Genomic DNA, 57,671 nt, shown 5'->3' with positions numbered 1-57,671 from the left:
TCCCGGCTGGTTCGACAAGGGCATGCCCTGGCGCCGGGGTGATGGCGGGCGCCTGCAGGATGTTCTGCTGCTGGCCCCCTCACGTGACTACCTAGCCCGCTTGCCCCATGGCAAACTTCCAGACCGCAAGGACTTCAGTCGTTACCTGGGCGATGATGCCGGCCGCGAACGCTATTGGCGTAAGGCCATGAGCGAAAGCCAGCGGCTTGGCGACGAATTTCTCGAACTGGTAGACAGCGGCCGCCTCGGCGAGCGTCTGCAGCCACTCTAAAACTGAAGCCGACCGAACACCCAAAGCAGCATGACCAAGGATGGGCAGGATGAAACTCGCAGTCGCCATTATCCACGGCATCGGCACGCAACCCGACCTGCGTGACGACGAAGGCCAGCACGCTTTCGCCCACAGCCTGATCGCCGGGCTGCGCCAACGCCTCGGCGCCGAAGCCGACCAGGTGGCTTTTCAGACGTTGTACTGGGCCAGCGTGCTGGATAAGCGACAACTGGCTTTTCTCGACAAACTGCGCGACCAGCCCGTGCGCTGGCGCTGGTTACGCCGCATCGTCACGCTTTTTCTGGGTGATGCCAGCGGCTATCGCAAAGTCAGCCAGGCCTACGACACCACCTATGAAGAAGTTCATCAGTGCCTGCGCAGTGGCCTCAATGCCTTGCGCGCCAAGGTCGATGCCGATACGCCGCTGGTGGTGCTGGCGCACTCACTGGGCGGGCATATTTTCTCCAATTTCGTATGGGATCAGCAGCGCATCAATACCGCTGAAGAATGTCCATTGGATCCCTTTCTGGCCTTGGAAACCCTGAGCGGGCTGATCACCTTTGGCTGCAATATCCCCCTGTTTACCTTTGCCTATGACCCGGTCGTACCGATCCGCTTCCCCGGCCACTGCCTGACTGACGCGGTGACCAAACAGGCGCGCTGGCTAAATCTCTACGCACCTGCTGACCCGCTGGGTTATCCGCTGCGCCCATTGCCCAACTACGCCTCCGTTGTCGCTGAAGATCGCGCCATGCCAGTGGGGCCCTGGTACAAGCGCCATACCCCGTTGAGCCACTTGGGCTATTGGGATGATCGAGGCTTTCAGCGCTATATCGCTCATTATCTGCAGCAATTACTGGCCGTCTGCAAAGGCTCAGAGAAGGCCTAACCACCCTCTTCCTCGCCCAGTTTCTCGGCTTACACGATTAAAACTGTGATTTATCGGACAATTCCGTGCATTTTTTCGCCAGCATGTGACTTACTGGTCAGCTTCGGTCATCAACAACTATGACTGGCAAATGTGAATTCACCGTTTGCCCTTGTGTATTTGGGATCACCTCGGAGAAACCGACCCCATGAACGCACCGCTGCGTTTTAACGAAGCCCTGCTGATTGCCGACCGCGCTTTTCAACCTTTTCAATGCGTCGCCTGGGCCCCGCAAGATGGCACTGGCAACCTCAGCCTTAGCGTGATTGACCGGACCAGTACCCGCCTGCTCGGCCGCACGCAACTGTCCAGCACCATCTACAGCGACCCGGTGCAATTTGCCGACGTGCTCAAGCAGTCCCGTGAGCAACTCAGTCAGCAAGGTTTCGCCTTGGAACCCTGGAGCATGCCGGAGTAATCGGCTGCTGTAATAAGGGCTCTGAGCTGCCAATCGGCCCCTCTTGTCAGAGCCCTTCCCTTCCTTCTCTACCCTGTTTCAAATCCCCTTGCACTCATTTCCTGACTGAGCTTTGCTGCACCCGTGCATTAGCGCTTATGCTCAGCAAATGAATCATTGCGAGGAGTTTGCCATGCTGCAATTGCGCCCCAACTGTGAATGCTGCGACCGAGATTTGCTGGCTGACTCCACTGATGCATTGATTTGCTCGTTCGAATGCACGTTCTGTAGGGAGTGTGCGGACAACAGGCTTAATGGCACCTGTCCTAACTGTGGTGGCGAATTGCTCCAGCGTCCTCGTCGTCCCGCCGCCAAACTGCTCAAGTACCCCGCGTCAACTGAACGAGTCAATAAAGCCTAATTCGTTTAAGGCCACTCAGGACAAAGCAGGAGATACACATGAGCGACGAGGACAACAAGCCGTTGACGCTGTGGGAGATGATGCAAAGCGTGCTAAGCGCAGCGTTCGGTGTGCAGAGCGGAAAGAACCGTAGCCGTGACTTCTCAAGGGGCAAGCCCAGCCACTTCATCATTCTCGGCGTGCTGTTTACCGCCGTCTTCGTGCTGGTGATCTTCGGCATCGTCAAACTCGTGCTGCACCTGGCAGGCGTCTGACTTATTGCAGCAGCGGTTGTATGGAGAACTGGTAATCCTTGAGCTGCGGTCGGTAGACGGCACTGAACTGGCGAAAATCAAGGCCAAAACCTGGCACTTTGAGGCGTTTCTGCAAATGAGCAGCTTGTTTGGCGTCCAGTAAGCTGAAAAGCGGGTCGACTCGGTCTTTGCCACCACGCTCGGCAAAATCCAGCCCTGCATGGTAGTCATGCAACATCACCATGGCCCACCCTCCGAGGGTGAAATGCCCGGCTACCAAGACGCATAGCTTGCGGTCGATACGCGCTTGCAAAACCTCGTCTGAGTTATTCAGCGCCGACAGATAAATATCCTTGCCCGGTTGCCGGCCGATTTCTTGTGCCGCTTGCATCACACCAAACGCCATTTCATCGTTAGCCGACCACACCAGCTTTGCCTCCGGGTAGCGTGGAAGGATCAGTTGCGCCTGTTCATAGGCGCGTTGACGCTTCCACTCACCTTGCAACATCTGCTGCAATTTGATCTCCGAGTGCTCACGCAAGGCACGATGCAGGCCGTCTTCACGCAAGCTTGAAGAGGGAGTGAATCGCACACCAGCAAATGCCAGCAGACTGCCGGGCTTACCCTCAAGCTTGGCGATCAAGGCCTTAGCCATCCAATAGCCTGCTTGCTCGTCGTTGGGCACTAAGCTGCCAATCCAGTTGCGATAGCGTTCGCGTGAGGCGCCGATAAGCTTTTGCTGTTCAGGCGTAAGGGTACTGTGCAGGGAAAACAGCTTGATCGGACTGTCGGCAAACTGCCGGAGCAGCTCTGGCGCGGTGTACATCTCGTTGACGAAGATCAGGTAATCCGGTGGGTTATCGCGGGTCAGTAACTCGCGGGCTTTTTCCAGTAGCTGCGACGGGTTGCGCTCACCGTAAATAATCTGCAGCTGCATGCCCAGGTCATCGGCAGCGGCTTGCATAAAGTCACTGTAACCGACCCAGAAAGGCTCATTGGAAAACCCCGGATTGAGAAAGACCACAGAAGCCGGTGCCTTTCCCGCTGTGTGTGCATTCTCAGCGATGACCGGTGTTGTCACGCCAAGTGCCCATATGCACACAACGCTGATAACCGTTAAAACAAACCTGAACACGCAATGCCTCCTCATCGGGACGCTGAGTATATCGGCAAAGCCATAGCAATTAGCCATCTCATCGAAATGAGCGGCCTGTGCAACCAAGACGGCACACAGTGCAGTCGTTACAATCGCCTCCCTGCGTTTTCGTTGATCGGTGTTATATGTCGCCTCTGGAAATCATTGCTTCAGCCCTTGGCGTGTGGGCCGTTTGGCTGACCGTGCGGCAAAACCGCTGGTGCTGGCCGCTGGGTTTGCTGATGGTGCTGATGTACGCCTGGATCTTCTATGACGGCAAGTTGTACTCAAACATGCTGCTGCAAGGTGTGTATGCCGTCTTGCAAGGTTATGGCTGGTGGCTTTGGACGCGCGGCGGCAGCAGCCAGACCGGCGTACAGGTCAGCCGACTGAGCCAGCAAGGCATGATGCTTAGCTTAGCAACAGGTGCAGCCGGTGCACTTGTGCTCGGGTATCTGATGGCCACATTCACCGATGCGGCCGCGCCCTGGCAGGATGCAGCGCTAAGTGCATTCAGCCTGGTCGCACAGGTATGGATGGCGCAGAAACGTGTGGAGTGCTGGCCACTGTGGGTCATTCTTGATCTGCTTTTCGTCGCGCTGTTTGTACAGCAGGGCCTGTACCCGACAGCGGCACTGTATGGGCTGTTTACCCTGTTGGCGGTCAATGGCTGGCTGACATGGCGGCGTGATCGCGCGCTGGTTAACCCATGAAGGCACAAGCATGAAGGTGCTGGTACTCACCGGGCCAGAGTCCAGCGGTAAAAGCTGGCTGTCTGAGCATATCCAGGCGAATTTTGGCGGCGTGTTGGTAGGCGAATACGTGCGGCATTTTATCGAGCGTGAGCAGCGTGACACCTGCTATGCCGACATCAACGCGATCGCCCGGGGCCAATTGGCCTGGGAAGATCAAGCCCGCGCTGAACGCCCTGAGTTGCTTATCCTCGACACACATTTGCTCAGCAACATGCTCTGGAGCCGCGAGCTATATGGGGACTGCCCCGCCTGGATAGAACAGGCCTTACTCGAACGTGACTATCACCTGCACCTGCTGCTCAACCCTGTCGATGTGCCCTGGGTCGACGATGGCCAGCGCTGCCAGCCAGCGCTGGCTCAACGGTTGACGTTTTACCAACACTGCGAACACTGGCTGCGGCAGCATCAACAGCCGTTGCAATGCATTCAAGGTAACTGGGCGCAGCGCCGAGAGCAGGCGCTGGTCACCGTGGCTGACTGGCTCAACTCAACGCAATAGCACACTGGCCCATGCCAGCAGCAAACTCAGGCAGACAACCAACGTCAGCGGTCGGCGTAGGCGTGGGTACCATTGCGGTGCCAAGCCCAGTTTGACGGCCCTCAAGTCAGCGGCATACAACCCACCGAACGCTAATAAGCACAGCGGTAACGCCAAGCTGGTTGGCATACCGCCGCTGATGGCCAGCCAGCCCAGCAAAGGCGGCACCACGGATAACCCCAGCTGCATCTGCGCTTGCTCATCAGTACTTTCCGCACGCATTGCCAGGCCCCAGTGGATCGCCCCCATAAACGCCAAGATCACAGCGGCATAATCCAACAACGCAGCCAACACCAGCTCTCGCCACCCTTCAGGTGTCACCCAGATGCCCAGTGCGCCGGTGACAAAAGGCACCAACCCGGCATAGCCCAACATCAACGCTAATTTTGGCGGCTGTGGCGCGTCAAATGGATGCATCAATTCACTCCTGTGGGTTATTTCGTCATCACCGCACTGTAAAACGATTTTCGGCCCTAGAAGAAGCCTATTTCCGGGATTTTGCTGTAATGGCTGCTTGCCATCTGCGGCTGCAGTTGGCATAAAAACAACAAACAAAAACACCACAAGGAAGTTTCCATGCGCATCCTCCGTCGGGCCCTGTATGGGCTTCTTTTATTATTGATCGCAGGGTTGCTGATCGCCTTGTACTTCATCGCCAATCCCAACCTGCCGGTTTATCAGCAGCCAGACAAGCTGCACTACCTCAATCAGTGGTCCTCTGATGAACGCCAAACCTATTACTACACCCCTCAGGGTACCCAGGTAAAAGGCCTGCGCTATGAGTGGTTCCATGCACTGGAGCTGCCGTTTAGCACCAGCAAGTTCGCCACCCCCAACTATCTGGCGCGCTTTGGCTTTCTCGTCGATCCCGCGCAACAACCTACGCCGCTGAATCCTGGAAACCTGCCCGTGGGCTTTGCCCGCCACGCAGATGCGGAGAGTGGTGAGCATTATTTGGATATCAGCTGCGCCGCTTGCCACACCGGTGAGTTGCGTTACCAGGGCCAAGCTGTGCGCATTGACGGTGGTGCTGCGTTGCACTCACTGGCATCCACGGTACCGACCGTGCGCGGCGGCAGCTTTGGCCAAGCGCTCGGGATGAGCATGGCGTTCACCTACTACAACCCCCTGAAATTCAATCGCTTCGCCCAGCAAGTACTGGGAGATGAGTACGCCCGTCACAAGGCGCAGCTGCGTCGAGACTTCAAGGTAGTACTCGACCGCTTGTTGGGCACCGCATTCAATGACTGGCACCGTGGCTTGTATCCAACCGAGGAGGGCTTTGGTCGTACCGATGCTTTCGGCCGTATCGCCAATAGCGTATTTGGTGATGCCATTGATCCAAGCAACTACCGCGTTGCCGATGCGCCAGTGAGTTATCCGCAGGTCTGGGATATCTGGAAATTCGACTGGGTACAGTGGAACGGCTCAGCCATGCAGCCCATGGCCCGCAACGTCGGCGAGGCCCTGGGAGTCGGTGCGACCCTGCGCTTGCTGAATACTGACGGTCATCCGGTGGCCGAAGCCGAACGCTATGCCTCCAGCGTGCGGTTGCGTGACCTATTCACCCTTGAAGAAACCCTGAAAAAGCTGCGACCACCTACCTGGCCTGAAGACATTTTTGGCAAGGTCGATCTGCCACTAGCCAGTCGCGGCCGTGCGTTATTTGCCGAGAACTGCGCGTATTGCCATGCCCCTGATCCCAAAACACCTCAGGACAGCTTCGCACCTGCCCGCGATCCGGAATGGCGGATGCGCGTGGTCCCGACCTTGATCGTCGGCACTGACCCCACTACAGCTGACAATATTGCCGACCACCGCTTCGATATCAGCAAGCTGGGCTGGACCAAGGCCGAACTGAGTAAGCTTGATGTACGCCTGTACGGCGCGAAGCTGGATGACATCGACATGCGCAGCATCTCCAGTGCCAAGGCCCTGGCCTACGTCACCGCCTATGTGGAAAACCGTGCGTATCAGGATGCCGGCATCACACAACCCGAACGCGGCAATATGGATGGTTTCAACCTCCCTATCGGCGTACAGGAAAAACGTGGTTACAAGGCTCGTCCGCTCGACGGAATTTGGGCCACACCGCCCTTCTTGCATAACGGCTCGGTGCCGACCCTGTTCCAGCTGTTGTCGCCGGTGTCGGAACGGCAAACCGAGTTCTGGGTAGGCAATTTCGAATTCAACCCCAAGCAGATTGGTTACCAGAGTGAGAAATTCACCGGTGGTTTCCATTTCGATACGCAGGTCACCGGCAACAGCAATCGCGGTCATGAATTCCGTGCGGGATGCCGTGAAGACGGCGTGATTGGCCGCGCTCTGCAACCGGAAGAACGCTGGGCGCTGATCGAGTACCTCAAGGTTTTGGGCAATCCAACATTGGAACAACAACTACAGCCGGTGGCCGCCAAAACGTGGACGCCCGGCCCGTCTTGCCAGAACTGAACTGCACTGCGCTTGTGATCGCACACTGAGAATAATTAAAAGGAATTGACTCCATGTTTAAACGATTCTGGCTCTGGCTCGGCCGCATACTGGGCAAATTACTGGTGCTCGTATTGGCTATAGGGATAGCCGGCTGGGCCATCGGAGCCGCCTATTACGGCTGGAAGTTCTCCGGCCCGGTATCTACTGAAGAGCAGATCCCGCCCGATGAAGCCGCGCTCACTCAAAGCATCATTGAAGATGCCATTCGCGTGGTCGAACAGCACCGCGACAACACCCGCGTGCTGCGCGATGCCCACGCCAAGGCGCATGGCTGCATGAAGGCCGAAGTCACGGTCAGCGCCGATATCGATAGCAGCCTGCAACGCGGTGTACTCAGCGAACCAGGCAAGACCTGGCAAGCCTGGATGCGCCTGTCCAACGGCAATGCCTACCCGCAGTTCGACCGAGCCCGCGATGCCCGCGGCATGGCGATCAAGCTGCTGGATGTCCCCGGTGAAAAGCTGACACAAAGCCCGCAGCATGCAAGCGAGCAGGATTTTGTGATGTTCAATCACCCAGCTTTTTTCGTGCGCGATGTGGCCGAGTACAAAAGCAATTTCGCTGCCCAGGCCGACGGTAAAAAGGTCATGGCATTCTTCCCCAGCTGGAACCCCGACACCTGGGAAATCCGCCACCTGATCATCGCCCTGAAAACACTGTCCCCTGCCCCGGAAACACCCGTGGCGACCACCTACAACTCCATCGCGCCATTCAAACTGGGTGAGCACAACATCAAGTACCGAGTTAATCCTCAACCGGAAGCCTGTCCGGAGTACCAGTTACCTGAACAGAACCAGGATCTGCCGAATTTCCTGCGCAATGCGCTGTACCAGCAGCTGTCGCTGGACCGCGTACCCGCCTGTTTTGCCCTGCAAGTGCAGCGGCAGAACCCCGAGTACTTCATGCCTATCGAAGACCCTAGTGTTGAGTGGAGCGAAGCCATTTCGCCGTTCGAAACCGTCGCCACCATTAAGGTGCCGGCGCAGGACTTTGATAGCCGCGAGCAGAACCTGTTCTGTGACAACCTCTCCTTCAACCCCTGGCATGCGCTTCCCGAACACCGTCCGATTGGCGGCATCAATCGCCTGCGCAAGGCGGTCTACGAGGCTGTCAGCATCTATAGGTTGGAGCGGAATCAACCATAAAACTGTATCCAATTCCCTGTGCTACTCGGTTAACAGCCTTTGAGCTGGTAATATCCGCGCCTTGCTAAACGCGCTGCTAGCCGCGTACCACCTGAGAGAAAGACCGTGGAATTGTTCAAAGAGTTTATGTTCGAGGCCGCCCACCGCCTGCCTCACGTCCCCGAAGGCCACAAATGCGGGCGCCTGCACGGCCACTCCTTCAAGGTCGCGGTGTATATTGAAGGTGACGTTGATCCTTATACCGGCTGGATTCGCGACTTCTCCGAAATCAAGGCGATCTTCAAGCCACTCTATGAGCAGCTTGATCATAACTACCTGAATGACATTCCTGGCCTGGAAAACCCGACCAGTGAAGTGCTGGCCAAATGGATCTGGCAGCAACTCAAGCCACTGCTGCCTGAGCTGTCACGTATCCGTATTCATGAAACCTGCACCAGCGGCTGTGAATACCGCGGCGATTGAATCGCCTGCCTTGCGCCTGATCGAGGGGCAAGGCACCTCCCAGCTCCTCGCCGTTCTCCATTGGATTGCCAAATCAAGTGTGCTGCACGCAAGAACAGCGGCTGGCAAAAAATCCACCGAAAGATTTCATAAATTTGAAACCGGTTTGAAAACAAGCAGGCCAACTTGTTATTGCCCGTGCACTGCTTTAGGGTGCCCGTGCACTTTACCTGGATGGGTAAAGCTTCTTATGGATAAGCGAAAAGGAATCACAACATGTTGAAGAAAATTGCTCTGGCTGCCGGCCTGGTTACCCTGCTCAGCGGTTGCGCCTCTGGCCTGTCGCCAGTCAGCGTTGGCCTGATCACCGACGTTAAAGGTCCGATCACCGCCACCACCGCTTCCGGTAACAAAACCGGTACTGCTTGCGCTACCACCATCATTGGTCTGATCAACAAAGGCGACGCTTCCATTGCTGCCGCCAAGGCCAATGGCAACATCGGCACCATCGCTACCGCTGATTACCACACCAAAGGCTTCTACCCGTTCTTCGGCGAAACCTGCGTGAACGTAACCGGTAACTAAGTTGCCCGACTGCCCCCAAACCCAGTTTGGGGGCAGTACAGAAACCACGCCGTTTTAGAGGCCGTAGCCCGCCAGGGCTGACAAGAACTGCGCCTCGTCAATCACCCGAACACCCAGCTCACTGGCCTTTGCCAGCTTCGAACCGGCACCAGGCCCAGCCACCACACAACTGGTTTTTGCCGAAACCGACCCTGCTACCTTGGCGCCCAGACTTTCCAGCTTTTCCTTGGCAACATCGCGGCTCATCACTTCCAGTGTGCCGGTCAGCACCCACGTCTGCCCAGCTAGCGGCAAGCCTTCGATAACTTTTTTCTCGCAGTGCCAGTGCATGCCAAAGGCCTTTAGCTGCGCTTCGATGGCGCGCGCGCGCTCAGCATTGGCAGCAACCTCGAAAAACTCGCGCACCGCCTTCGCTTGCTTCTCAGGCAAGGTCTGCCGCATATCCAGCCAGTCAGCCGCCAATACTGCATCCAGGCTGACAAATTTATCCGCCAGCTTCTGCGCGCCACCAGGGCCTACGGACGGGATATTTAGCTTGTCGAGCATTCCGGCCAGGGTAGCGCTGGCACTGAACTCGGCACTCAGCTCGCCTTGCTCCTGCAGTTGCAGCCCGCACTGATCACTGGCCAACAAGGCCGCGATAACCTGCTGGTTATGGCTGTCGGCAAAGAAACTGTGGATCTCATGGGCCACTTCCAAACCGATATCTGGCAGATAAGTCAGCACTTCCGGCAAGGCCTGCTGCACGCGCTCCAGAGATGCCAGCGAGCGAGCCAACACCTTAGCGGTTTCCTCGCCTACATCGGGTATACCTAGGGCGTAGATAAAGCGCGCCAGGGTCGGTTGCTTGCTGTCGGCGATGGCCTGCAGCAGCTTGTTGCTGGAAACCTCGGCAAAGCCTTCCAGATTGATGATCTGCTCATAGCTCAGCTTGTACAGATCGGCCGGCGAGGCGATCAGCTGCTCATCAACCAGTTGCTCAATGGTCTTGTCGCCCAGGCCTTCGATATCCATGGCGCGGCGCGAAACGAAGTGGATGATTGCCTGCTTAAGCTGCGCAGCACATGCCAAACGACCGACACAGCGGTACACTGAACCCTCGCTAAAGGTTTCCTTACCCTTGCTGCGCTTGACCAACTGGGTGCGCTCAACATGGGAGCCACACACTGGGCAACTTTCGGGAATTTGCACAGGCCTGGCATCCAGTGGACGCCGCTCAGGCACTACCTGCACCACCTGCGGAATCACGTCACCGGCTCGGCGGATGATTACCGTATCGCCGATCATCACCCCCAGGCGCGCCACCTCATCCATATTGTGTAACGTGGCGTTGGACACGGTAACGCCCGCCACCTTGACCGGTTTCAGGCGTGCCACCGGGGTGACCGCGCCGGTACGGCCGACCTGGAACTCCACATCCAGCAGCTCGGTCAGCTCTTCCAGTGCCGGGAACTTATGGGCAATAGCCCAGCGCGGTTCACGGGCACGAAAGCCCAGTTCGCGCTGATAGGCCAGGTTGTTGACCTTGAACACCACGCCGTCGATTTCATAGGCTAACGACTCGCGTCGCTCACCAATACTGCGGTAATACGCCAGACATTCATCGGCGCCTCTGGCCAGTTTCAGCTCGCGACTGATCGGCATGCCCCATTGCTTGAGGGCCTCAAGAATGCCGATATGCGTTTGTGGCAGCTCGCCTTGCACCTGACCAATGCCGTAGCAGCAGAATTCCAGCGGACGGCTGGCGGTAATTTTCGAATCCAGCTGGCGCAAGCTGCCGGCAGCCGCATTACGCGGATTGGCGAAAGTCTTACCACCCTGCTCCAGCTGCCGTGCATTCAGCGCCTCGAAACCGGCCTTGGACATAAAGACTTCGCCACGCACTTCCAGCACAGACGGCCAGCCCTCGCCCTGCAGCTTTAATGGCACATTACGAATGGTGCGCACGTTAACGCTAATGTCCTCGCCCGTGCTGCCATCGCCACGCGTAGCGCCACGCACCAGCAGGCCATCGCGGTACAACAGGCTGACCGCCAGGCCATCAAGCTTAGGCTCACAGCTGTACTCAACCTCGGGGCCGCCACCAAACAGATCGCCTGCAGGCAAATCCAGGCCCTCACGCACCCGGCGATCAAAGTCGAGCAAATCGGCTTCCTCAAAGGCGTTGCCCAGACTGAGCATCGGCACCTCATGCTTGACTTCACCGAAGGCCGAAAGCGCCAGGCTACCGACGCGCTGGGTCGGTGAGTCGGCCGTGACCAGCTCTGGGTGTTCGACCTCAAGTGCTTTGAGCTCATGGAACAGGCGATCATATTCGGCGTCGGGAATACTCGGCTCATCGAGTACGTGATAGCGATAGTTATGCCCATCCAGTTCGTCGCGCAGTTGCACTATGCGCTGGGCAGCAATCGAGGCATCGGTCATTGCGGTTTGCTCTCAAACGAAAAGAGCAGCCTTGGCTGCTCTTGGTATTTCATCGATTAAATCAGCGCTTATTGGTCAATTGCTTGCGTTCATATTCGACGATGCGCTGGCGGTAGTGTTCGATAGTTTGCGCGGTCATCACGCTGCGCTGGTCATCTTTCAACTCGCCATTGAGTTCATGGGCCAGTTTGCGCGCTGCGGCAACCATTACATCGAAAGCCTGTTTGGGATGACGCGGGCCAGGCAGACCGAGGAAGAAGCTTACAGCACGGGTACTGAAGCCCTCGATATCATCCAGGTCAAAGGTGCCAGGTTTTAGTGCGTTGGCCATGGAGAACAACACTTCACCATTACCGGCCATGCTTTCGTGGCGATGGAAGATGTCCATCTCGCCAAAACGCAGGCCACTTTCCAGAATATTCTGCAGCAACGCCGGCCCCATAAAGCCTTCATCACCACGGGCGATCACGTTGATCACCAGTACTTCTTCAACCGGCGGCAATTCCTTGGTGCTTTCTTTGGCCGGGCTTGCAGGTTTGCCTACCACCTCATCATCAACTGGGTTGAGCAATGTCGGTACGGGTTCATCCTGGCCCAAGTTCAGGTCGCCCTGTTGCGGCTCTCCGATGCGACGACGATTCAGTTCACGGGCGCTTAGCGATGGCAGGTCTTCTTCATCAAAAGCCGGCTCATGGCTGCGGTCAATTACACGCGGCGGGCTAAGCAGATCGGGATCGCTGTCATCATCCGGCAGATTGGCAAAACTGCGGTCAAGTTTGAACTTGAGTTTGCCCTTACCACCGCGCATCCGCCGCCAGCCATCAAACAGGATGCCGGCAATCACAATAATGCCGATGACAATCAGCCACTCGCGCAGACCGAATTCCATGAAATACCTTAACCCCTAATAAAAATGTGATGAAAAAGGCCTTCCTGGGCCATTTTGCTAATTCTTTTCCGCGACGCCAAGCCTATGTTATGCCAGGCCTTTCCCTGAGTTATAACGCCACGTCTAATAACAATGCGCATTAAGCTAGCACGACGAAAGATAACTTTACACCGCCCTGGCCATCATGATTCAACCAAGGCCAGCGCTTCCTCCACATCCACGGCCACCAATCGCGAACAACCAGGCTCGTGCATGGTTACGCCCATCAACTGATCAGCCATTTCCATGGCGATTTTATTGTGGGTGATATAGATAAATTGCACCGTTTCCGACATCTCTTTTACCAGCCGTGCATAGCGCCCGACGTTGGCATCGTCCAGCGGTGCGTCTACTTCATCGAGCATGCAGAACGGCGCCGGATTGAGCTTGAAGATAGCAAATACCAGGGCCAATGCCGTCAGCGCCTTTTCCCCGCCAGAGAGCAAATGAATGGTGCTGTTTTTCTTGCCCGGCGGACGCGCCATGATGGTTACGCCGGTATCCAGCAAATCTTCACCGGTCAACTCCAGATAGGCGTTACCGCCACCGAAGACTTTCGGGAATAGCGCCTGCAAGCCGCCGTTGATTTGATCGAAGGTTTCCTTGAAGCGATTGCGGGTTTCCTTGTCGATCTTGCGAATGACGTTTTCCAAGGTATCCAGCGCTTCCACCAGGTCAGCGTTCTGCGCATCTAGGTAACGCTTACGCTCGGATTGCTGCTGGTATTCATCGATCGCCGCCAGGTTGATCGGCCCCAAGCGCTGAATACGCGCGGCCAGCCGTTCCAACTCTTCTTCCCAGGCTTTCTCGCTGGCCTCTGCGGGCAAGGTCGCCAACACGCCGTGCAGGTCGTAGTTGTCTTCCAGCAACTGATCCTGCAACGCCTTACGCCGCACGGTCAGCGATTGCCAATCCATACGTTGCTGTTCCAGCTGGCCGCGCAACAACTGTGCCTGCTGCTCGGCCTGGGTACGGCGTTTTTCTGCGTCACGCAGTTCGCGGTCGGCATCTTCCAGTGCCAGGCGCGCAAGCTTGAGTTCGTCTTCCACCGCCATGCGTTTATCGAGTTGCTCTTCGAGCTTCATCCTCAGCTCTTCCAGCGGTGCTTCGCCCTCCTCCAGATTGAGGTTGAGCTGCTCACGCTTCTCATGCAGACGCTCGGCCTGCAACTCCAGGCGTTCCAGGGCCTGGCGGGTGGAATCATGCTGGGCTTTCAGCGAACCCAGGCGCACGGCTAGCTGGTGGGCATGATCCTTGTGCTGACGAGCTTCCTGGCGCACGCGATCCAGGCGTTCACGCAGGCTGTCGCGGCGGGCCAACAGACCTTCGCGCTGCTCATTGTCATTGGCCATGGCATCAAGGGCATCTTGCAGCTGCAAGCGCGACTCACCCAGTTGCTCATGTTCGATTTCACGCTGTTCGCCCAGCTCCAGCAACTCACTGTCCAGACGAGTACGGCGCAGTATCAGCTGCTCGACCTTGGCCTGCCCGGCGGACAGCTGGGCTTTTAGCTCGCCGAGACGACGGGCAAGATCCTGGGCCTGGCGGCGCTGCTGCTCGCGCTGCTCTTCCTGAGCACGCTGGTTTTCGCGCAATTGCAGTAAACGCTCATCAAGCACGGCCAGCGCGGCTTCGCGCTCATCGCGCTCCAGGCTTAGCCGCTCGATCTCCTGACCACGGGCAAGCACACCGCTTTCCGCTTCACTGGCGCGGCGCACGCGCAGAAAATGCCGGCCGACCCAGTAGCCATCACGGCTGATCAGACTTTCGCCTTCGGCCAAGTTCAAGCGCGCGGCCAGCGCTTCATCCAGGCTTTGTACGGGTTTGACCTTGGCCAGCCAGGGCGCCAGATCAATGTTGGCTTCGACCTTGTCCAGCAAACTGCCAGCCACCCGTGCGCCGCCCTTACTCGGGCTAGCCAGGCGTAAATCGCCCTGGGTAAGGCCGGCAAAATCCAGGCCCTGGAAATCATCCAGCAGCACGGCCTGCAGATCGGCACCCAGCACGGTTTCCACCGCCAGTTCCCAGCCGGCTTCAACGCGCAGGCCTTCAGCTAGACGTGGGCGTTCGCTCAGCTGCTGCTCACGCAGCCAGTCGCCAGCACCTTTGCCGGGGTCCAGCGCCGCCTGCTGCAGCGCTTCCAACGAAGCCAGGCGGCCATTCAGGCGCTGCAATTCACCTTGTGCCTGCTGCTGGACCTGACCGCTGTGCTGCAGGTCATTGCGCAGTTGTTGCAGGCGTTCGGCCTGCTGTTCTTCTTCCAGCTGCAGGTCTTCCAGGCTGATTTCGCCGGCGGCAATCTGCTCGCTCAGTTCGATAATCGCAGCATCTTCCGGGTCGGCGGCCAGTTGCTGCAGCTCATCGGTGAGACGCCGCTGGCGCTCGGCCAGGCGCTCCAGGCTTTGCTCTAACTGAGCGATGCGGGATTGCTGCACCTCGGCCTGACGCCGCGGCTCGGCGCTGCGCTGATTGAAGCTGTCCCACTGTTCCTGCCAGCCATGCATGGCCGTTTCGGACTCTTCCAACCCGGCAGCGGACTCTTCGGCTGCCGCCGCAGTCAGTTCCTGCTCGGGTTCGAGCATGGCCAGCTCTTCGCCCAGGGTCGCCAGCAGCGTGCGGTCGTGGCCCAGATGCGATTCGGTTTCCAGGCGCGCGCGTTCAGCCTCGTTGAGGTCGTCCTGCAACTGACGCAGACGCTGCTGGCCGTGCTGGATGCTCTGCTCGATACGCGCGATATCGCCGCCCACCGAGTAGAAACGGCCCTGCACCAGGTTGAAACGCTCGCTCAGTTCATGGTGACCATCGCGCAGACGTTCGATGCTCGCATCAGCATTGCGCTGCTCGGCCACCAGGGCTTCGAAGCTGACTTCCTGGTTGCTGATCACTGCTTCGCGGCTACCCACCTGCTCGTTCAGCGCCTGCCAACGTAGGGCTGTGAGCTGGGCCTTGAGCTGACGCTCTTCGGCCTTGTATTCCTGATACTTCTCCGCCGACTGGGCCTGGCGGTGCAAACGATCAAGCTGGCGTTCCAGCTCTTCCCGCAGGTCGGTCAGGCGCGCCAGGTTTTCATGGGTACGGCGGATGCGGTTTTCAGTTTCACGGCGACGCTCCTTGTACTTGGAGATGCCGGCGGCTTCCTCGATAAAGTTGCGCAGGTCTTCCGGTTTGGCCTCGATCAGCTTGCTGATCATGCCCTGCTCGATAATCGAGTAGCTGCGCGGCCCCAGGCCAGTGCCAAGGAAGATATCGGTAATGTCGCGGCGACGGCATTTGGTGCCGTTGAGGAAATAGGTGTTCTGGCTGTCGCGGGTGACCCGGCGGCGGATCGAGATTTCGTTGTAGCCGGCGTATTCGCCCGTCAGGGTGCCGTCGGAGTTGTCGAAGATCAGCTCGATCGATGCCTGGGTCACCGGCTTGCGGGTATTGGAGCCGTTGAAGATGACGTCGGTCATCGACTCGCCACGCAGGTTCTTCGCCGAGCTTTCGCCCATCACCCAGCGCACGGCGTCGATGATGTTCGACTTGCCGCAGCCGTTAGGCCCGACCACTGCCGCCATATTACTGGGGAAGGTCACCGTGGTCGGGTCAACAAATGACTTGAAACCGGCCAGTTTGATGCACTTGAGCCGCATAGACAGCCTTCCTTAAGCGTCGGCCAGTGCGGCCAATACCAGCTGGCAGTTGTGCTCGCCGTAACCCAGCAATACCTCACGGATGGCCTGGTGGTCACGGGCGATAATTGCCTGCAGCAAGGTGGCAAAGGTATTGAGGAACTGCCCCATTTCACCTTTGCGCCGCTCCAGCGCCAGATGATAGGTACGGCTGATGGCCGGCAGCAGGTTCTCCACGGTTTCCTGCAGGTAGGGATTATTGGAGAACGGGAAGGCAGCACGCATGATGTCAAAGCTGCTTTCGACAAAAACGTTGATATCTTCGCGCTGCAGGCTGTCCTGCAGACGTTGCTGAATCACCAGGAACGGCCCGAGATCCGCCTCGACCTGCCAGCTATCCGCAACCGCCTTGCCCAGCAGGATGTACAGCTCCATGACAAGGGCATAAAGGCTCTTGACGTTATGCGGCGTCAGTTCAGCCACCTGCGCGCCACGGCGCGGTGGAATCACGATCAAGTGCCGGCGTTCCAGAATCAGCAGCGCTTCACGCACCGACCCCCGGCTGACATTCAGCGCCTGGGTAACTTTCTGTTCCTGAATCCGCTCACGCGCCTTCAACTCACCACGAATGATGCGTTCGGCAAGGTGATGGGCGATCTGCTCAGCGAGGCTATCCGGTGCCTTGAACGTCATGATGATCCTTAGGCTCTATCTGACCTATTGGAGAGGCTTAAAGCGGCTAAACCCGCGCCAGGCTTGGCCTGAGCGGTCGAGCGCCGGCGCGAGTGTAACACAGGGTGTTACCGGGCCAAGGCCACCAGCGCCCTGCTTTCAAACCAAAAGGTGGGCTGTGAGGGGATGGGCAGCAACATGGATTGTCCTACAATCCAACTATCAACCCACTCCAACAATAATAAGTACGGAGCCACCATGTTCGAACGCCTGCCCTCCAACTGGATGCTTGTGATTAAAAGCATCGGCTACTGGTTCTGGTTGATCCCTGTATTGGGCATCCCATTGAGCTATTACTGGTCATTAAATAGCCAATACGCCAACGCCTGGCCCTGGCTGGTGGTGCTGGTGGTGTTTGGGGTGATTCCGCTGCTGGATTTCATCATAGGCCGTGACCCTGCCAACCCCGACGAAGCGGTGCAAGTACCGCAAATGGAGCAGCAAGGTTACTACCGTCTGCTCAGCCTGATCACCGTGCCGGCTTTGCTCGGCATGCTCGGCTGGGCTGGATGGGTATTCGTCAACCATGAGGCCTGGAGCTGGGTTGGCCAGCTCGGCTGGGTTCTGTCCGTCGGCACGGTAACTGGCGCCATCGGCATTACCGTGGCCCATGAGTTTATCCATAAGGATCCACAGCTGGAGCAGAACGCCGGCGGTTTGCTGCTGGCCGCCGTGTGCTACGGCGGCTTCAAGATCGAGCATGTGCGCGGTCATCATGTGCATGTCTCAACCCCGGAAGATGCCAGCTCTTCGCGTTACGGCCAGAGCCTGTATGCCTTCCTGCCGCACGCCTATGTGCACAATTTCCTCAATGCCTGGAAGCTTGAAGCCGAACGCCTGAAGCGCAAAAAACTGCCCGCCCTGCATTGGCGCAATGAGCTGATTGGTTGGTATGCGATCAGTGCGTTGTTTCTGCTCGGTTTCAGCCTGGCCTTCGGCTGGCTCGGCGCGCTGTTCTTTATCGCGCAGTCGGTGGTCGCCTTCACCTTGCTGGAAATCGTCAACTACGTTGAGCATTACGGCCTGCACCGTCGCAAACTGGAGAATGGCCGCTATGAGCGCACCAATCCGACGCATTCCTGGAACAGCAATTTCCTGCTGACCAACCTGTTCCTCTTCCACCTGCAGCGCCATTCCGACCACCACGCTTACGCCAAACGCCGCTATCAGGTGCTTCGCCATTTCGACGACAGTCCGCAATTGCCCAATGGCTATGCCGGGATGATCGTCCTGGCGCTGTTTCCACCGCTGTGGCGCGCGGTGATGGACCCGCGCGTACGTGCCCACTACGCCGGTGAAGAGCATCAACTGACCGATTCGCAGCTGACCCACTCTTAAGCGCAGTTACCGCAACAAAAAACGCCAAGGGCTCACACCCTTGGCGTTTTTTTGTGGCTACTCATTTATTTCTGCAGGCTTTGATTGGCATAAAAGCGGCTAGCGTTTAACCGAGCTGCAGAGCTTTTCGAGCTCATAACTGAATCGTATGACAATCGTCTGACCAAAGAGTCAAATATTTGTTGACCCTAAAGTCAGAAAACTCTAGATTCGCCTCATGCCAAGCCGTGTGGAAACGCTGCGCCTTTGTGCGCAGCGTTTCAGCAGAGCCTGATACGAGAACAATAAAGTGCCTGGAGGTCGTCCTTGATCCAGTTTTTACTCAACCGGGAGCTGCGTACTGAGCATGCCCTCGACCCAAACGTCACCGTGCTCAATTACCTGCGTGAGCATCTTGGCAAATCCGGAACCAAAGAAGGCTGCGCCTCTGGCGACTGCGGTGCCTGCACTGTAGTGGTCGGTGAGCTTGATGGCGAGCGCGTGCGTTATCGCACCCTCAACTCCTGCCTGACCTTCGTTTCCAGCCTGCACGGCAAACAGCTGATCACGGTTGAAGACCTCAAGCACCAGGGCCAACTGCACAGCGTGCAGCAAGCCATGGTCGACTGCCACGGTTCGCAGTGCGGCTTCTGCACCCCTGGTTTTGTCATGTCGCTGTTCGCCCTGCAGAAGAACAGCAGCGGCTTCGACAAGGCCGAAACCATGGAAGCGCTGGCTGGCAACCTCTGCCGTTGCACCGGTTACCGCCCAATTATCGACGCCGCCGAGCAAGCTTGCTGCCAGAAGCAGCCGGACCAGTTCGACACAGCCGAAGCGCAAACCGTCGCGCAACTGAAAGCCATCGCCCCTAAAGACACCGCCGAGCTCAACAGTGGCGACAAACGCTGCCTGTTGCCGCTGACCGTGGCGGACCTGGCCGATATCTACGCAGCCAACCCGGAAGCGCGTCTGCTGGCTGGCGGCACCGACCTGGCCCTGGAAGTCACCCAGTTCCACCGCGAACTGCCGGTGATGATCTACGTCGGCCATATCGAAGCGATGAAGCGCGTCGAAGTGACCGCCGAAAGCATCGAAATCGGTGCTGCAACCGCCCTTTCCGATTGCTACGCCGCTCTGGCCCAGGATTACCCGGACTTCGGCGAGCTGTTGCACCGTTTCGCCTCCCTGCAAATCCGCAACCAGGGCACCCTGGGCGGCAATATCGGCAACGCCTCGCCGATTGGCGACGCCCCGCCGCTGCTGATCGCCCTCGGCGCGCAGATCGTGCTGCGCAAAGGCAACACCAGCCGCACCCTGCCGATCGAAGACTACTTCCTCGACTACAAGGTGACTGCGCGCCAGGAAGCCGAATTTATCGAGAAGATCATCGTGCCGCGCCATCAGCCCAGCCAAGCGTTCCGCGCCTACAAGGTGTCCAAGCGCCTAGACGACGACATCTCCGCCGTGTGCGCCGCATTCAACTTGGTGGTCGAAGATGGCGTGGTGCAAAGCGCACGTATCGCCTTTGGCGGTATGGCGGCCATCCCGAAACGCGCCGCTGCCTGTGAAGCCGCCCTGCAAGGCTCGGCCTGGTATCCAGGTGTGATCGAACGCGCCTGTGCTGCACTGGCCGAGGACTTCACCCCGCTCAGCGACTTCCGCGCCAGCAAGGAATACCGCCTGCTCACTGCACAGAATCTGCTGCGTAAATTCTTCCTCGAGCTGCAAGCTCCCGAAGTCGAAACCCGGGTGACCGCCTATGTCTAACCACATCCAGCACAAAACCCAGGCCGAACTGGCCGAACTGTTCCGCGCCGACATCACCACCGGCGTCGGCAAGAGCGTCAAACATGAAAGCGCGGACAAACACGTCTCCGGCGAAGCTATATACGTCGACGACCGCCTGGAATTCCCCAATCAGCTGCACGTCTATGCCCGCATGAGCGACCGCGCCCACGCACGCATCGTCAGCATCGATACCAGTCCCTGCTACCAGTTCCCGGGCGTGGCGATTGCCATCACCAAGGATGACGTACCCGGCCAGCTGGACATCGGCCCGGTCGTGGCCGGTGACCCGCTGCTGGCAGACGGCAAGGTCGAATACGTTGGCCAGGTGGTGATCGCCGTAGGCGCCGACAGCCTGGAAACCGCACGCAAGGCGGCCATGGCCGCAATCATCGAGTACGAAGACCTTGAACCGGTGCTCGACGTGGTCGATGCACTGCGCAAGAAGCATTTCGTCCTCGACAGCCACCAGCACAAGATCGGTAACTCCGCCGCCGAACTGGCTAGCGCGCCGCGCCGCCTGCAAGGCAGCCTGCATATCGGCGGCCAGGAACACTTCTACCTGGAAACGCAGATTTCCTCGGTCATGCCCACCGAAGACGGCGGCATGATCATCTACACCTCGACGCAGAACGCCACCGAAGTGCAGAAGCTGGTGGCTGAAGTGCTCGGCGTGCCGATGCACAAGATCGTCATCGACATGCGCCGCATGGGTGGCGGCTTCGGCGGCAAGGAAACCCAGGCAGCAGGCCCGGCGTGCCTCTGTGCAGTCATCGCCCACCTCACCGGCCGGCCGACCAAGATGCGCCTGCCGCGTGTTGAAGACATGCAGATGACCGGCAAACGCCATCCGTTCTACGTTGAATACGACGTTGGCTTCGATGACAACGGCCTGCTGCATGGCATCGAAATCGAACTGGCCGGCAATTGCGGCTACTCGCCAGATCTGTCGGGCTCAATCGTTGACCGCGCGATGTTCCACTCTGACAACGCCTACTTCCTCGGCAACGCCACCATCAATGGTCACCGCTGCAAGACCAACACCGCGTCGAACACCGCCTACCGCGGTTTCGGTGGCCCGCAGGGCATGGTCGCCATCGAGGAGATCATGGATGCGGTCGCCCGCAGCCTGGGCAAAGACCCGCTAGAAGTACGCAAGCTCAACTACTACGGCAAAACCGAACGCAACGTCACCCACTACCACCAGACCGTCGAGCACAACGTTATCCACGAGATGACCGCCGAGCTGGAAGCCAGCAGTGACTACGCCAAGCGCCGTGAAGAAATCCGTGCATTCAACGCCAAGAGTCCCGTGCTGAAAAAAGGCCTGGCGCTGACCCCGGTTAAATTCGGTATCAGCTTTACCGCCACCTTCCTCAACCAGGCCGGCGCGCTGATCCACATCTACACCGACGGTTCGATCCACCTGAACCACGGCGGCACAGAGATGGGCCAGGGTCTCAACACCAAGGTCGCGCAGATCGTTGCCGAAGTGCTGCAGGTGGATATCTCGCGTATCCAGATCACCGCAACCAACACCGACAAGGTGCCAAACACCTCGCCGACTGCCGCCTCCAGCGGTGCCGACCTCAACGGCAAAGCCGCACAGAATGCTGCTGAAACGCTCAAGCAGCGCCTGGTCGACTTCTTGGTGCGCGAGTACAAGGTCACCCCGGAAGACGTCGAATTCCGCAACAGTCAGGTGCGTGTGCGCGATCTGTTCCTGAGCTTCGAAGAAGTGATCCAGAAGGCCTACTTCGGCCAGGTATCGCTCTCCAGCACCGGTTTCTACCGCACGCCGAAGATCTTCTATGACCGTGACAAGGCCGCCGGTCGTCCTTTCTACTATTTCGCCTACGGTGCAGCCTGTTCGGAAGTGATCGTCGACACCCTGACCGGTGAGTACAAGATGCTGCGCACCGACATCCTGCATGACGTCGGCGCCTCGCTGAACCCGGCGCTGGACATCGGCCAGGTCGAGGGCGCCTTCGTCCAGGGCATGGGTTGGCTGACCATGGAAGAGCTGGTGTGGAATGGCAAAGGCAAGCTGATGACCAACGGCCCGGCCAGCTACAAGATTCCCGCCATCGCCGATATGCCGTTGGACCTGCGCGTGAATCTGGTGGAAAACCGCAAGAACCCGGAAGACACCGTGTTCCACTCCAAGGCTGTCGGTGAACCACCGTTTATGCTCGGCATCGCCGTGTGGTGTGCGATCAAGGACGCCGTGGCCAGCCTGGCGGATTACCGCGTGCAACCGAATATCGACGCCCCGGCCACGCCTGAGCGTGTGCTCTGGGGTGTGGAGCAAATGAAGAAACTGCAGCAAAGCGCTAAACCTGCTGTCGCAACAGAGGTAGAACCGGCCTAAAGCCGTCGGACGGATGCCGCTACGAGCGATCGTATCGGCATCCGCCCCATGCAAGACCAGGGTGAAAAACAATGACAAAACACACCGAAACGAAACTCCAGACACCACGACCGATTCCAGTACCGATACTGGACCCGTCGCCAAGCAACTGGCGCTTACCGCGCCCCGGACAACTGCCACCTACCTGGAGGCTGAGCAAATGAGCTGGATCAGCGCCCTCGCCGACCTGCAGCAACGCGGTGAACCCTGCGTGCTGGTGACTATCATCGAAGAACGCGGCTCGACCCCGCGTAATGCGGGCTCGAAAATGGTGGTCACCGCTGACCGCATCTTCGAGACCATCGGTGGCGGTCATCTGGAATTCAAGGCGATGGAGCTGGCCCGCGAAATGCTCAGCAGCCGCAGCCAGGATACCCGCCTGGAGCGTTTCAGCCTGGGGGCCAGCCTCGGCCAATGCTGCGGCGGCGCTACCGTGCTGCTGTTCGAACCCATGGGCCAACCCCAGGCGAAGATCGCTGTATTCGGCGCCGGCCACGTTGGCCGCGCCCTGGTTCCGCTGCTCGCCAGCCTGCCGTGCAAGGTGCGCTGGATCGACTCGCGGGAAAACGAATTCCCCGAGCAGATCCCCACCGGGGTGGAAAAGGTGGTGAATGACGAGGTGATCGACGAGATCGAACGTATGCCCGCCGGCAGCTACTTTATCGTTATGACCCACAATCATCAGCTCGACCTGGAGCTGACTGCAGAAATCCTCAAGCGCAACGATTTTGCCTACTACGGCCTGATCGGCTCGCACACCAAACGCGCCAAGTTCGAACACCGCCTGCGTGATCGCGGCTTTGACCCGGTTTTGGTGGCGCGCATGCGTTGCCCGATGGGCCTGGCCGAGGTCAAAGGCAAGTTACCGGTAGAAATTGCCGTGTCCATCGCCGGCGAAGTGATCGCCACCTACAACGCCGCCTTTGGCCAAGAGAGCAAAAAGGGCCAGCCCAGCGTTGCCAAGCTGCTACCCGCCTCTCGCCGCACCCAGGCCTGACTATCTGCCCAGGCGCACGCGCGCCTGGGCGACCAACTCCATAGATTGAGATCAGCGTTACATGACTAGCCCAGTGAAAGCCTACCGCGCCGCCATCCTGCACAGCATTGCCGACCCTGCCGTGGTGGGCGTTGAGCAATCCTATGAGTATTTTGAAGACGGTGTGCTGGTCGTCGACAACGGTCAGGTGGCCAAAGTCGGCCACGCCGCAGACCTGCTGCCTACCCTCAAGGGCGTTGAAATCACTGAATATCGCGATGCCCTGATCACCCCCGGTTTTATCGACACCCATATCCACTACCCGCAAACCGGGATGATCGCCTCCTACGGCGAACAGCTGCTGGATTGGCTGAACACCTACACCTTCCCCACCGAGCAGCAGTTTGCCGACAAGGCCCATGCCGCGGACGTGGCCGGTATCTTCCTGAAGGAGCTGCTGCGCAACGGCACCACCACCGCCCTGGTATTCGGCACCGTGCACAAGCAATCGGTAGACGCCTTCTTCGAAGCCGCCGAAGCGCTGAACCTGCGCATGATCGCCGGCAAGGTGCTGATGGACCGCAACGCCCCGGATTACCTCACTGACACCCCGGAATCCGGCTACGCCGACAGCAAAGAGTTGATCGAACGCTGGCACGGCAAGTGCCGCCTACATTACGCCGTGACCCCACGTTTTGCCCCCACCAGCACCCCGGAACAACTGACCCTGGCAGGCAAGCTGCTGGGCGAATATCCGGACCTGTATATGCACACCCACCTGTCCGAGAACCTCAAGGAAATCGAATGGGTCAAGGCGCTATTCCCCGAGCGCAAGGGCTACCTGGATGTGTACGACCACTACAAGCTGATCGGAGCCCGCTCGGTATTCGCCCACGGCGTGCACCTGTGTGACGACGAGTGCAAACGCCTGGCCGAAACCGGCTCGGCCGTTGCCTTCTGCCCGACCTCCAACCTGTTCCTCGGCAGCGGTCTGTTCGATCTCAACAAGCTCGAAGAGCACGGCGTGCGTGTCGGCCTGGGCACCGACGTGGGTGCCGGCACCAGCTTCAGCCAACTGCAATCGCTGAACGAGGCCTACAAGGTCATGCAGTTGCAGGGCAAGAAGCTCGATCCGTTCAAGTCGCTGTACTTAGCGACCCTGGGCGGCGCCAACGCGCTGTACCTGGACGACAAGATCGGCAACTTCGAGAGCGGCAAAGACGCCGACTTCGTGGTCCTCGACTACAACGCCACGCCGCTGATCAGCTACCGCATGCAACAGGCCAAGACCCTGGACGAAAGACTGTTCGCCCTGACCATGCTTGGCGACGACCGCGCCGTGAAGGAAACCTTCGCCGCTGGCCAGTCGGTGCATCGCCGCGATTGAGGTAGGTAAAAACCCAACCAACAAAAAGCCCGCTCATTGAGCGGGCTTTTCCGTTTAGGCCGACTGCCCCTATTAGCGGCTAGCGGCTTTCTTCTTGCTGCCTGGCAGCAGGTGCGAGAACACCGCGTGCAGGTCATCGGAGGCGGTTTCGCCATCCAGGTTGAGCTTGGCGTCAACGCTGTCCATGTGGCGCATCATTAGGTCCACCGCCACTTCCACATTGCCGGCCTCGATAGCGTCGATAACCTGGTCATGTTCGGCATCCGAGCAATGCGTGCGGCTGTTGCTTTCGTACAGGGCGATGATCAGCGAGGTCTGCGAAATCAGGCTGCGCAGAAAGCCCAACAGAGTCAGGTTGCCGGCAGCTTCCGCGAGTTTCAGGTGGAACTCACCCGACAGGCGAATGCCCATACCGCGATCACCACGGGCGAAACAGTCGCGCTCATCGATCACCATCTGGCGCAGCGCGGCAATCTGTTCCGGCTTGGCGTTCTTGCAGGCCAGTTCGGTAATCGCCCGCTCGATCATGCGACGTACATAGAAAATCTGCCGCGCTTCTTCCGCACCTGGGCTGGCCACTACCGCGCCACGGTTAGGCCGCAACAGCACCACGCCTTCGTGGGCCAGGCGCGACAAGGCGCGACGGATGATGGTGCGGCTGACGCCGAAGATTTCACCGAGCGCCTCTTCACTGAGCTTGGTGCCAGGAGCCAGACGCTGCTCAAGAATGGCATCGAAGATATGGGCGTAAACGACATCGTCCTGAGTCCCGCTGCGAGTGCTTTTGCCTTCGCGCGTCTGCTTCTTAAGGGGCTGCAATTGTTCGTTCATTGTGGCTCGCGTGATCAAGGTTCGGCGGTTGCTGATGCAACTCTACTGTGTGCTACCTACCCTCTGGCAAGCGGCAAATCAGTGAAAAGTCACAAATAAAAAGCCTTTGCATTGTACACAATGTAACCAGCACGTACACCGCTACCAAGGCATAACCCTCGTGCAAAGGTGCATTTGCACACGCTTTCTGTTCGCACTTCTCTGCCGAAGAACATGCAGCCGGCAGATTCATTTCTTATATGCAGCATTTTTCTTGTTCGCGAATCTGCTTAGCAACTGCCCTGGTGAGTTACGGCGGCAACACCGAGATGCCCACGATTATTGCCGAAGCCCCACTGATCATGAGGGGTGTAAACGCCTCGTCAGATCGGCGAAACAAATGCTGCGGAACACATCAGTAACAGGACAGGTACTGCATAGGTAAAAAAGCCGAGTACATAGCAGCTTTTAACCAGAAACATTATTTGCTTTTTTTGTATACAACATCATAATCGGCCTCAGCGTTATTTCTTGACCGAAAGGTCAGCTAAGCACGCCAGCAAGGCAAAAAAACACCACCTACCTCAAGAGTCGAGCAGTGCGCAGCACAGGCTCTGGGTGGCACACAACAAGAGATGAGGAGTACCCCTGTGGAAAGCGCTAAACAAGAACAACAGGCGACGCAGATGCAAGACCTGATCAAACCCGGTCTGCTTGACCGCTTCTTCAAACTGACCGAGCACCGCACCACAATCAAAACCGAACTGCTGGCGGGCCTGACGACTTTCGTCACCATGGCTTACATCATCTTCGTTAACCCCAACATCATGGCCACGGCTGGCGTCGATCATGGAGCTGCGTTTGTCGCCACCTGCATCGGTGCGGCCATCGGTTGTTTCCTGATGGGTCTGTACGCCAACTGGCCAGTCGGCCTGGCACCTGGCATGGGTCTGAATGCCTTCTTCACCTACACCGTTGTCGGTGAAATGGGCTATAGCTGGCAGATTGCCCTGGGCGCGGTGTTTATCTCCGGCGTGCTCTTCATGATCATGAGCCTGTCGAAGATCCGCGAGTGGCTGCTTAACAGCATCCCCATGAGCCTGCGCTTTGCAATGGGTGCGGGAGTGGGCTTGTTCCTCGGGCTGATCGGTTTGAAAACCGCAGGCATCGTCGTCGACAGCCCAGCCACGCTGCTGACCATGGGCTCGTTTGGTGAACCGAGTGCAATCCTGGCGGCCGTGTGCTTCCTGCTGATTGCCGTGCTCAGCCATCGCAACGTGTTCGGCGCCATCCTGTTCAGCATGCTCGGCGTGACTGCCATCGGCTGGGCTGTGGGCCTGGTTGAATACAACGGCCTGGTTTCCATGCCTCCAAGCCTGGCGCCGACCTTTATGGCGATGGACATCGCCGGGGCCTTCAACATTGCCATGGTCAGCGTGATTCTGGCCTTCCTCTTCGTGAACATGTTCGACACGGCCGGTACCCTGATGGGCGTTGCCCACCGTGCCAACCTGGTGGATGAAGACGGTAAGATCCAGAACCTAGCCAAGGCCCTCAAGGCCGACAGTACCTCCAGCGTGGTTGGTGCCATGGTCGGTTGCCCGCCGGTAACCAGCTATGTGGAAAGTGCTGCAGGTGTTGCTGCCGGTGGCCGTACCGGTCTGACAGCTATTACCGTTGGTGTGCTGTTTCTCGGCGCAATGTTCTTCGCCCCGCTGGCTGGGATGATCCCCGCCTACGCCACCGCTGGCGCGCTGATTTATGTAGCGATGCTGATGATGAGCGGCATGGCGCATATCGACTGGAAGGACCACACCGACACCATCCCGGCGATCGTCACCGTGGTCATGATGCCGCTGACCTTCTCCATCGCCAACGGTATTGCCCTGGGCTTCCTGACATACGCGACACTGAAACTGCTGACCGGTCAGCGCGACAAGGTATCGCTGAGCTTGTACGTTCTGTGCATTATTTTTATCGCCAAGTTCGCCTTCCTGTAATTGAAAACTACTGCGCTCGACTATGCAGCGTTGAAGTCAGGCTCAAAATGCTCATGTACAGTCGTACACTCCGCTTTTTCGCCTGACTTCGCCTTGCCTAGTCATCGCTCGCTACGTTTTCAAAACAAAGGATCATGAACCAAGCAAAACCTAAGCCCTGACATGGCGTCGGGGCTTTTGCGCATCTGGAGAATCGCTAATGAGCCTGGAAACCTGGCTGTTGTTCGCAAGTGCTGCACTGGTGGTGATTCTGATCCCCGGGCCGCTGTCACTGTTGATGGTCAGCAACAGCCTGAACTACGGTCTGCGCCGCTCGGCCCCGGCTTTTATCGGCGGGGTATCCGCCTCGATCTGCCTGTTGAGCGCTTCGGCACTCGGCCTTGGCGCGTTGCTGCTGGCCTCGGAGCAGCTGTTCAGCCTGCTGAAGATTGTCGGCGCGCTGTACCTGTTCTACCTCGCCTGGCAGAGCTGGCAGGAATCACGCAAAGCCGCCAAACCGGTGAAGACCGAAGAGCAGCCGGTCAATCCGAGCTTTCGCGCCATGTTCTGGAAGGCCTTCGGCCTGGGCGCCAGTAATCCTAAGGACATTCTGTTCTTCGCCGCCTTTCTGCCACAGTTCATCAGTGCCGAGCGTCCCATGCTTGGCCAGCTGCTGGTGATGATCGCCACCTGGGCGGTGCTGGACTTGGCCTGCAAGCTGTTCTACGGCCTCAGCGCCCAAGGCGCGGCGCGCTACCTGCGTTCGGGCAAGGGCCAGGTGTGGTTCAACCGCATCAGCGCGGCCTTGTTTGGCGGGGCTGGCGCGGCCTCGCTGCTGAGCCGCTAGCGTTATTGCTGAACCCGCGAAGCCCGCTGTTTGGGCTTCGCGTAGCCTAAACTCGCGCCCCGATCAGCACCCCAAATCGTAGGCAAAAAAAAGCCCGCAGTGTGTACGGGCTAGGGACTCTTAAATTGAGTCAGAGGGTGACAAGCATTCGGTTCAGCTACCGCGGTAGGTGGAGTAGCTGTAAGGGGAAATCAGCAGCGGCACGTGGTAATGCTCCTGCCCGGCATCGATGCCGAAGCGCAGCACCACAACATCGAGAAAGGCCTGTTCAGGCAATTTGACGCCGCGAGCGCGGTAGTAATCGCCGGCATGGAAATGCAGCTGGTAAACCCCACTGCGGTAATCGTCACCCTGCAGCACCGGCGCATCACAGCGCCCGTCGTGGTTGGTGACAACGCTATTGAGCAGCTCCATCTGAGCCCCTTCAACGCGATACAACTCAATCTTCAATTCGCTGCCTGGGCAACCATGGGCGGCATCCAGTACGTGTGTGGTCAATCGTCCCATCGCTTATGGGCACCTGCGCAGATAAGCCTACGTAGACGCCGCACCTCCTCTACTTTTATTGAATTCGGCAGATTTATCAGGCTAAGCAGCCTCGACTGAGGTGAAGCATAGCATGTTGAAACTCAAAAATAAGACAGTTTTATAAAAAACTGTACACAATACATCGATCATTTAGCCTGCGTAGCGCACCGTAATCGGGCAGTAAATCAGCCATAAGTGCTTGCGAGCACTGCTTTTGCACAGCAACAGCTGACGCACTGGACAGATTCAGCATTAAGGCAAAATTTCGCAAAATAAGTGAATTTTAGATTTACAAGATGCAAAGCACTTTGTATACAATTAGCCCATCACGGTCGTGCAACGCATTCATGCCTGCCAATGACCGCCACAAACAGCAAGAAGGAAGACTGCAGTGAGCGCTGACTACCCACGCGACCTGATCGGTTACGCCAACAACCCGCCCCATCCGCACTGGCCCAATGATGCGCGCATCGCCCTGTCGTTTGTTCTTAATTACGAGGAAGGCGGCGAGCGCAACATCCTGCACGGCGACAAGGAATCCGAGGCATTTCTCTCCGAGATGGTTTCCGCGCAGCCGCTGCAAGGCCAGCGCAACCTGTGCATGGAATCGCTCTACGAGTATGGCAGCCGTGCCGGCGTCTGGCGTTTGCTGAACCTGTTCCAGAAACACAACATCCCGCTGACCATCTTTGCCGTGGCCATGGCTGCGCAGCGTCATCCGGATGCGATCAAGGCGATGGTCGCCGCAGGCCACGAGATCTGCAGCCACGGTTACCGCTGGATCGACTACCAGAACATGAGCGAAGCCGAAGAGCGCGAGCATATGCTTGAAGCCATCCGCATCCTCACCGAACTGACCGGCGAACGCCCGGTGGGCTGGTACACCGGCCGCCTCGGCCCAAACACCCGCCGTCTGGTCCGTGAAGAAGGTGGCTTTCTGTATGACAGCGACACCTACGACGACGACCTGCCCTACTGGGATCCGGCCAGTACCGCAGCCAAGCCGCACCTGGTGATCCCTTACACGCTGGACACCAACGACATGCGTTTCACTCAGGTGCAGGGCTTCAACAAGGGCGATGACTTCTTCGAATACCTGAAAGACGCTTTTGATGTGCTTTACGCCGAAGGCGTGGCCGGCGCACCGAAGATGCTCTCGATCGGCATGCACTGCCGCCTGCTCGGCCGTCCGGCGCGTCTGGCGTCACTGGCGCGCTTCCTTGAATACGTGCAGAGCCACGAAAAAGTCTGGTGCGCCCGCCGCGTCGACATCGCCAAACACTGGCACGCGACCCATCCGCTGCAAGAGCCATCCAAGGAGAGCTCGAAATGAGCCGTTTTCAAACCCTGACCCCGTCCCGTTTGAGCCGTGAAGACTTCGTCAAAGTCTTCGCTGATATCTACGAGCACTCGCCCTGGGTCGCCGAAAAGGCTTTTGACCTAGGCCAGGACGACAGCATTAACGAAATCGACGGCCTGCATCAGCGCATGGCCGACCTGTTGCTCAGTGCCAGCCATGCTGCACAGCTGGCGCTGATCAATGCTCACCCGGATCTGGCCGGCAAGGCAGCCGTTCGTGGTGAGTTAACCGCCTCTTCGACGTCGGAGCAGGCTGGTGCGGGCATTCATGAATGCACCGCAGAAGAGTTCGCCCACTTTACCGAACTGAACGATGCCTACAAGGCCAAGTTCGGCTTCCCCTTCATCATGGCGGTGAAAGGCAGCAATCGGCACCAGATCCTGGCGGCCTTCGAGGAGCGGATTCATAACTCCCCGGAGCAGGAATTCGCCTGCGCCCTGGCCGAGATCAACAAGATCGCGCTGTTCCGCTTGCAGCAGCTGTAGGCCGCAAGCCCTCCGCCCTCCCCAACGCCATCACTAAGGCAGACATTTCATGAAAGCTTACGCCGTACCCTTTGAGAAATACGTCAACCTCGCCGACGCACGCCTGGGCACCAAGGCCATCTCGGTCACCGACGACTGGTTCGCCGACGTTAACCGCCTGTTCCAGCCGACCCCGGCCGTATGGAAGGAGGGCGTGTTCGATGATAACGGCAAGTGGATGGATGGCTGGGAGTCGCGCCGCAAGCGCTTCGAAGGTTACGACAGCGCGGTAATCCGCCTGGGCGTACCGGGCTCGATCAAGGGTGTGGACATCGACACCAGCTTCTTCACCGGTAACTTCCCGCCGTCGGCATCCCTGGAAGGCTGCTTTGTCGCTGAAGGCGACCCGACCGACGCCACCGTGTGGACTGAAGTGCTGGCCGCAGTAGAGCTGCAAGGCAACAGCCACCACTACCATGAAATTGCCAATGCACAGGCCTTCACCCACCTGCGCTTCAACATCTATCCGGACGGCGGCGTCGCCCGTCTGCGCGTCTACGGCGTACCGTTCCGCGACTGGTCGAACGTAGGTGACAACGAAGAAGTTGACCTGGCTTCTGCACTGAATGGCGGTCGCGCCCTGGCCTGCTCGGACGAACACTTCGGCCGCATGAGCAACATCCTCAACCCGGGCCGCGGCATCAACATGGGCGACGGCTGGGAAACTGCACGTCGCCGTACCCCAGGTAACGACTGGGTGATTGTCGCCCTCGGCCATCCGGGCGAGATCGAACGCATCGTCGTCGACACCCTGCACTTCAAAGGCAATTACCCGGACAGCTGCTCGATCCAGGCGGCCTTCGTCAAAGGCGGCACCGACAGCCAGATCGAAACCCAGAGCCTGTTCTGGCGCGAGCTGCTGCCAAGCCAGAAACTGCAGATGCACGCCGAGCATGAGTTCAGCGAGCAGATCAAAGCGCTGGGCCCGATCACCCACGTACGGGTGAACGTGTTCCCGGACGGTGGTATCAGCCGCCTGCGCCTGTTCGGCAAAGTCGCCAAGTAAGCCAATAAACCCCTCTCCCATTGGGAGAGGGGCATAAACGAACGAACAAGAAGACCAACATGCGCACATTGATCATCGAGCCGCTAAGCAAAGAAGCCTTCGCCCCCTTTGGTGACGTTATCGAAACCGAAGGCAGCGAATTCTTCATGATCAACAATGGCTCCACTCGCCGTTATCACAAACTGGCCACGGTCGAGACCGCACAGCCAGAGGATAAGGCGATCATCAGCATTTTCAGTGCCGAGGCCCTGGATATGCCGCTGACCATTCGCATGCTGGAGCGTCATCCGCAGGGCAGTCAGGCGTTTATTCCGCTGCTCGGCAACCCCTTTCTGATCGTGGTCGCGCCACTTGGCGATGCACCTGAATCAGAGTTGGTCCGCGCCTTCCGCAGCAACGGCAGGCAGGGCATTAATTACCATCGCGGCGTTTGGCACCACCCGGTGCTGACGATCGAAAAGCGGGATGACTTCCTGGTGGTTGATCGCAGTGGTTCTGGCAACAACTGCGATGAGCATTTCTTTACCGACGACGAGCAACTGCTCCTCGCCCCCCACCAATAAGAGAAGCCTGCAGCCGGCGTGTCGGCCTGCGGGAAAGAGGTACTGATTGTGGAAGCGCATTTGACTGAGTGGCTGAACCTGGGTATCCGCTGGATCCATATGATCACCGGCATCGCCTGGATCGGCGCATCCTTCTATTTCGTCTGGCTGGAAAACAACCTCAACCGCAGCAATCCCCGCGAAGGCCTGTCTGGTGACCTCTGGGCGATTCACGGTGGCGGTATCTACCACCTGGAAAAGTACAAACTGGCTCCGCCGAAAATGCCGGAGAACCTGCACTGGTTCAAATGGGAAGCTTATTTCACCTGGCTGTCGGGCGTGGCCCTGATGCTGGTGGTCTACTACCTCAACCCGAGCCTGTACCTGGTTAAACCCGGCGTTGATCTGGCACCGGAAATGGCCATTGCCATCGGTTTCGGTTCGATGGTGGCGGGCTATGTGGCGTATCACTTCCTCTGCGATTCGCCGCTGGGCAAGCGCCCGGCCCTGCTTGGCGCCGTGCTGTTCGTGCTGATCATCGCTGCAGCCTATGGCTTCAGCCAGATCTTCAGTGGCCGCGCTGCCTATATCCATGTCGGCGCCATTATCGGCACCATCATGGTCGGCAACGTGTTCTTCACCATCATGCCGGCCCAGCGCGCGCTGGTTAAGGCCATCGAAGACAACACCACGCCAGACCCGACCCTGCCGGCCAAAGGTCTGCTGCGTTCGCGCCACAACAACTACTTCACCCTGCCGGTGCTGTTCATCATGATCAGCAACCACTTCCCGAGCACCTACGGCAGCCAATACAACTGGCTGATCCTGGCGGGCATCGCGATGCTGGCGGTACTGGTGCGCCACTACTTCAACACTCGCCATGACAGCAGCAAGTACATCTGGACCCTGCCTGCCGCCGCACTGGGCATGATCTGCCTGGCGTTCGTCACGGGGCCGAGTATGAAAGCCGCCAGCACCGAAGCGCCTAAAGCAGCCGCTATTACCTACGCAAAAATTCCGGCCACTGCCGTGAGCGGTAATCCGGATGTAGCCAAGGCAGCTGAACCTGCCAGCACACCCGCTGAGCCAGCAGCCACCGCACCGGCTGTAGCAGCTGTCGAGTTTGCCAAGGTCAGCAGCGTGATTCAGGAACGCTGCAGCGTCTGTCACTCAGCCACGCCGAGCAGCCCAATGTTCAGCGCGCCACCGGCCGGCTTCATGCTCGACACCCCTGAGCAGATCAAAGCGCAAGCCGCAAAGATTCATGCGCAAAGCGTGGCTTCACAGATCATGCCGCTGGGCAATATCACCCAGATGACCCAGGAAGAGCGCGACTTGATCGGCTCATGGATCGACCAGGGCGCACAGCTCAACTGATCCACCCGCATGCCGTACCCGCTCAGGGTGCGGCATTTGTCTTTCGGCCAACAGCCGCACGCCCCTCCCCGCGCCAATACGCCCTGCCACACGCCCTACGCACGTTTTGCCGTGACGTCCAGCAATCTGACTGGCGGTGCATTTTTGTGCACAATATTTAAATAAATTGTTTTTAACGATGTAAACAAATTGCTATAGTCAATCAACCTGACTACGCGGACAACTTTATGTCGCATTCAGGACAGAGGCCCGTGAAGCCTCATGTAAGCCCATGACCATATAAGAACAACTGGCAGGCTCAGACATGACAATCCCTCACACTCCACGCACCCCAGCTCCGTCTGCGGTCAGCCACAAGCGGATCGCCCCTTTGGTAGTTCGCGCACGGATACGGCTCAGCGCTATCCCCCTGGCCGCAATCAAACTTATCCCGAAAGCCACGCTGCCAAAGCCAACCCAGGCCGATCTGCCCAATTCGCTGTACGCCGCCCTGCATGAGTTCAACACGCCCCAGCGGCCCAGTTGAGACGTCACCCTATTTGCCTGTTCGACCCTGCGGTTCGCCACGGGGCTGAGAAACCCTGTAAGTCCACAATAAGGAAAACGTGATGAAACTGAAGCACCTGCCCCATTGCATCGCCCTCTCAGCCGGTCTGTTTACCGGCCAGCACGCCTTCGCCGAGGGTGCCTTCCTCTGGCAAGACACCAGCCTCTCCTACCTCTATGGCAGCAACTTCCAGCGCCTGAACAACAACGGTGAAGAACAGCGCTCGCAAACCACCTTCACCCTGGAAAACGCCAGTGGCTGGACCTGGGGCGATACCTTCTTCTTCCTCGACTACATCGACGCCGACAACAACCAGGCCCGTGGCAGCAACTTCGGCAACCTGGATGTCGATGAGAAGAACAGCTTCTATTACATGGAATTCTCGCCACGCGTCAGCCTCAGCTGGCTGACCGGCCAGGACCTGTCCGCAGGCCCGCTGAAGGATGTCTACGCAGCCTTTACCTATGAAAAGGGCAACGGCGGCCCTGGCACCGAGAACTACCTGTACGGCATCGGCACCGCCTGGAACGCTCCAGGCTTCGCCTACCTGAATGCCAACCTGTATGCGGTGAAGGTCAATAACCACATCTTCTTCGATCATGACTTCAAGGCATCGGACAAGGGCAACGGCCACACCTACCAGCTGACTGTGAACGGCGCTTATCCGTTTGCTATTGGCGAACAGGACTTTGTGGTCGACGGCTACATCGACTGGCGCGCGCCATCCAAGGATGCCGGCACCCAGACATCAGTCGGCTCCTCAATCCAGATCAAATGGGATGCGGGCAAGGCGCTGTTCGGTGAAGGTCGCAAACTGTATGTCGGCACAGAACTGAACATGTGGCACAACAAGTACGGCATCAAGCCAATCGACGGTTCCACCGATGGCTTCGATCAGACCGCAGTACAAGCGCTGGTGAAGTATCACTTCTAAGCCCATGGGCTTGATGCGGATCGCCGGGTAGGCGGCAACCCGCAACAAAAAGGGGATGGCAACGATGCCATCCCCTTTTTTATTGCGCCTATTCGCTCTTGTTACGCGCAGAAAAAACCGCTCACTTGGAGCGGCTTTTGTTATCTCAGCGCATTACTGCGATTGCGCGTCCTTGAGCTTTTTGCGCTCGATAAAATCCAGCTTCCACTGCTCCAGGCCGATGCGGTCAGCCTCCAGATTAGCCTCGACCTTGTACTTACTTTTCAGCGCGACAATTGCAGGCTGCTGCTCGCTCAAGAAGCGGTCAAAACGCTGCATAAAGGCCGCATGCTTGAGCGTCGACAGCTTGAAGCTGCCACGGCTGTGCGGCAACTGCGCATCGAATATCAGCGCGCCCGGACGCGCGCGGATGTTGTCCAGATAATGGGTGGCCACCACCACGTTGAAATAGGCGCCATCGGTGTCCTTCTTCAGCGCCTGGCGAATCATCTGGCGTAGATCATCGCTGTAGGTCAGCTCGATCTGCCCGGCATCGATACGTTCCTGATAGCCCCGTGGCGTCCAGCCGTTGACCATGGCCAGGCGCTTGATCTGCTCCATGGGTTGGCCATGGCGCTGCGGCGCCACCAGCACACCATCGACATACTCGACCACGCCCTGGCTGTAGCTCAGGGCCTTGCCGGCCTTCTGCTCCTGCGCCCAGGTTTCGCTGTCAAGGTATTTGAAATCCACCTGGCCGCTGAGCAGCGCGGGCAACAGCTGCTCAACAGGCAGCACCTTGTAACTCAGCTCCACTCCGCTGGTCTGCGCGAACAGGTCGAATAGCTCACGGGCAAAGCCCTGGTACTGGCCTTGCGCATCGATGCTGTAGTGCGGCGCAAAAGCCAGCTTCTCTACACCGATCACATAGCTTTCAGCGCTAACCGCGCTGGAACAGATAACGGCGAACAAACTGCAGACGTGCGAGGGCTTCACAGCAAACCTCCTGTTGATTGTGAGAGTGGAACGAATGGAACCGCCCAAGGCGGTGAGGACGCGGCTAGGGGCTAGCCGCCGGTCATGCTCATAAAGCGAATAACCTGCACCTGGGCATCGCTCTCGAAGTGGTGACGTTCGGGTTTCAGTTGCAAGGCTTGCATCAAGGCTTCACTCAGGCGCTGGCTGTCGCCGGGGTGGGCACGCATCAGGCCTTTCAGGTCCAGGGCATTTTCATGGCCCAGACAAAGCACCAGCTTGCCCTCGGCGGTGACTCGCACGCGGTTGCAGTCGCCACAGAAGTTGTGGCTGTGCGGTGAGATAAAACCAACCTGGGTGTCGCTGCCGACCACCTGCCAATAGCGCGACGGCCCGCCAGTCAGCTTGCTGCTACGCACCAGGGCATAGCGCTGTTCGATGCGCTCACGCACCTCGTCACTGGAGCAGAAGGTCTGCTCGCGCTGGTGGCTGGAAATACTGCCCAGTGGCATTTCTTCGATAAAGCTGATGTCCAGACCCCGCGCCATGGCGAACTCGACCAGGTCGAGCACTTCGTCATCGTTGCGGCCTTTCTGCACCACGGTATTGAGTTTGATCTTGCGAAAACCTGCCGCGCGCGCCACCTCGATGCCGTCCAGCACCTGATCGAGCTTGTCGCGTCGGGTAAAGGCAGCAAAACGCTCGCGCTGCAACGAATCCAGGCTGACGTTCAGGCGCTTGACCCCGGCTGCGTGTAACTGCGGCGCCAGGTCAGCCAGCTGTGAGCCATTAGTGGTGATGGCCAGGTCTTCCAGCTCGGGGCGCTGGCCCAGACGGGTCAGCAGGCTGATTAGGTTCTTGCGTACCAGCGGCTCGCCACCGGTAATGCGGATGCGCTTGACCCCGAGGCCGATAAAAGCGTCCGCCACTGCGTAGAGCTCTTCGAGGGTGAGGATCTGCTCGCGCGGGGCGAACACCATGTCCTCACTCATGCAATAGGTGCAGCGGAAATCACAGCGATCGGTAACCGATAACCGTAGATAGGTGATGCGCCGACCGAAGGGGTCAACCAATTGATTGTTCACTACGTGTCTCCTGGAGCTCAACGAGCCGAGACTTTTTGTTATGAATGCATGCAGCGAGATAAAAACAGAAATATTAAATTTTGTATACAACAACCTGACTTGCAGGTCAGATAGCCCGCCGAAGCCCAGGCCGCAAGCCTTGAGCGCCGCTCAAAGCCGATGCTACCATCCCGGCGCTGCCCAGCGACGGGCGTTCGACAGAAGCAAAGAGGCTTATGACCAGTATTCGCGAGCGTAACAGAGAGCTGATTTTACGCGCAGCCAGTGAGGAGTTCGCCGACAAAGGCTTTGCTGCCAGCAAAACCAGCGACATCGCCGCCAAGGCCGGGGTGCCCAAGCCCAACGTCTACTACTACTTCAAGTCGAAAGAAAACCTCTACCGCGAAGTGCTGGAAAGCATCATCGAACCGCTGCTGGAAGCCTCGGCGCCGTTCAATCAGCCAGGCAAACCGGCCGACGTACTGCGCGCTTATATCCGCTCGAAAATCCGCATCTCTCGCGAACTGCCGTTTGCCTCCAAGGTATTCGCCAGCGAAATCATGCACGGCGCGCCGCATCTGTCCGCCGACCAGACCGCGCAGCTGAATGCCCAGGCCAAGCACAATATTTCCTGCATCCAGGGCTGGATCGACCAGGGCCTGATGGCCGAGGTTGACCCACATCACCTGCTGTTCAGCATCTGGGCCGCAACTCAGACCTACGCTGACTTCGATTGGCAGATTTCCACCGTAACCGGCAAAGCCAGCCTGGATGAAGCCGACTACGAAGCCGCCGCGCAAACCATCATCCGCTTGGTGATCAAGGGCTGCGAGATCGACGAAACCCAGCCCAGCCCGTCCGAGCAGGTCACCAACGCATAAGCCTGGTTATCCGCCCTGCCCTTGGCTTAAGGCAGCCATAAATAAAAACGGTGAATGCCGCAAAGCATTCACCGTTTTTTTTATTGCGACTCTAGTTGCGGCGAAAGCCGCACATCATCAGGCGGCGATACCCGCATCTGGCTTCAGCCCGACAGATGCCACCGCACTCACGGCGCACTGCTCATCGATATCCGACGTATCACCGGTGATGCCCACTGCGCCGATCACTTCGCCGCGCTCATCACGAATCAGCACACCACCCGGTGCCGGCACCAGCTGACCGTCTGCCAGGTTGTTTACCGCGCCGATAAACGCCGGGCGCTGTTGTGCGTCGGCGGCGATCAGGCGCGAGCCCTTGCCCAGAGCCAGCGCGCCCCAGGCCTTGCCGATGGCGATTTGCGGACGCAGCAGGCTCGCGCCGTCTTCACGCTGCAGGCTGATCAGGTGCCCGCCAGCATCCAGCACAGCCACAGTCAGCGGCGCGGCGGAAATTTCCCGGCCGACCGCCAGGGCGCGGTTACTGATGGTGGTGGCGATTTGTAGATTCAACGTACTCATGTTGGGTCTTCCTCGATGCTGATAAATCCTACGAAACACCTGGCGCTGCGCTGCTTGCAGGGCGATTGACAGCGTCCGGGCAATCCAAAGCTCAACACCACTATCCCATCAGAAACAAAAAACTCAATAGACGAATACAATACAAACACTATTTGTATACAGTTATGTGCAAGCGTTTCCGCAGCAGATCAAGCACCCCAGCTAAAACGGTTGTTTTAAAAGATTTTTTACCAGACAGCGCCTCGACAATAAAACGTGTTGACCGGAAGGTCAGGCCATGAATAGAATCCAAGCCAGCTGTTTTGTATACAATCTGATAACAAACGAGGCACAAGACAATGGCCAAAATGAGAGCAATCGAGGCCGCCGTACTGGTGATGCGCCGCGAAGGCGTTGACACTGCGTTCGGCATCCCCGGCGCCGCCATCAACCCCCTGTACGCTGCACTGAAGAAAGTTGGCGGTATCGACCACGTCCTGGCTCGCCACGTCGAAGGTGCCTCGCACATGGCTGAGGGTTACACCCGCACCAATGCCGGCAATATCGGCGTGTGCATCGGCACCTCCGGCCCAGCTGGCACCGACATGGTGACCGGACTGTACTCGGCATCGGCCGACTCCATTCCAATTCTGTGCATCACCGGTCAAGCCCCGCGTGCCCGTATGCACAAGGAAGACTTCCAGGCCGTCGACATCACCAGCATCGTCAAGCCGGTGACCAAGTGGGCGACTACCGTTATGGAGCCAGGCCAAGTGCCGCGCGCCTTCCAGAAAGCCTTCTATGAAATGCGCAGCGGCCGTCCTGGACCGGTACTGATCGACCTGCCGTTCGACGTGCAAATGGCCGAGATCGAATTCGACATCGACGCTTACGAGCCGCTGCCGCTGGCCAAACCGGCCACCAACCGCGTGCAGGCAGAAAAAGCCATCGCCATGCTTAACGATGCCGAGCGTCCGTTGCTGGTTGCCGGTGGCGGTATCTTCAATGCCGACGCCGCCGACAAACTGGTGGAGTTCGCCGAACTGACCGGCGTGCCGGTTGTACCGACCCTGATGGGCTGGGGCGTGATCCCGGATGACCACAAGCTGATGGTCGGCATGGTCGGTCTGCAAACCTCACACCGTTACGGCAACGCCACCCTACTGGCTTCCGACCTGGTGTTCGGTATCGGTAACCGCTGGGCCAACCGCCACACCGGTTCGGTTGAGGTCTACACCGAAGGCCGCAAGTTTATTCACGTCGACATCGAACCGACGCAGATTGGCCGTGTGTTCAACCCTGACCTGGGCATCGTTTCCGATGCTGGCTCGGCGCTGGACGCCTTCCTGGAAGTGGCCCGCGAGTGGAAAGCCGCTGGCAAGCTGAAAGATCGCAGCGCCTGGCTGGACAGCTGCCGCGAGCGTAAGCGCACCCTGCAGCGCAAGACCCACTTCGACAACGTGCCGGCCAAGCCGCAGCGCGTTTACGAAGAGATGAACGAGGCGTTCGGCAAGGACACCTGCTACGTCACCACCATTGGTCTGTCGCAGATCGCCGGCGCGCAGTTCCTTCACGTTTACAAACCGCGTCACTGGATCAACTGTGGCCAGGCCGGCCCGCTGGGCTGGACCATTCCGGCAGCGCTGGGTGTGGTCAAGGCCGACCCGACCCGCAAGGTTGTGGCGCTGTCTGGCGACTACGACTTCCAGTTCATGATCGAAGAACTGGCGGTGGGCGCGCAGTTCAACCTGCCCTACATCCACGTGCTGGTGAACAACTCCTACCTGGGTCTGATCCGTCAGGCGCAGCGCGGCTTCGAGATCGACTACTGCGTACAGCTGGCGTTCGAGAACATCAACGCGCCGGAAATCAATGGCTATGGCGTTGACCACGTTGCCGTGGTTGAAGGCCTGGGCTGTAAGGCCATCCGCGTGTTCGACCCGAACGAGCTGCAGAACGCCTTTGCCGAAGCCAAGCGCCTGATGGCCGAGCACCGTGTACCGGTGGTGGTGGAAATTATCCTGGAGCGTGTCACCAACATCTCCATGGGTACCGAAATCAACGCCGTCAACGAGTTCGAAGAACTGGCCGAACGCGGCGTCGACGCCCCGACTGCCATCTCGCTGCTCGACTAAATCGCCTTTGAACCAGCAGCCCGGATGCTTTATCCGGGCTGCGCAAGACAAGGAGCACACCATGCCCCGTTTTGCCGCCAACCTGTCCATGCTGTTCACCGAAGTGGACTTCATGGACCGTTTCGCCGCTGCCGCCGATGCCGGCTTTAGCGGTGTTGAATACCTGTTCCCCTACGATTTTGCCGCCGAAGAAATCAAAGCGCGCCTGGATGCCAACAAGCTTGAGCAGGTGCTGTTCAACCTCCCCGCCGGCGATTGGGCCAAGGGCGAGCGTGGTATCGCCTGCCACCCCGACCGCGTTGAAGAGTTCCGCGCCGGTGTCGACCAGGCCATCGCCTACGCCAAGGTATTGGGCAACACGCAGATCAACTGCCTGGCCGGTATCCGCCCGCAAGGTCTGGATTGCGCCACCGTCGAGCAGACCTTTGTCGCCAACCTCAAGTTTGCCGCCGGTAAGCTCGAAGCTGCGGGCATCAAGCTGGTCATGGAAATGATCAACACCCGCGACATTCCGGGCTTCTACCTGAATACCACCCAGCAGGCTCTGACCATTCGCGACAAGGTCGCAAGCCCCAACCTGTACCTGCAATACGACATCTACCACATGCAAATCATGGAAGGTGACCTGGCGCGTACCGTCGAGGCCAACCTGCCTGTGATCAACCATGTGCAGCTGGCTGACAACCCGGGCCGCAACGAGCCGGGCACTGGCGAGATCAACTACCGCTTCCTCTTCGAGCACCTGGACCGCATCGGTTACCAGGGCTGGATCGGCTGTGAATACAAGCCGGCAACCACCACCGCTGCCGGTCTCGGCTGGATGAAAGCGCACAACTCAATCTGAATCAGAGGATATTTCTCATGGCAAAAATCGGATTTATCGGCACCGGCATCATGGGCAAGCCTATGGCGCAGAACCTGCAAAAAGCCGGGCACACCCTGTTCTTCTCCGAGCACTTCGACAAGGCTCCGGCCGACCTGCTGGGCGACAACGGCATCGGCCTGGCCAACCCGCGTGAAGTGGCGCAGGAAGCCGAGTTCATCATCGTCATGGTGCCGGATACCCCCCAGGTTGAAGACGTACTGTTCCGCGAAGACGGCGTTGCCGCAGGCGTGGGCGCTGGCAAAGTAGTGATCGACATGAGCTCGATCTCCCCTACTGCCACCAAGCAGTTCGCCGAGAAGATCAAAGCCACTGGCGCGGCCTACCTTGACGCCCCGGTATCCGGCGGTGAAGTCGGTGCCAAGGCTGCCACCCTGTCGATCATGATCGGCGGTTGCCCGAATGCCTTCGAACGCGCGCTGCCGCTGTTCCAGGCCATGGGCAAGAACATCACCCGCGTCGGTGGTAACGGTGACGGCCAGACCGCCAAGGTCGCCAACCAGATCATCGTCGCCCTGAACATCCAGGCAGTGGCCGAAGCCCTGCTGTTCGCCGCGAAGAACGGTGCCGATCCAGCCAAGGTGCGTGAAGCGCTGATGGGCGGTTTCGCTGGCTCGAAGATCCTTGAAGTGCACGGTGAGCGCATGATCAAAGGCACCTTCGACCCAGGCTTCCGTATCAGCCTGCACCAGAAGGACCTCAACCTGGCCCTGGCCGGTGCGCGCGAACTGGGCCTTAACCTGCCCAACACCGCCAACGCCCAGCAAGTGCTCAGCACCTGTGCGGCCATCGGTGGCAGCAACTGGGATCACTCGGCATTGATCAAAGGCCTGGAACACATGGCCAACTTCAACATCCGCGGTGAGTAAGTAACAGGTTTCAGGGCGGGGTCAGCCGCGCTGAAACAACCCTTTCGATCTGTCCGGCAGGCGGTGTCACGGCCTGCCTGCCGGGTGGGTCGATTCTAGTGCGCAGCGCCTGCATGGCGGACGCTGCGCACTAGAATCGAAGTTGATCCAGACCAAGAGAGATCACCATGTCCATCGATCCGTCTTTCAACCCAACGTCCTTGCTGCGCGAGCTGTTCGCCAGCGCCATCGACGCCGCCCACCCGCGCCAGGTTCTGGCTGATTACCTGCCGGAAGATCGCAGCGGTCGCGTCATCGTCATCGGCGCCGGCAAGGCCGCCGCGGCCATGGCCGAAGTGATTGAGCAGGAATGGCAAGGCGAAGTCTCCGGCCTGGTGGTTACCCGTTACGAGCACGGCGCCAACTGCAAAAAAATCGAAGTGGTCGAAGCCGCCCATCCGGTGCCGGATGACGCCGGCGAGCGCGTGGCGCGCCGCGTGTTGGAGCTGGTCAGCAACCTGAGCGAGTCCGATCGGGTGATCTTTCTGCTGTCCGGCGGCGGCTCGTCCCTGCTCGCCCTGCCCGCCGAGGGCATCAGCCTGAAAGACAAACAAGCGGTCAACAAAGCTCTGCTCAAGTCCGGCGCCTCGATTGGCGAAATGAACTGCGTGCGCAAGCACCTTTCCGCGATCAAGGGCGGTCGCCTGGCCAAGGCCAGCTGGCCGGCCAGCGTCTATACCTACGCGATTTCCGATGTACCGGGAGATGAAGCCACTGTGATTGCCTCTGGCCCAACCGTGGCCGACCCGACCACCTCGGCTGAAGCCCTGGCGATCCTCGCCCGCTACAGCATCGAGATCCCGGCCAATGTGCGTAGCTGGCTGCAGAGCCCGGCCTCTGAAACCGTCAAACCAGGCGATCCGTGCCTGGCGCGCAGCCACTTCCAGCTGATCGCCCGCCCGCAGCAATCTCTCGATGCCGCTGCTGCCAAGGCGCGCGCCGCTGGTTTGCCGACGCTGATCCTCGGTGATCTGGAAGGTGAATCGCGGGAAGTCGCCAAGGTGCATGCCGGCATCGCCAAACAGGTGCGTCTGCATGGTCAGCCGATCAAGGCACCCTGCGTGATTCTCTCCGGCGGTGAAACCACCGTGACCGTGCGTGGCAATGGCCGTGGCGGGCGCAACGCCGAATTTCTCCTCAGCCTCACCGACAGCCTAAAGGGCCTGCCCGGGGTTTACGCCCTGGCGGGTGATACCGACGGCATCGACGGTTCGGAAGATAACGCCGGGGCCATCATGACCCCCGACAGCTATGCCCGCGCCCACGCCCTGGGCCTGAGCAGCAGCGATGAGCTGGATAACAACAACGGCTACGGCTACTTCGCCGCCCTCGATCAACTGATCGTCACCGGGCCGACGCGTACCAACGTCAACGATTTTCGCGCCATTCTGATCCTTGAGAACCCTGCCAAATGAACGCCGACAAGAAAGTAAAAATCCTCGCCACCCTTGGCCCAGCGATCAAAACCATCGACGACATCCGCCAGCTGGTGGAGGCCGGGGTCAACCTGTTCCGCCTCAACTTCAGCCACGGCGAACACGCCGACCACGCCCAGCGCTTCGACTGGGTGCGTGAAGTCGAGCAGCAGCTGAACACTCCGATCGGCATCCTGATGGACCTGCAAGGGCCGAAGCTACGCGTCGGCCGTTTTGCCGAGGGCAAGGTCAATCTGCAACGCGGCCAGACCCTGCGCCTGGACCTCGACAGCACCCCAGGTGACGTCAACCGGGTCAACCTGCCCCACCCGGAAATCATCGAAGCGCTGCAACCGGGCATGAGCCTGTTGCTCGACGATGGCCGCCTGCGCCTGCAGGTCACCGCCAAGCACAGCGATGCGGTAATCACCGAAGTGATCGCCGGTGGTGAGCTGTCCGACCGCAAGGGCGTCAACGTGCCGGAAGCGGTGCTGCAACTGAGCCCGCTGACCGAGAAGGACCGCCGCGACCTGAGCTTCGGCCTGGAACTGGGTGTGGACTGGGTCGCGCTGTCGTTCGTGCAGCGTCCGGAAGACATTATCGAAGCCCGTCAGCTGATCGGTGATCGCGCCTTTCTGATGGCCAAGATCGAGAAGCCGTCTGCGGTAATTCACCTGGAAGAGATCACCAGGCTGTGCGACGCGATCATGGTCGCCCGTGGCGACCTGGGCGTGGAAGTGCCGGCCGAGAACGTGCCGCGCATCCAGCGCGACATTATCCGCACCTGCCGCCAGCTCGGTAAGCCGGTGGTGGTGGCCACGCAGATGCTCGAATCCATGCGCTTCTCCCCTGCGCCGACCCGCGCCGAGGTCACCGACGTGGCCAACGCCGTGGCCGAAGGCGCCGATGCGGTGATGCTGTCGGCGGAAACCGCCTCGGGCGACTACCCGCTGGAAGCCGTGCAGATGATGAGCAAGATCATTCGCCAGGTGGAAAACGGCCCGGACTTCCAAGCTCAGCTGGATGTCAGCCGCCCGCAGGCCGAAGCCACCGCCTCGGATGCGATCAGCTGCGCGATCCGCCGCATCAGCACCATCCTGCCGGTGGCCGTGCTGGTCAACTACACCGAGTCGGGCAACTCCAGCCTGCGCGCCTCGCGCGAACGGCCGAAAGCGCCGATCCTCAGCCTGACCCCGAGCCTGGATACCGCGCGGCGTTTGAGCGTGGCCTGGGGCGTGTATTCGGTGGTCAACGCGCGCCTGCACAAGGTTGAGGAAGTCACCCGCACTGCCCTGGAAACCGCCCGCTCAGCTGGGCTGGCGAAAACCGGCGACACCGTGGTGATTACCGCCGGCGAGCCGTTTGGCCAACCGGGCAGCACCAACAGCCTGCGTATCGAAATCCTCCACTGATCCATTTCTACAGCGGGTCTCCAGACCCGCCGTAGAACATCGCTCCCACGCTGGCTTTGCCAGTTTGCAGGCACTCACTGCTCCCGTAGTGCGTGCCTCTTTTTATTCACGCACCGGTGATTGTTTATTCAGGTTCGTCTGTATGTCGCCATTACCGCTCCCCACCCATGCCTTGCGGGGCTTTCGCGCGCTGCTTAACGGTTTTAGCCAGGTATTTCTGCAAGCCCATCCTGGCTGCGGCCTGTTGGTGCTGTTGGCGATTGCCATCGGCGCGCCACAGCTACTCGGCGGCGCCCTGCTCGGTGGCCTCTGTAGCACGCTGACGGCGCAACGTCGCGGTTATGCCAAAGCCGATATCGATCTCGGCTTGTATGGCTACAACGGGGTTCTGCTGGGCATGCTGATCAGCCTGCAATTCAGCTGGTCGGCCTTGCTACCGCTGCTGATCATCGTCAGCTCCGGAGCTTCCAGCCTGCTGCTGGCCGCATGGATGCAGCGCATGCGCGAGCGTCAGTGGCTACCAGCCTTCACCTTCCCCTTTGTCGGCTTGAGCTGGCTGCTGTTGTGGCTGGCTCCGGTCCTGCAGCTGGAGTTGCAGCCGGCCGTAGCAAGCCCGGCGCAACCACTCGACTGGTGGGCCAGTCTGATCGCCATGGCACGCGGGTTGGGGCAGGTGATTTTTCTCGATCAGCCGTTGGCCGGCGTTTTTCTGCTAATCGGCCTGTTGCTGGCGGATCGCCGCGCTGCCAGCTGGGCGCTGCTCGGTTCCACTGGTGGCCTGGCTCTAGCGCTGTATCAGGGCTTACCGCAGCACAGTGCGCTGACCGGTCTGTATGGCTATAACGCAGCGCTGGCCGCCATCGCCCTCAGCCAGGTGCATCGCCGCCCTTGGTTACCGGCCCTTGGCATCGCTCTGGCGCTGGTGCTGCAACCCGGCTTCAGCGCACTGGGTCTGCCAGCCCTGACCATGCCATTTATCCTCACCTGCTGGCTGGTAAGTGCCACCCAGCGTCTGCTGCACAAAGCTGCGGCCGACTGCACACCACTGCCGCCTAATAAGGGCAAAGGCTTGCATCAGCGGGATAAAACTCCCTAGGCTGCCTGTCTGTTCGCGTTATCAGCGAGCACCGCAAACGGAGCAGCCAGAACACCATGGACACGCGGCAAAAGCTGTACAGCATCATCTTCCACACCGACACCCCAGCCGGGCAGCGATTCGACCGTTACCTGCTGCTGACCATCATGGCCAGTCTGGTGGTGGTGATGCTCGACAGCATCGACAGCGTGCACAGCCAGTACTCGCCACTGCTGGCAGGTATTGAATGGGGCTTTACCGCACTGTTCGCCATCGAATACGTGGTGCGCCTGTACTGCTCGCCAAAACCGCTGCGCTACGCTTTCAGCTTCTTCGGCCTGATTGACCTGCTGGCAATTCTGCCGGGCATCCTCGCTCTGTTCTACGCCGACGCGCAGTACCTGCTGATCATCCGGGTGATCCGCATGCTGCGGGTGTTCCGCGTGCTCAAGCTCAGCCCGTATCTACGTCAAGCCAACTTCCTGCTCACCGCGCTGCGCGGCAGCAAGCAGAAGATCATCGTGTTCTTCGCCTGCATCGCCACCATGGTTACGGTGTTCGGCACCCTGATGTACGTGATCGAAGGGCCCGCGCACGGCTTTACCAGCATTCCCAAGGGCATTTACTGGGCGGTGGTTACGCTGACTACCGTCGGCTTCGGCGATATCGTGCCGAAAACCCCGCTGGGCCAGGCGCTGTCGACCCTGGTGATGATCACCGGTTACTCGATCATCGCCGTGCCCACCGGCATCTTCACCGCCGAACTGGCTAACGCCATGCGCGGCGGCGACGAACTGATTCACGACTGCCCAAGCTGCGCGAAAAACACCCACGAACACGGCGCCGCCTTCTGCACCCGCTGCGGCAACCCGCTGTTTCCGCGGCAGGTCGACAAACCTGAGTAATCTCGGCCAATAAAAAACCGCAGCGAGCTGCGGTTTTTTATGCGTTCTCAGTTAACTCAGCCACGTTCGATTGGCGTAGAAGTCAGCTCAAAGGGGCTGTTGCTGCGGCGCTGGTTGCGGTCTTCGCGCGGGGTGGCGCCGAAGAAGTTGCGGTAGGCGCTGGAGAAATGCGGGCCGGAAGAAAAGCCGCAGGACAGGCCGATCTGGATGATCGATTTGCTGGTCTGCATCAGCAACTGGCGGGCCTTGTTTAGACGCAGCTCCAGGTAGTACTGGCTGGGAACGCGATTGAGGTACTGCTTGAAGATCCGTTCCAGCTGGCGGCGCGATACGCAGACATGCTGGGCAATTTCGTCGGTGGTCAGCGGCTCTTCGATATTGGCTTCCATCAGCAACACGGCCTGAGTCAGCTTGGGGTGGCTGGAGCCCAGACGGTTCTGCAGCGGAATCCGCTGACGTTCGCCGCCTTCGCGGATACGCTCGACTACCAACTCCTCGGATACCGCACCGGCCAATTCGGCACCGTGGTCACGGGCGAGCAAGGCCAGCAGCAGATCCAGCACGGCCAAACCGCCACAGGCGGTCAAGCGATCACGGTCCCAGTCGAACAAATGGCTGGTGGCGATGACCTTGGGGAAGCGTTCAGTGAAATCATCCTGCCAGCGCCAGTGCACCGAAGCACGGTAGCCATCGAGCAGGCCCAGTTGCGCCAACGGATAAACCCCCGCGGCAATCGCGCCGATCACGCAACCGCCGCGCACCAGCTGCTTGAGCGCGCCGGAAAGCGCTACGGGCATCGGTCCTGGTGGTTCATCGGCCAGCAGAAAAAGCTTCTGGCAACCTTCCAGCTTGCCCACCCAGGATTCCCCCGGTAGCCGCCACGCGCCTTCAAGCGGCGCTTCGGCCTGCAAGAACACCAGCTCATAGACCACCTCGGGGTGGACGCGCTGGGCAACGCGCAGCGCTTCTTCCGCCAAAGCCAGGGTCAGGGGCTTGGTGGTGGGCCAAAGCAGGAAGCCAATTCGGTGCGCATTCATGGGGGGGCAGTTTAGGCTCTGTTGGCGATTATGGGCATAGCGTGGGTGCGTGCAGATGTTGCCGCGGGTTATTTGAGACTGCCAGAGAGGAACTGCTGCAAGCGCTCGGATTGCGGATTGGCCAACACTTCTCTCGGGCAGCCGCGCTCTTCCACCACACCTTTGTGGAGGAACACCAACTGGTTGGAGACTTCACGGGCAAAGCCCATTTCGTGGGTCACCACGACCATGGTGCGACCTTCCTGGGCCAGGTCCTGCATGACTTTCAGCACTTCACCCACCAGTTCCGGGTCCAGCGCCGAGGTCGGCTCATCAAACAGCATCACCTCAGGTTCCATGGCCAGGGCGCGGGCAATCGCTACACGCTGCTGCTCGCCGCCGCTCATGTGCGCCGGATAGGCATCTTTACGATGAGCCACGCCAACTTTGTTCAGGTAGTGCTCGGCCTTTTCCAGGGCTTCCTTCTTGCTCATGCCGAGTACGTGCACCGGCGCTTCCATGACGTTTTCCAGGGCGCTCATATGCGACCACAGATTGAAGTGCTGAAACACCATGGACAGGCGCGAGCGCATGCGCTGCAGCTGCTTGGGATCGGCAGCTTTCAGGCCACCGTCCTTGTTGGCCACCAGTTTCAGCTCTTCGTTGTTGAGCAGAATCTTGCCGCCGTGGGGCTGTTCCAGCAGGTTGATGCAACGCAGGAAGGTACTCTTGCCCGAGCCGCTGGAGCCGATGATGCTGATCACATCGCCGGCCTTGGCCGCCAGTGACACGCCCTTCAATACTTCGTGGCTGCCGTAGCGCTTGTGCAGATCCTGAACTTCAAGTTTGTACATGGTTTCCACTCTCTTGAATCAGTCGCTGAGCAAGCGACCCTGGCGAATAGGGGTACGACCGGCCACTTTAGCCAGCCACAAACCGGGCTGAGCAAAACGCAACCGCTCGCGCGCATAGAGCACACCATCTGTAACGGCACAGACAGTTGTGTGGCGATCGTCCAGCGGATCGATCACTTCAAACAATGGGTCGCCGGCCTTAACCCACGCGCCCACCGGTTGCAGAAAACTCACCACCCCAGCATGTGGGGCATAGGCGTATTGCGCACCATCAAATGGCGTGGCATCGCAGCTTTCAGCAGGTGCGGGCGGCCAGTCACCGGCAATCAGGCCCTGCTCGGCAAGGAACGCCAAAATGCTTTCGGCGCTGGCTTCGGCTTCTGGTTTGCCAGTATCGGCCATGCCACCCAGCTCAACGGTTACTGCTAGACAGGCCAGCGGCACAGCGGCCTGGGGGAAATGCCGGGCTAAGTGAACCCAAGGCAAAGCGCAGGCTTCATCGAATGAACTGCCGCCGGAATCCTCGACGGTCAGCGCCGCCCCGGCCTGCAGGCGTGCAGCCAGCGAGCGCAGTTGCGGCCACTGCTGCGGCAGCAGGTACAGGTGCACTGCTGCATCAAAATCACAATGCAGATCAAGCACCACATCGGCATCGCAGGCATGTTTTAGCAACAATCGCTGCATGCCTTGCAGTTCTGATCCGGCGGGTGGCAAAGCTTCCAACGCAGCTTGCATGGCGGCGCGAATCAGCCGCACATTGCTCGGGCCATCACTGCCTAGGCAGCCTTCCAGCGCTGGCGCGATAGCAGCAGCCAAGCCAAAAAAGTCGCGGTTGAAGTTCTTCCCGCTGGCCATTTCAAAACGGCCTTGATGGGTCGCCTGGAACATTTGCCCCAAACCAATCGGGTTGGCCACCGGCACCAGCTCGATCACCCCAGTCAGCCGCCCCTGGGCTTCCAGCTGACGCAAGCGGCGCTTGAGTTCCACCGCCACGCGCATCCCAGGCAGTTCGTCAGCATGCAGCGAGGCCTGAATGTAGGCCTTGCACGGACCCTGACCGAAACGGAATACGCTCACGTGGCGTTCGGTGCCGGGGCAGCCCCAGGGCAGTGGATGATCGATACGCTGCATGCTCTCTTCCTCAGGCCTTACGCGGGGCCAGGTAAGCCAGCCAGCGGCGTTCGGCCAGCTTGAACAGGCGTACGAGGATAAAGGTCAGGCACAGGTAGAACAGACCGGCAGTGATAAACGCCTCGAACGGCAGGTAATACTGCGAGCTGACGGTACGTGCAGCGCCGGTGATGTCGATCAGGGTAACGATCGAGGCCAGCGACGTGGTGTGCAGCATCATGATCACTTCGTTGCTGTACTGCGGCAGTGCGCGGCGCAGGGCCGACGGCAGCAGGATGCGGCGGTACAGTTTGAAGCGCGACATACCCATGGCCTTGGCGGCTTCAATCTCGCCATGCGGCGTGGCTTTCAGGCTGCCAGCGAGAATCTCCGCACTGTAGGCACTGGTGTTGATAGCAAACGCCAGGCAGGCGCAGAAGGTGGCGCTGGAAAAGTACGGCCACAACACGCTCTCACGGACGGCCTCGAACTGCGCCAGGCCGTAATAGATGAGAAACAGCTGCACCAGCATGGGTGTACCGCGAATCACGTAGGTGTACAGCCAAGCTGGAAAGTTGACCAGAGGCGACTTGGAGACGCGCATCAAGCCCAAAGGAATGGCCAGGGCCAAGCCGCACGCCAGGGAAATCAGCAGAATTTTCAGGGTGACGCCCACTCCGCTGATGTACAGCGGCAGGTTTTCCCAGATTACGGTGTAGTCAAAAATCATCGCTGCGCTCCCCGCTTACAGATCAGCGGCTTTAATGCCGACCGAGTAACGTTTTTCCAGGTAACGCAAAGCCAGCAGCGACACGCTGGTCAGCACCAGGTACAGGGCCGCTACGGCCAAGTAGAAGGTGAAGGGCTCGCGGGTCGCATCGGCGGCACTTTTCGCCTTGAACATCATGTCCTGCAGACCCACCACGGAAATCAGCGCGGTAGCCTTGGTCAACACCAGCCAGTTGTTGGTAAACCCAGGAATGGCGAAGCGAATCATCTGCGGCACCAGGATGCGGAAGAACACCTGCATGCCATTCATGCCATACGCCGCGCCTGCTTCAGCCTGCCCTTTGGGGATGGCCATAAAGGCGCCGCGGAAAGTCTCCGACAGGTAAGCACCAAAGATAAAACCCATGGTGAACACGCCAGCAATAAAGGGGTTGATATCGATGTAATCGTCGTAGCCGAGCATCGGTGCCAAACGGTTAACCATGTCCTGACCGCCATAGAAGATCAGCAGGATCAGCACCAGATCGGGAATCCCGCGGATCACCGTGGCGTAGGTTTCGCCCAGCAGCGCCAGCCACTTGATCGGCGACAGGCGAAACGCCGCGCCCAGCAGCCCCAAGACAATGGCCACGGCCATCGAAGTCAGCGCCAGAATCAGGGTGAGCCATGCACCTTCGAGAATTGTCGAGCCGTAGCCGTTGAGCATGCTCTGGTTACCTCATGCAAGCGCCAGGCGGCGCCAGGAAGCACAACAAGAAAGTAGCGCAGGCCTACAGGCTGCGGGCTTGCGCCACTTTGAGTGAAGACGACTCGGTCAGGAAAATCAGTCGCCGTAGACGTTGAAGTCGAAGTACTTGTCCTGCACTTCCTTGTACTTGCCGTTGGCACGGATGGCCAGGATGGCAGCGCTGATTTTGTCAGCCAGGGCCTTGTCGCCTTTGCGCACGGCAATACCAGCGCCCATGCCGATGTATTTCTCGTCGGCGAAGTCTGGGCCTACCAGGGCGAAGCCTTTACCGGCGTCAGTCTTGATAAAGCCATCGTCGATGTTGACGACGTCAGCAAAGGTGGCGTCCAAACGACCGGAGGTCAGGTCGAGGAAGGCTTCGTTCTGCGAGCTGTAACGCACGATTTCGACACCGGCAGGTGCGAAGATATCGGTGGCGTAGCGATCGTAGGTGGAGGCGCGCTGTACGCCGACTTTTTTGCCTTTCAGATCCACCAGCGGGTCGTTGATCACGGTGCCGGCCTTCATCGCCAACTTGCCTGGGGTCTGGTAGTACTTGCCGCTGAAATCAACCGATTTCAGGCGATCTTCGGTGATGCTCATCGAAGAGAGTACGGCGTCGAACTTGCGTACTTTCAGGGCTGGGATCAGGCCGTCGAACTCCTGCTCGATCCATTTGCATTCCACTTTCATCTCTTCGCACAGAGCGATGCCGATGTCGTAGTCGAAACCGCTAATGGCACCATCAGCCGTTTTGAAGGCGAACGGCGGGTAAGCCGCTTCGATACCGATACGCAGAGGCTTGGCGTCTTCAGCCATGGTCAACGGCGACAGCATGGACAGCGCCAGAGCGCCGAGAAGTGCAATCTTCTTCATTGTGTGACTCCTTCGAATGGGAATGGCATCGGTTGGCAGAGATTGTTCGGGTGTGCATCCAGCCTTGCATGAATTGTAGTGAGTCACCGCCAAGCTGCGCGCTACGCAGGCGCCGGACGGCCCCAGCCGGGTGAGCGGCATTCTAGCGACAGCTCGGAAGTCGATATTTCTTCAATGCGACAAGTAATTACAAAAGGCCAGGACGGGTATAGCGAGGATATTGACAGCCCCTGAAATTTATGCAGAGACAGAAAAGACAGTTAACCATTGATTAAAGCAATTAACGCGCCCAGTTTTAACAAGGCCTTTATTTACCTGGCCTGGTGGCAGTTTTTATTTCTACAGCCGCAGCGAACGACGCGCCATCTTGGCGCAAAACGTTCCCGCACACCCCATAAAAGTGCGCGTTGTTACACCCGAGTGACAACGAAATACCCAGATGAAAATCGATAATGCCGCACAAAGTACAACGCCCTGCCCGGCTTGTGGCCGAAACAGGGCGTTGTTTACAGGCGTTGCAACCGAAGTCAGGCAGCCTGCATCTCGCGGTGAGTGTCGATAAGGTGCTGCACCACGCCAGGATCGGCCAGCGTGGAGATATCGCCGAGCGCATCGTATTCGGCGGTTGCGATCTTGCGCAGGATACGGCGCATGATCTTGCCCGAGCGGGTTTTCGGCAGGCCTGGGGCCCACTGAATCACGTCCGGTGAGGCAATCGGGCCGATTTCCTTGCGCACCCAGTTTTTCAACTCCTGGCGCAATTGTTCGGACGGCTGCTCGCCACCATTCAAGGTGACGTAGACATAGATGCCCTGCCCTTTGATGTCATGCGGCACGCCAACCACGGCGGCCTCAGCGACTTTCGGGTGAGCCACCATGGCGCTTTCGATTTCGGCGGTGCCCATACGGTGGCCGGACACGTTCAACACGTCGTCGACACGGCCGGTAATCCAGTAGTAACCGTCCTCGTCACGGCGCGCACCGTCGCCGGTGAAGTACATGCCCTTGAAGGTCTTGAAGTAGGTGTCGACGAAACGGTCGTGGTCGCCGTACAGGGTACGTGCCTGGCCCGGCCAGGAATCGATGATCACCAGGTTGCCTTCGGCAGCGCCCTCGACGAGGTTGCCGAGGTTATCCACCAGCGCCGGCTGCACGCCGAAGAACGGACGGGTCGCTGAGCCCGGCTTAAGTGCAGTAGCACCCGGCAACGGGCTGATCAGGATGCCGCCGGTTTCGGTCTGCCACCAGGTATCGACAATCGGGCAACGCTCTTTGCCGACAGTCTTGTAGTACCAGTTCCAGGCTTCCGGGTTGATCGGCTCGCCGACCGACCCCAGCAGACGTAGGCTGGAGCCATCGGCACCGGCAACCGCCGCTTCACCCTGGGCCATCATCGCGCGGATCGCTGTCGGTGCGGTGTAGAGGATATTGACCTTATGCTTGTCGATGATCTTCGACACCCGGGTAATGTCCGGATAGTTCGGGATGCCTTCGAACAGCAGCGTGGTCGCGCCATTGGCCAGCGGGCCGTAGACGATATAGCTGTGGCCGGTGACCCAGCCCACGTCAGCGGTGCACCAGTAGATGTCGCCCGGTTTGTAGTCGAACACCCGCTCATGGGTCAGCGCGGCATACACCAGGTAGCCGCCCGTGGTGTGCTGCACGCCTTTCGGCTTACCGGTGGAGCCGGAGGTGTAGAGGATAAACAGCGCTTCCTCGGCGCCCATTTCCTTCGGCGCACAATGGCTGGACGCCACGGCCATCAGGTCTTCGTACCAGATGTCACGGTGCTGGTTCCACTTGATCGGGCTACCGGTGCGCTTGCACACGATGACCTTCTGCACACTGCTGGTTTCCGGGTTAGTCAGCGCGTCGTCGACGTTGGCTTTAAGCGGAGTTTTCTTGCCGCCGCGCAGGCCTTCATCGGCGGTAATCACCACCTTGGATTGGCAGTCGATGATGCGGCCGGCCAGTGCTTCCGGGGAGAAACCGCCGAACACCACCGAGTGGATCGCGCCGATACGGGTACAGGCCAGCATCGCCATCACCGCCTGCGGAATCATCGGCATATAAATAGTCACTACGTCACCGCGGTGCACGTCCTGGCCGCGCAGGGCGTTGGCGAACTTACACACCTGTTCGTGCAGCTGACGGTAGGTGATTTCCTCGTGCTCGGACGGATCATCGCCTTCCCAGATGATCGCCACCTGATCGCCACGTTCTTCCAGGTGACGGTCCAGGCAGTTGTAGGAAACGTTAAGGGTGCCATCGGCAAACCACTTGATATCGACGTGGTGATCGTCGAAAGAGGTCTGCTTGACCTTGGTGAACGGCTTGATCCAGTCCAGGCGCTGGGCCTGCTCACGCCAGAAACCGTCAGGGTTGATCACCGACTGCTGGTACATGGCTTTATAGGTGGCTTCATCAGTCAGCGACTGGGCCACCACCTCAGGGCGCACGGGATACAAGGACGCAGCACTCATCAGAAACACCTCGGTGGGTAGTTGTAGTTCTATGGGCCATTTTGTAGCCAGGACCCCACCTTTGAGCCATTCGACCATGGTCTTAACGCTCTACGACCATGGTTGCAGACGTTTTCCAGGCAAAAAATTGCCGGGAGCAATTTTTAACGTCGCGGAGCGACGGCCCACAGGATGGCGGCCAGGGATGGCACGCCACAAAAACGCCAGGAGCGTTTTTGCGCGCAAGCCCCGTCGGGGGAGAAGCACATGGATGTGCTGAACATAAAAAAAGGCGGTCATCTGACCGCCTACCCAAATCATTCCAGGGAGAGGAATGGAGAAACGCTTGCATCCAAACCACGCAGGATTGGAACGCCGCCACTTTCGCCCAGCACGCTGCGCTGCACTATTGCACCTTGGTCGTAGGCTGCGGTGTACTCGCCTGCCTGGCACTCAACGCAACAAACCAGGGCTCCAGGCGACGACCGAAGGCGACTTCGGCACTAAACAGCTTCTGATAACCCGAGTAGTCGACGCCTTGCTGCTCAGCTTGCTGGGGCAGGCTGTCGAACGTTGCATGCCAGCGATGCGGCAGATTGAGGCTCTGCACCCCTGGGGTTTCGGCCGAACCGCCGAGCTGCCAGGTCCAGCGCTGGTTATCCGGGCGCGGATCATCGCCCTCTCCATCCCAGTCAGTCGCTACGCTGCTGGCCTGCACCTCGATGATGCTGCGCACAATGGCGTAGCGCGCACGATCAGGGTAACGCTCGCGCAATGCCTGCTGATCCATCCCGACATCGACTACCAGCAAGCGAGTGGCGCGGTGCTGCTCATAGTTCAGCGCATTAGCAGCATGCTGAGCCGCCTCGCGCAACTCCTTGCTGTCCGGCACAGACTTCTGCAGGCGCAGGGCTTCTGCATGGGCGGCAACCTGCAGCGCCACTTCACGCTGATAGGCCGGGCCATCGAGCTCCAACACCAACAGTGCATCACGGTCCAGCTGACGACGGTAACGCCGCACAGTCTGCTCGTTAAGCTCAGTGGGCACCTGGAAGCCCAGCTCGGCCATCTTTTCGGCGCTGATCGACGGGTAGTAGTGGTCATCATCCGCCTGGCTCGGCCAGCGGTAATCAAGACGCAGCGCCAAGCTGCTGTTGTCCTTGCGCCAATAGGCGTAGGTCGCGCCCAGCTCGCGCTCGGACAGTTGTAGGCGGCTGTCCTCAGGCTCCTGGCGATTCCAGGCCACGCCCGCCAGGACAATGGCGTTAACCAGCCCGATCAGCAGCAGCCCGGCAATCAGATAACGCGCACGCACGCTGCTCATTGCCCACCTCCCAGCAAACCGTGTCGGCTACGCAAGCGCCGCAGCACCAGCAGAATCAGCACCGCACTCAAACCCAGTACCAGGAAGAACAGGTACTTGGGCATGCTCTCCCACCACCAGTCGAACAGCTTGGTGTAGAGAAAAATCACAAAGAAACTCAGCCCGGTGTTCACCACATCCGCCCAGCCACGGCGCACACCCAACCAGATCACCAGGGCGGCGAGGATAAAGCTGCCAATCTGGTAGGTATTCTCGATGTACTCGGGCGAATAATCGAAGTAACTGCCCGCGCCCCAATGCGACAACACCAGTACCGGCACAAATACCCCAAGCAGGCCAAATACACGATAGATCACCGCAAAGCCGTCAAAACGGCGCTGATTAATCAGCAGCGGCACCGCGAAGATCAGGAGCGCCGGCAGGATGAAATTCTCCGGCCGCTGGGCAAAACCCAGCCAGTAGATGCCGTCCCAACTGCCAATCCGCGCCGCAACAAAAGCCAGCAGACAGCTCAGCCCGGCCGCCAACAGCAGACGCGCACCACAGGCATAAGCCAGCAGCAGAGCGTAGAGCGCCCAAGGCAGCAAAGCGTTGTTCGAGGGAGTGATATTGAAGATCTGCCCAAGCATGACTATGTTCAGCACAAAGCAGGTAAACGCCACCAACGCCGCCAGCTTGCTGAAATAGCCCGAGCTATCGAGGCGTTGCACCCACAGTGTCAGACCAAACGAAGCGATGCTCGCGGTCAGCAGAATCGCCACCTGGCTCTGAGTCCCGAACAGCCCCCAGAACTGGTAGAACAGGAAAAACACACTGGCCGCCAACGCCAGCGCGCCGAGAAACGAGGCAATGCGCATGCCCAGCGACAGCTGCCGAGCCTGGATGTCATGATCGATATCAAAAGCCGCCAAATAGCTGTTAAGCAATTGCTGCTGGTAGCCATGCAGACTGGCGCGCTGGCTGTCACTCAGGTTCAACACCTGCTCCGCCTCAAGGCGCGCCAACTCACGGTTGAAAACACCGATGTCATCGGCACGT

52 protein-coding genes (2 of these 52 running past the window's edge) are annotated in these 57,671 nt (G+C 59.0%); 32 read left to right on the top strand and 20 right to left on the bottom strand.

The features are described 5' to 3' along the window. The 5 genes from CUR33_RS15650 to CUR33_RS15630 all read left to right on the top strand — a co-directional run. Window positions 1–271 carry the 3' end of a patatin-like phospholipase family protein gene (locus tag CUR33_RS15650; RefSeq protein ID WP_289240246.1) on the top strand. Its footprint begins 809 nt before the window's first position, so 271 of the gene's 1,080 nt are visible here — the last part of the coding sequence; the start codon falls outside the window, past its left edge; its stop codon occupies window positions 269–271. Window positions 272–320: 49 nt separating this feature from the next. Beyond that, window positions 321–1,160, top strand: coding sequence for a hypothetical protein (locus tag CUR33_RS15645; RefSeq protein ID WP_167144651.1), 840 nt, complete (start codon window positions 321–323; stop codon window positions 1,158–1,160). A 187-nt stretch (window positions 1,161–1,347) separates the two neighbouring features. Next, the gene (locus CUR33_RS15640) at window positions 1,348–1,617 is read left to right on the top strand and encodes a hypothetical protein (protein ID WP_090253619.1); all 270 of its coding nucleotides are present in this window, start codon (window positions 1,348–1,350) and stop codon (window positions 1,615–1,617) included. Window positions 1,618–1,789: 172 nt separating this feature from the next. Further along, window positions 1,790–2,017 (top strand): DUF1272 domain-containing protein, encoded by a 228-nt coding sequence (locus CUR33_RS15635; protein WP_160087014.1) that lies wholly within the window; start codon window positions 1,790–1,792, stop codon window positions 2,015–2,017. Window positions 2,018–2,055: 38 nt separating this feature from the next. Next, entirely contained in the window at window positions 2,056–2,271 is a 216-nt protein-coding gene (locus CUR33_RS15630; RefSeq protein ID WP_167144652.1) for a DUF2970 domain-containing protein, read from the top strand. A 1-nt stretch (window position 2,272) separates the two neighbouring features. Here CUR33_RS15630 and CUR33_RS15625 read toward each other — a convergent pair whose 3' ends face one another. Further along, window positions 2,273–3,274, bottom strand: coding sequence for an ABC transporter substrate-binding protein (locus tag CUR33_RS15625; protein ID WP_289240245.1), 1,002 nt, complete (start codon window positions 3,272–3,274; stop codon window positions 2,273–2,275). 257 nt (window positions 3,275–3,531) lie between these two features. Here CUR33_RS15625 and pnuC point away from each other — a divergent pair, with 257 nt between their 5' ends. Together pnuC and CUR33_RS15615 are read left to right on the top strand one after the other, a co-directional pair. Then, window positions 3,532–4,098, top strand: coding sequence for a nicotinamide riboside transporter PnuC (pnuC, locus tag CUR33_RS15620; RefSeq protein ID WP_282876020.1), 567 nt, complete (start codon window positions 3,532–3,534; stop codon window positions 4,096–4,098). Between the two features lie 10 nt (window positions 4,099–4,108). Further along, window positions 4,109–4,639 (top strand): AAA family ATPase, encoded by a 531-nt coding sequence (locus CUR33_RS15615; protein ID WP_289240244.1) that lies wholly within the window; start codon window positions 4,109–4,111, stop codon window positions 4,637–4,639. Here the strand turns inward: CUR33_RS15615 and CUR33_RS15610 are convergent. Further along, window positions 4,628–5,095: a DUF3429 domain-containing protein gene (locus CUR33_RS15610; protein WP_170049929.1), complete on the bottom strand. Its 468-nt coding sequence runs from the start codon at window positions 5,093–5,095 to the stop codon at window positions 4,628–4,630. The two genes, CUR33_RS15615 and CUR33_RS15610, sit on opposite strands and share 12 nt — an antisense overlap. 159 nt (window positions 5,096–5,254) lie before the next feature. On the opposite strand from CUR33_RS15610, the gene CUR33_RS15605 reads away from it, so the two are divergent. The 4 genes from CUR33_RS15605 (at window position 5,255) to CUR33_RS15590 (ending at window position 9,342) form a co-directional block, all read left to right on the top strand. After that, window positions 5,255–7,129 carry a di-heme-cytochrome C peroxidase gene (locus CUR33_RS15605; protein WP_289240243.1) on the top strand — a complete coding sequence of 625 codons (1,875 nt, stop codon included), beginning with the start codon at window positions 5,255–5,257 and terminating at the stop codon, window positions 7,127–7,129. 53 nt (window positions 7,130–7,182) lie between these two features. Next, window positions 7,183–8,316 carry a catalase family protein gene (locus CUR33_RS15600; protein WP_289240242.1) on the top strand — a complete coding sequence of 378 codons (1,134 nt, stop codon included), beginning with the start codon at window positions 7,183–7,185 and terminating at the stop codon, window positions 8,314–8,316. Window positions 8,317–8,421: 105 nt separating this feature from the next. Beyond that, on the top strand, window positions 8,422–8,778 hold the full coding sequence (queD, locus tag CUR33_RS15595) for a 6-carboxytetrahydropterin synthase QueD (RefSeq protein ID WP_090253601.1): 357 nt from the start codon (window positions 8,422–8,424) through the stop codon (window positions 8,776–8,778). Window positions 8,779–9,033: 255 nt separating this feature from the next. Further along, a complete protein-coding gene (locus CUR33_RS15590) occupies window positions 9,034–9,342 on the top strand; it encodes a TRL-like family protein (protein WP_090253600.1) in 309 nt (102 codons plus the stop codon). A gap of 54 nt (window positions 9,343–9,396) precedes the next feature. Here CUR33_RS15590 and ligA read toward each other — a convergent pair whose 3' ends face one another. The 4 genes from ligA to CUR33_RS15570 all read right to left on the bottom strand — a co-directional run bounded on the left by ligA (window position 9,397) and on the right by CUR33_RS15570 (window position 16,998). Further along, a complete protein-coding gene (gene ligA, locus CUR33_RS15585) occupies window positions 9,397–11,766 on the bottom strand; it encodes an NAD-dependent DNA ligase LigA (RefSeq protein ID WP_289240241.1) in 2,370 nt (789 codons plus the stop codon). A gap of 61 nt (window positions 11,767–11,827) precedes the next feature. Beyond that, entirely contained in the window at window positions 11,828–12,655 is an 828-nt protein-coding gene (gene zipA, locus CUR33_RS15580) for a cell division protein ZipA (RefSeq protein WP_289240240.1), read from the bottom strand. Between the two features lie 182 nt (window positions 12,656–12,837). Then, window positions 12,838–16,326 (bottom strand): chromosome segregation protein SMC, encoded by a 3,489-nt coding sequence (gene smc, locus CUR33_RS15575; protein WP_289240239.1) that lies wholly within the window; start codon window positions 16,324–16,326, stop codon window positions 12,838–12,840. A gap of 12 nt (window positions 16,327–16,338) precedes the next feature. Then, window positions 16,339–16,998, bottom strand: coding sequence for a GntR family transcriptional regulator (locus tag CUR33_RS15570; RefSeq protein WP_289240238.1), 660 nt, complete (start codon window positions 16,996–16,998; stop codon window positions 16,339–16,341). Window positions 16,999–17,235: 237 nt separating this feature from the next. Between CUR33_RS15570 and CUR33_RS15565 the strand changes: the two genes are divergently transcribed. From CUR33_RS15565 to guaD, 5 genes are all read left to right on the top strand, one after another. Continuing rightward, window positions 17,236–18,375 carry an alkane 1-monooxygenase gene (locus tag CUR33_RS15565; RefSeq protein ID WP_289240237.1) on the top strand — a complete coding sequence of 380 codons (1,140 nt, stop codon included), beginning with the start codon at window positions 17,236–17,238 and terminating at the stop codon, window positions 18,373–18,375. Between the two features lie 306 nt (window positions 18,376–18,681). Next, complete coding sequence (gene xdhA, locus CUR33_RS15560; RefSeq protein WP_289240236.1) at window positions 18,682–20,121, top strand: xanthine dehydrogenase small subunit; 1,440 nt, start codon at window positions 18,682–18,684, stop codon at window positions 20,119–20,121. Next, window positions 20,114–22,510: a xanthine dehydrogenase molybdopterin binding subunit gene (gene xdhB, locus CUR33_RS15555; protein ID WP_289240235.1), complete on the top strand. Its 2,397-nt coding sequence runs from the start codon at window positions 20,114–20,116 to the stop codon at window positions 22,508–22,510. The genes xdhA and xdhB overlap by 8 nt, the downstream gene beginning before the upstream one ends. Before the next feature lie 199 nt (window positions 22,511–22,709). Beyond that, window positions 22,710–23,546, top strand: coding sequence for a xanthine dehydrogenase accessory protein XdhC (gene xdhC / locus CUR33_RS15550; protein ID WP_289240234.1), 837 nt, complete (start codon window positions 22,710–22,712; stop codon window positions 23,544–23,546). A 61-nt stretch (window positions 23,547–23,607) separates the two neighbouring features. Then, on the top strand, window positions 23,608–24,912 hold the full coding sequence (gene guaD / locus CUR33_RS15545; RefSeq protein WP_289240233.1) for a guanine deaminase: 1,305 nt from the start codon (window positions 23,608–23,610) through the stop codon (window positions 24,910–24,912). Between the two features lie 72 nt (window positions 24,913–24,984). Here guaD and CUR33_RS15540 read toward each other — a convergent pair whose 3' ends face one another. Further along, window positions 24,985–25,743, bottom strand: coding sequence for a GntR family transcriptional regulator (locus CUR33_RS15540; RefSeq protein ID WP_090253579.1), 759 nt, complete (start codon window positions 25,741–25,743; stop codon window positions 24,985–24,987). Window positions 25,744–26,372: 629 nt separating this feature from the next. Here CUR33_RS15540 and CUR33_RS15535 point away from each other — a divergent pair. Together CUR33_RS15535 and CUR33_RS15530 are read left to right on the top strand one after the other, a co-directional pair. Continuing rightward, a complete protein-coding gene (locus CUR33_RS15535; RefSeq protein ID WP_374725321.1) occupies window positions 26,373–27,722 on the top strand; it encodes an NCS2 family permease in 1,350 nt (449 codons plus the stop codon). 199 nt (window positions 27,723–27,921) lie between these two features. After that, entirely contained in the window at window positions 27,922–28,548 is a 627-nt protein-coding gene (locus CUR33_RS15530) for a LysE family translocator (RefSeq protein WP_289240232.1), read from the top strand. A 153-nt stretch (window positions 28,549–28,701) separates the two neighbouring features. On the opposite strand, the gene uraH is transcribed toward CUR33_RS15530, so the two are convergent. Continuing rightward, the gene (gene uraH / locus CUR33_RS15525; RefSeq protein ID WP_090253575.1) at window positions 28,702–29,055 is read right to left on the bottom strand and encodes a hydroxyisourate hydrolase; all 354 of its coding nucleotides are present in this window, start codon (window positions 29,053–29,055) and stop codon (window positions 28,702–28,704) included. Window positions 29,056–29,467: 412 nt separating this feature from the next. Here uraH and puuE point away from each other — a divergent pair, with 412 nt between their 5' ends. From puuE to CUR33_RS15495, 6 genes are all read left to right on the top strand, one after another. Continuing rightward, a complete protein-coding gene (gene puuE / locus CUR33_RS15520; RefSeq protein WP_090253573.1) occupies window positions 29,468–30,409 on the top strand; it encodes an allantoinase PuuE in 942 nt (313 codons plus the stop codon). After that, window positions 30,406–30,921: a 2-oxo-4-hydroxy-4-carboxy-5-ureidoimidazoline decarboxylase gene (gene uraD, locus CUR33_RS15515; RefSeq protein ID WP_289240231.1), complete on the top strand. Its 516-nt coding sequence runs from the start codon at window positions 30,406–30,408 to the stop codon at window positions 30,919–30,921. Before puuE ends, uraD begins: the two co-directional genes overlap by 4 nt. A gap of 49 nt (window positions 30,922–30,970) precedes the next feature. Continuing rightward, window positions 30,971–31,966 (top strand): allantoicase, encoded by a 996-nt coding sequence (gene alc, locus CUR33_RS15510; protein ID WP_160087052.1) that lies wholly within the window; start codon window positions 30,971–30,973, stop codon window positions 31,964–31,966. 59 nt (window positions 31,967–32,025) lie between these two features. Next, window positions 32,026–32,529, top strand: a complete 504-nt coding sequence (locus CUR33_RS15505; protein ID WP_170049913.1) for an ureidoglycolate lyase — start codon at window positions 32,026–32,028, stop codon at window positions 32,527–32,529. Between the two features lie 48 nt (window positions 32,530–32,577). Further along, a complete protein-coding gene (locus CUR33_RS15500) occupies window positions 32,578–33,885 on the top strand; it encodes a urate hydroxylase PuuD (protein ID WP_289240230.1) in 1,308 nt (435 codons plus the stop codon). Between the two features lie 608 nt (window positions 33,886–34,493). Then, on the top strand, window positions 34,494–35,366 hold the full coding sequence (locus tag CUR33_RS15495) for an outer membrane protein OmpK (protein ID WP_289240229.1): 873 nt from the start codon (window positions 34,494–34,496) through the stop codon (window positions 35,364–35,366). Between the two features lie 153 nt (window positions 35,367–35,519). Here CUR33_RS15495 and CUR33_RS15490 read toward each other — a convergent pair whose 3' ends face one another. After that, complete coding sequence (locus tag CUR33_RS15490; protein WP_289240228.1) at window positions 35,520–36,341, bottom strand: substrate-binding periplasmic protein; 822 nt, start codon at window positions 36,339–36,341, stop codon at window positions 35,520–35,522. Window positions 36,342–36,412: 71 nt separating this feature from the next. Further along, on the bottom strand, window positions 36,413–37,405 hold the full coding sequence (moaA, locus tag CUR33_RS15485) for a GTP 3',8-cyclase MoaA (protein ID WP_448703169.1): 993 nt from the start codon (window positions 37,403–37,405) through the stop codon (window positions 36,413–36,415). Between the two features lie 215 nt (window positions 37,406–37,620). Between moaA and CUR33_RS15480 the strand changes: the two genes are divergently transcribed. Further along, window positions 37,621–38,265 (top strand): TetR/AcrR family transcriptional regulator, encoded by a 645-nt coding sequence (locus tag CUR33_RS15480; protein ID WP_289240226.1) that lies wholly within the window; start codon window positions 37,621–37,623, stop codon window positions 38,263–38,265. 117 nt (window positions 38,266–38,382) lie between these two features. On the opposite strand, the gene CUR33_RS15475 is transcribed toward CUR33_RS15480, so the two are convergent. Continuing rightward, window positions 38,383–38,823, bottom strand: coding sequence for a GlcG/HbpS family heme-binding protein (locus CUR33_RS15475; protein WP_170048885.1), 441 nt, complete (start codon window positions 38,821–38,823; stop codon window positions 38,383–38,385). Window positions 38,824–39,161: 338 nt separating this feature from the next. Between CUR33_RS15475 and gcl the strand changes: the two genes are divergently transcribed. The 7 genes from gcl to CUR33_RS15440 all read left to right on the top strand — a co-directional run bounded on the left by gcl (window position 39,162) and on the right by CUR33_RS15440 (window position 47,535). Beyond that, complete coding sequence (gcl, locus tag CUR33_RS15470; RefSeq protein ID WP_289240225.1) at window positions 39,162–40,937, top strand: glyoxylate carboligase; 1,776 nt, start codon at window positions 39,162–39,164, stop codon at window positions 40,935–40,937. A 61-nt stretch (window positions 40,938–40,998) separates the two neighbouring features. Further along, window positions 40,999–41,781 (top strand): hydroxypyruvate isomerase, encoded by a 783-nt coding sequence (gene hyi, locus CUR33_RS15465; protein ID WP_289240224.1) that lies wholly within the window; start codon window positions 40,999–41,001, stop codon window positions 41,779–41,781. A 17-nt stretch (window positions 41,782–41,798) separates the two neighbouring features. Then, window positions 41,799–42,689 (top strand): 2-hydroxy-3-oxopropionate reductase, encoded by an 891-nt coding sequence (locus CUR33_RS15460; RefSeq protein WP_289240223.1) that lies wholly within the window; start codon window positions 41,799–41,801, stop codon window positions 42,687–42,689. A gap of 167 nt (window positions 42,690–42,856) precedes the next feature. Next, on the top strand, window positions 42,857–44,143 hold the full coding sequence (locus CUR33_RS15455; protein WP_289240222.1) for a glycerate kinase type-2 family protein: 1,287 nt from the start codon (window positions 42,857–42,859) through the stop codon (window positions 44,141–44,143). Then, complete coding sequence (pyk, locus tag CUR33_RS15450) at window positions 44,140–45,555, top strand: pyruvate kinase (RefSeq protein WP_289240221.1); 1,416 nt, start codon at window positions 44,140–44,142, stop codon at window positions 45,553–45,555. Before CUR33_RS15455 ends, pyk begins: the two co-directional genes overlap by 4 nt. Window positions 45,556–45,697: 142 nt before the next feature. Next, window positions 45,698–46,651, top strand: a complete 954-nt coding sequence (locus tag CUR33_RS15445) for an urea transporter (RefSeq protein WP_289240220.1) — start codon at window positions 45,698–45,700, stop codon at window positions 46,649–46,651. A 56-nt stretch (window positions 46,652–46,707) separates the two neighbouring features. Continuing rightward, window positions 46,708–47,535, top strand: a complete 828-nt coding sequence (locus tag CUR33_RS15440) for an ion transporter (protein WP_289240219.1) — start codon at window positions 46,708–46,710, stop codon at window positions 47,533–47,535. A gap of 56 nt (window positions 47,536–47,591) precedes the next feature. Here the strand turns inward: CUR33_RS15440 and argR are convergent, their stop codons facing one another. The 9 genes from argR to CUR33_RS15395 all read right to left on the bottom strand — a co-directional run. Beyond that, window positions 47,592–48,572 (bottom strand): transcriptional regulator ArgR, encoded by a 981-nt coding sequence (gene argR / locus CUR33_RS15435; RefSeq protein WP_289240218.1) that lies wholly within the window; start codon window positions 48,570–48,572, stop codon window positions 47,592–47,594. Between the two features lie 68 nt (window positions 48,573–48,640). Next, window positions 48,641–49,405 (bottom strand): ABC transporter ATP-binding protein, encoded by a 765-nt coding sequence (locus CUR33_RS15430; RefSeq protein ID WP_160087080.1) that lies wholly within the window; start codon window positions 49,403–49,405, stop codon window positions 48,641–48,643. 18 nt (window positions 49,406–49,423) lie between these two features. Further along, on the bottom strand, window positions 49,424–50,536 hold the full coding sequence (locus tag CUR33_RS15425) for a succinylglutamate desuccinylase/aspartoacylase family protein (protein ID WP_160087082.1): 1,113 nt from the start codon (window positions 50,534–50,536) through the stop codon (window positions 49,424–49,426). A 10-nt stretch (window positions 50,537–50,546) separates the two neighbouring features. Continuing rightward, window positions 50,547–51,245, bottom strand: coding sequence for an ABC transporter permease (locus CUR33_RS15420; protein ID WP_090253536.1), 699 nt, complete (start codon window positions 51,243–51,245; stop codon window positions 50,547–50,549). 15 nt (window positions 51,246–51,260) lie between these two features. Then, on the bottom strand, window positions 51,261–51,950 hold the full coding sequence (locus CUR33_RS15415) for an ABC transporter permease (RefSeq protein ID WP_170048877.1): 690 nt from the start codon (window positions 51,948–51,950) through the stop codon (window positions 51,261–51,263). A 117-nt stretch (window positions 51,951–52,067) separates the two neighbouring features. After that, window positions 52,068–52,847 (bottom strand): ABC transporter substrate-binding protein, encoded by a 780-nt coding sequence (locus CUR33_RS15410; protein WP_090253532.1) that lies wholly within the window; start codon window positions 52,845–52,847, stop codon window positions 52,068–52,070. A gap of 527 nt (window positions 52,848–53,374) precedes the next feature. After that, the gene (gene acs / locus CUR33_RS15405; protein ID WP_289240217.1) at window positions 53,375–55,330 is read right to left on the bottom strand and encodes an acetate--CoA ligase; all 1,956 of its coding nucleotides are present in this window, start codon (window positions 55,328–55,330) and stop codon (window positions 53,375–53,377) included. Window positions 55,331–55,715: 385 nt separating this feature from the next. After that, the gene (locus tag CUR33_RS15400; protein ID WP_289240216.1) at window positions 55,716–56,633 is read right to left on the bottom strand and encodes a DUF4824 family protein; all 918 of its coding nucleotides are present in this window, start codon (window positions 56,631–56,633) and stop codon (window positions 55,716–55,718) included. Further along, a protein-coding gene (locus CUR33_RS15395) for a DUF2157 domain-containing protein (RefSeq protein ID WP_289240215.1) crosses the window boundary here: on the bottom strand, window positions 56,630–57,671 show its 3' portion. It continues 32 nt past the right edge of the window; the window shows 1,042 of its 1,074 coding nt (coding positions 33–1,074); the start codon falls outside the window, past its right edge — the gene reads right to left on this strand; the stop codon is at window positions 56,630–56,632. The genes CUR33_RS15400 and CUR33_RS15395 overlap by 4 nt, the downstream gene beginning before the upstream one ends.

Source organism: Pseudomonas sp. FEMGT703P (assembly GCF_002786345.1).
Taxonomy (GTDB): Bacteria; Pseudomonadota; Gammaproteobacteria; order Pseudomonadales; family Pseudomonadaceae; genus Aquipseudomonas; species Aquipseudomonas peli.
The sequence above is the reverse complement of the archived record's forward strand: the minus strand, read 5'-3'. Positions and strand labels throughout refer to the sequence as shown.

Bases quoted from the DNA above. Each gene is read 5' to 3' on its own strand.
- CUR33_RS15645 (WP_167144651.1), top strand. From the start codon at position 321: ATGAAACTCGCAGTCGCCATTATCCACGGCATCGGCACGCAACCCGAC.
- CUR33_RS15640 (WP_090253619.1), top strand. From the start codon at position 1,348: ATGAACGCACCGCTGCGTTTTAACGAAGCCCTGCTGATTGCCGACCGC.
- CUR33_RS15635 (WP_160087014.1), top strand. From the start codon at position 1,790: ATGCTGCAATTGCGCCCCAACTGTGAATGCTGCGACCGAGATTTGCTG.
- CUR33_RS15630 (WP_167144652.1), top strand. From the start codon at position 2,056: ATGAGCGACGAGGACAACAAGCCGTTGACGCTGTGGGAGATGATGCAA.
- pnuC (WP_282876020.1), top strand. From the start codon at position 3,532: ATGTCGCCTCTGGAAATCATTGCTTCAGCCCTTGGCGTGTGGGCCGTT.
- CUR33_RS15615 (WP_289240244.1), top strand. From the start codon at position 4,109: ATGAAGGTGCTGGTACTCACCGGGCCAGAGTCCAGCGGTAAAAGCTGG.
- CUR33_RS15610 (WP_170049929.1), bottom strand. From the start codon at position 5,095: ATGCATCCATTTGACGCGCCACAGCCGCCAAAATTAGCGTTGATGTTG.
- CUR33_RS15605 (WP_289240243.1), top strand. From the start codon at position 5,255: ATGCGCATCCTCCGTCGGGCCCTGTATGGGCTTCTTTTATTATTGATC.
- CUR33_RS15600 (WP_289240242.1), top strand. From the start codon at position 7,183: ATGTTTAAACGATTCTGGCTCTGGCTCGGCCGCATACTGGGCAAATTA.
- CUR33_RS15590 (WP_090253600.1), top strand. From the start codon at position 9,034: ATGTTGAAGAAAATTGCTCTGGCTGCCGGCCTGGTTACCCTGCTCAGC.
- ligA (WP_289240241.1), bottom strand. From the start codon at position 11,766: ATGACCGATGCCTCGATTGCTGCCCAGCGCATAGTGCAACTGCGCGAC.
- zipA (WP_289240240.1), bottom strand. From the start codon at position 12,655: ATGGAATTCGGTCTGCGCGAGTGGCTGATTGTCATCGGCATTATTGTG.
- smc (WP_289240239.1), bottom strand. From the start codon at position 16,326: ATGCGGCTCAAGTGCATCAAACTGGCCGGTTTCAAGTCATTTGTTGAC.
- CUR33_RS15570 (WP_289240238.1), bottom strand. From the start codon at position 16,998: ATGACGTTCAAGGCACCGGATAGCCTCGCTGAGCAGATCGCCCATCAC.
- CUR33_RS15565 (WP_289240237.1), top strand. From the start codon at position 17,236: ATGTTCGAACGCCTGCCCTCCAACTGGATGCTTGTGATTAAAAGCATC.
- xdhB (WP_289240235.1), top strand. From the start codon at position 20,114: ATGTCTAACCACATCCAGCACAAAACCCAGGCCGAACTGGCCGAACTG.
- xdhC (WP_289240234.1), top strand. From the start codon at position 22,710: ATGAGCTGGATCAGCGCCCTCGCCGACCTGCAGCAACGCGGTGAACCC.
- guaD (WP_289240233.1), top strand. From the start codon at position 23,608: ATGACTAGCCCAGTGAAAGCCTACCGCGCCGCCATCCTGCACAGCATT.
- CUR33_RS15540 (WP_090253579.1), bottom strand. From the start codon at position 25,743: ATGAACGAACAATTGCAGCCCCTTAAGAAGCAGACGCGCGAAGGCAAA.
- CUR33_RS15530 (WP_289240232.1), top strand. From the start codon at position 27,922: ATGAGCCTGGAAACCTGGCTGTTGTTCGCAAGTGCTGCACTGGTGGTG.
- uraH (WP_090253575.1), bottom strand. From the start codon at position 29,055: ATGGGACGATTGACCACACACGTACTGGATGCCGCCCATGGTTGCCCA.
- uraD (WP_289240231.1), top strand. From the start codon at position 30,406: ATGAGCCGTTTTCAAACCCTGACCCCGTCCCGTTTGAGCCGTGAAGAC.
- alc (WP_160087052.1), top strand. From the start codon at position 30,971: ATGAAAGCTTACGCCGTACCCTTTGAGAAATACGTCAACCTCGCCGAC.
- CUR33_RS15505 (WP_170049913.1), top strand. From the start codon at position 32,026: ATGCGCACATTGATCATCGAGCCGCTAAGCAAAGAAGCCTTCGCCCCC.
- CUR33_RS15495 (WP_289240229.1), top strand. From the start codon at position 34,494: ATGAAACTGAAGCACCTGCCCCATTGCATCGCCCTCTCAGCCGGTCTG.
- CUR33_RS15480 (WP_289240226.1), top strand. From the start codon at position 37,621: ATGACCAGTATTCGCGAGCGTAACAGAGAGCTGATTTTACGCGCAGCC.
- CUR33_RS15475 (WP_170048885.1), bottom strand. From the start codon at position 38,823: ATGAGTACGTTGAATCTACAAATCGCCACCACCATCAGTAACCGCGCC.
- gcl (WP_289240225.1), top strand. From the start codon at position 39,162: ATGGCCAAAATGAGAGCAATCGAGGCCGCCGTACTGGTGATGCGCCGC.
- hyi (WP_289240224.1), top strand. From the start codon at position 40,999: ATGCCCCGTTTTGCCGCCAACCTGTCCATGCTGTTCACCGAAGTGGAC.
- CUR33_RS15460 (WP_289240223.1), top strand. From the start codon at position 41,799: ATGGCAAAAATCGGATTTATCGGCACCGGCATCATGGGCAAGCCTATG.
- CUR33_RS15455 (WP_289240222.1), top strand. From the start codon at position 42,857: ATGTCCATCGATCCGTCTTTCAACCCAACGTCCTTGCTGCGCGAGCTG.
- pyk (WP_289240221.1), top strand. From the start codon at position 44,140: ATGAACGCCGACAAGAAAGTAAAAATCCTCGCCACCCTTGGCCCAGCG.
- CUR33_RS15445 (WP_289240220.1), top strand. From the start codon at position 45,698: ATGTCGCCATTACCGCTCCCCACCCATGCCTTGCGGGGCTTTCGCGCG.
- CUR33_RS15440 (WP_289240219.1), top strand. From the start codon at position 46,708: ATGGACACGCGGCAAAAGCTGTACAGCATCATCTTCCACACCGACACC.
- argR (WP_289240218.1), bottom strand. From the start codon at position 48,572: ATGAATGCGCACCGAATTGGCTTCCTGCTTTGGCCCACCACCAAGCCC.
- CUR33_RS15430 (WP_160087080.1), bottom strand. From the start codon at position 49,405: ATGTACAAACTTGAAGTTCAGGATCTGCACAAGCGCTACGGCAGCCAC.
- CUR33_RS15425 (WP_160087082.1), bottom strand. From the start codon at position 50,536: ATGCAGCGTATCGATCATCCACTGCCCTGGGGCTGCCCCGGCACCGAA.
- CUR33_RS15420 (WP_090253536.1), bottom strand. From the start codon at position 51,245: ATGATTTTTGACTACACCGTAATCTGGGAAAACCTGCCGCTGTACATC.
- CUR33_RS15415 (WP_170048877.1), bottom strand. From the start codon at position 51,950: ATGCTCAACGGCTACGGCTCGACAATTCTCGAAGGTGCATGGCTCACC.
- CUR33_RS15410 (WP_090253532.1), bottom strand. From the start codon at position 52,847: ATGAAGAAGATTGCACTTCTCGGCGCTCTGGCGCTGTCCATGCTGTCG.
- acs (WP_289240217.1), bottom strand. From the start codon at position 55,330: ATGAGTGCTGCGTCCTTGTATCCCGTGCGCCCTGAGGTGGTGGCCCAG.
- CUR33_RS15400 (WP_289240216.1), bottom strand. From the start codon at position 56,633: ATGAGCAGCGTGCGTGCGCGTTATCTGATTGCCGGGCTGCTGCTGATC.